The sequence below is a fragment of the Glaciimonas sp. Gout2 genome, from assembly GCF_035018905.1.
In the GTDB taxonomy this organism is placed as follows: Bacteria; Pseudomonadota; Gammaproteobacteria; order Burkholderiales; family Burkholderiaceae_D; genus Glaciimonas.
Genome location: NZ_JASJXA010000019.1, coordinates 1 through 57,671 on the forward strand (window position 1 = coordinate 1; position 57,671 = coordinate 57,671).

The following is a 57,671-nucleotide window of genomic DNA, read 5'->3' on the forward strand; positions in this document are numbered from 1 at the left end:
AATGAGCGGTCACGATGCGCCAGAATGGTCGGTCACGATAGACCAGAATCGGTGGTCACGATCGGCCAGAATACCCACAATACGGCCGCTCAGAGCAAACTTAAATCCCCCTGCACAGACATTTAATCCCGCTTGCAGTATTGAATTGATTTTACTAATTTGGTTGGAAATACGTAGCCTGCGTTGGAAAACGCGCAACCCGGTATGTAGCGGCCCGTTCGACCGGGGATCATTACCGCTGCGAGCCCGCTCAAAGCAGCAAAAGCTGCAAATGTAGCTGTATATAAGGAGGGCTCTCAGAGGCTTAACATCTTTACAGCGACAACACCGCCAATCGCCCCGCCAATGACTGTAAGCCCGGCCAGAAGGGCGATAAGTCGCCATAATTTGCGTTCCAGCGCTTCATTGACCGCCACTAACTGCGTCACACCGGTCCCGAGTTGTGCACTGATCGCTGCCGACGCATTCCGGCCTGCCGCCACGAGTTTTCGTTCCTGCTCCGTTATCATGGACTCGAAGCCCATGCGCGCCGCCAGGAATGCCTTGCCAGACGCCTCCTTTATGGCCTGCTCAACGGTCACCGCCAGCGACGCATCCAGAGCTTCAACGCGACCAATTAACCCATCGACATCGACCATCAATTCTGCCAGGAGCGCTTCCCGAGCCGTTGCAATTCCCATTGTCACTCCTTACTTGAATAAGACCTTGAACACGTCATCGAGATTCTTATGAGCCGACTTCGCCAAACGTTTGGCTGAAATCATGCTGATCGCGTAGTCCTTCGCATCGTCATCTTTGGCGTCTTTGAGCATTGTCCGATAATCGGTGTCATCGGCGACCAGTGCGTCGACCGAGGTATTCAATATTCGCAAGCGATCAAAAATCTCATTGGTAAATACCACGGCATCGGTGCGCAGGGTAAATTTTTTCTCCGCTGCATGAAAGCCCCAGACCATGCTGAAGTGACTGGCAACATCGTCCGCATCGTCGATCGCCACTTTATTAAACACCACGCGGATTTTTTTAGATGGCACGCCGAGGCCTGCTAGCGTTTTAATGGTGTTGATGGTGTCGGTTTGTTGCTTCTTGTCGCTGACCACGGGGACAATAAAATAATCGAATTCTTCATGGGAGCCATCAAACTGCCCCATCAACTTGACAAACTCATCAACGTTGGAGGCCCCGATGTCGACAATGGCGGCGTCTGTGCGCATCATTTCTTCCTGCAAATGGCCAAAATCTTTACCTTTGAGGCGTTCTGACGCGGTTGTTTCTCCGGCACCGGCGTTGATGGTTTCCACCGCAAATTCTTGTGCCTGCATGCGCGGCGCAAAAAGTTGTTTAGCTAACGTCGATTTACCGACGTTACCCGAAAAGTTGATGATCGCAATTTTAGATTTCATACCGGTTTTTTCTCTTTCCGTTGTTGTTTCGCTATCCGTTCGTAATGGGCGATGTCCGTTGCTTCCTGTTGCTCGTCCGGTTGCATGAGGCGCGCCAGATCCTGTGCCGAGATGGCTTGCGCGGCGGCTTCTTCACGAAGAGGCACGTTGTCGGCAGGGAGCACCGTCGCTGATGCTGTCGGGATAGTGGCCGGTTCTGCAGTCGTGACGACTGCAGGGTGATGCGCTTCTTGCCGAAACCGGTACACATACGTTTTCAGGGTCGCCAGCGTCAATTCGAGACCCCCGCTGTGTAACGCGGCCTGGATCGCTTTGAGTTGGACACCGGCGGCTAACTTCAATTCAATGTCTGGCAGGAGGGTGCGCAGCCGGGCGGCTTTTGTGGTGGGTTGTAGCTTCGTCAGAGCGTCTTTGATATCCATTTTTGTCCCTCTTCTTACTTCCTTCATGTCGCGCAGGAAATACTTTACGCTGATCACCTTATTTTGTCTACTTATTGTCAGTGTTTTGTTTTTTGTTTGATTATGAATTGATCTCTCATTAGTTCTTTTATGCTCTCTCTTTAGTCGCTATTTGTCGTCAAATAGTCTGCTTACTGCCTACGGACTGCGTCCTGAGTGATAAGCACTCCCTAACCCCTGGAGATTGTGCTCCTTAACCCGAGCAAAATCTCAATACACAAAACGCACCCCTATCGGGGGGAAAAACACCGTACAATACCATTGCCACATGGAAATATTCGTATATTCGCTTCCGACAAATGTATGACAAAACTGTCTGAACGCCTTATCCCTACTCAAACAACCGTATGACAATCGTCATACATTAGAGAGGACACCATGCGCGACGGAAAAACGGTCTCCATTCGCTACAGCGACGACGAACTCAACCGGCTCGAACAGGCCGCCGCCATCGCCGGTTATGCCAAATTGTCGCCTTATCTGCGTGACAAGACATTGGATAAAATCGGCTTATCAAATAGCGCTCGTGATGGCGTGGAAGCCTGGTCTGAACGACAAGAAGTGACAGGCCGGTTAGCGGAAATCGAACGCACGCAACACGCGGCCAATGCCATGCTCACCACGCTGCTGTATCTCGTGCATCGCAAGGCCTCCACCGGCGACATGCAGGACTTACAGGCCGCCGTGGAACACGCCGGCCTCTCTGCCAGCACGCTCGACAAGATCGCGCCGGTGTTAGGTAAATTAATCCAGCAACTACAACCGGAGTAGTCCCATGCAGAAATTAGAAGCAGAAAATGCGACCCTCCTGTTTGGCATCGCGCTTCCTATTGCCGGCTGGATTGCCGGCACGTATGCCGGAAAAATACCGTTATCACCGTTTCCGCATGCCATCACCGACGCGTTACATGCCACGCCACGCGATCCTTTTATCCTCGGCGGGCTGGTCGCTGGCCTCGGTTTAGCGGCCAGTGCGGCCTATCTCTTGCGTGAGTATGGTGACGATGGTTATCGCGGCGCACCGTATAAACGCTGGTTACGCGGCTCCCGCATGGCGAACTGGCACACGGTCAAAAGCAAAGTATGTGCTGCCAACCGCCAAGAAAACGCCCGGCGCAAAAAGGAAGGAAAAGCCCCCTTAGCCCCGATCATGATCGGCGCGTTACCGATGCCGTTGCATTTGGAAAACCGCAATACGATGATCTGCGCGTCGGTCGGCTCCGGTAAATCGGTCACGATGGAAGGTATGATTGCGTCCGCGATTGGCCGACGCGACAAGATGGCCATCATCGATCCGAATGGGACGTTTTACTCAAAATTCAGCTTTCCCGGCGATATTTTGCTCAACGGCTTCGATGCACGCTCGGTCGGCTGGTCGCTGTTTAATGAGATCAAAGGGGTACACGACTACGACAGTGTGGCAAAAAGCGTCATTCCGCCGCAAATTGACGCCAGTGAAGAACAATGGTGTGCCTATAGCCGCGATGTGCTGGCCGACACGATGCGCAAACTCCATGAAATCGGCAACCCCGATCAGGACACGTTAGTCAATTTGCTGGTGCGCGAAGACGGCGACGTGATTAAAGCCTTTCTGGCGAATACCGATTCACAAGGATATTTCCGCGAGAACGCCGAAAAGGCCGTCGCCAGCATCCAGTTCATGCTCAACAAGTATGTGCGCCCGTTGCGCTTCATGAGCAAGGGGGATTTTTCGATCCACGAATGGGTGCATAACCCCGACGCCGGGAACCTGTTCATTACCTGGCGCGAAGACATGCGTTCGACCCAGAAGCCGTTGGTGGCAACCTGGATCGACAGTATTTGCCGCACCATCCTCAGCTATGAACCGTTGTCCGCCACGGTGGACACCCGCCTCTGGTTGTTCCTGGACGAACTGGAGTCGCTCGGGAAGCTCGAATCGTTTGTCTCAGCCGCGACCAAGGGCCGCAAGCACGGGTTACGCATCGTCGGCAGTATTCAGGACTGGGCGCAACTGGACGAAAACTACGGGAAAGATGCCACCAAGACCTTGTTGTCCTGCTTTCGTAATTACATCATCTTCGGGGCATCGAATGCGCTCAATGCCGACAAGGCCAGTGAAATCCTGGGTAAGCAGCACGTCGAACGGCTCCAACTCACCACCACCGCCCATGGGGCCAGCCGCAATATCGTTGCCAGCGCACCAGAACCGGTTGTCCTGGATTCGGAAGTCTCGAATCTGAACGACCTGACCGGTTACGTCCTGTTTGCAGAAGACAATCCCATTGCGAAGATCACCGTGCCCTATCGCGCCTATCCGCAGCGCGCGGTCGGGATCGTGCTCAAAGGCAGCGCATGATCAATCTCACGCCGATCCGGGGCAACAATCAATATGCCGCAGCCCATTATTTTTCCTCATCAGATGATTATTACGGCAAAGAAAATCCGGGTACCTGGCAGGGGAAGGGCGCGACTGCACTGGGCCTCACTGGCCCGGTAGAACAAGCGCAGCTGTCGCGCCTACTCAACGGCGAACTGCCCAACGGCGAGCACATCCAGACCACCTTTGATCCGGCCGAAAAAATGAAACGCATGGCGCTGGACGTCACGTTTTCTGCGCCCAAATCGGTGTCCATGCAGGCCCTGGTTGGTGGCGATCTCGCCGTGACACTGGCCCACGACACGGCAGTCAGCCGGGCGGTGGAAGAAGTCGAGAAGCTGGCAGAAGCCCGTAAAAAAATGCAGGGGAAAAGCACCCGTGAGCGCACCGGCAAGTTGGTCGTCGGCAAATTTCGCCATGAGATGAGTCGCGCGAAAGACCCGCAGTTGCATACCCACGCGGTAGTGCTGAACATGACCCAGCGCAGCGATGGTGCCTGGCGCGCGCTGTGTAATGAGAATATTTTCCGGGTACATCATCAGATCGAAGCGATTTATAAGGCAGAACTGGCAAGAGAACTGCAGGGCCTCGGCTACACCATCCGCTTAGTCGACGACAAGGGTAATTTCGAGCTGGCGCATATTACCCGTGAACAAATTGAGGGCTTTTCCGGACGCAGCAAAGTGATCGAAGAGGCCCTCGCCAACGAAGGCAAGACGCGGGCGACGGCGACATCGCTGGAAAAACAAGTGATCTCGCTGGCAACCAGACCGCGCAAAGACGAACGTGACCGTGCCATCGTCAAACAGTACTGGGTAGAAAAAAGCCAGGTACTGAATATTGACTACGGCCCCCGGTCGCGCCTTGACGATCGCAGCTACGACACTGGCGACAGTACCAACGCGCAGCCCGGCACCGACCAACAACCAGATGATCCGGACCACAGCGCCCCCAGCGACGAGGTCCCTGTTCAAACACTGCCGGACAGCATCACGCCCGCGCAAGCGGTCGTGCAGTACGCGATCAACCATCTCACCGAGCGCGAGGCAGTCGTCACAGAAAGTGCATTGATGACCACCGCCACACGGCGCGCCGTGGGTCTTGCTGGCTCCGCAGAAATCAAAAACGAAATCAACCGCCTGGTGCGCCAGGGCACATTGATCGAAGCCGTCCCCACGTACCGGATTGCGGACAATAACAGCGGCATGGCGCTGTCGATCGCCGGATGGAAATCGTACCTGCAAGAATTAAAAGAATGGACACCGGCCGAGACCGCCAGCTATGTGCAGTATGCTGTTACGAAAGGATCGCTGATTCCTGCTGAGAAACGCTATACCACCCAAAAGGCGCTCAAACGGGAGCAGGCGATACTGGCGATTGCGCGCACCGGGCGCGGCGCCGTCTTGCCCATTCTGGCTGCAGCGGACGTGCGCGCCGCGCTGGAAAACACCTCTTTGAATGCCGGCCAGCGCGCAGCCGTCGAAACCATGGTCTGCACGACCAACCGGTTTGTGGGGATTCAGGGCGATGCCGGTACCGGAAAAACCTATACCGTCAATCAGGCGGTTGCCCTGATCCAACAGGCTACCACCATCACGGTAGCGGAGTGTGGCAAGGGTGGGGAAGGCAGCGGCTACCGCACGGTGGCGCTGGCTCCTTACGGGAATCAAGTCAAAGCGCTCAAAAACGAGGGGCTGGAAGCGCACACGCTGGCGAGTTTCCTTCGCACCAAAGACCAACCGATCGACGCCAGGACCGTCATCGTGTTAGATGAAGCGGGGGTCGTCGGGGCACGCCAAATGGAACAACTGATGCGGGTGGTGGAAAAAAGCGGCGCGCGAATGGTCTTGTTAGGAGACACCAAACAAACCGAAGCGATTGAAGCCGGTAAGCCCTTCGCACAGTTGCAAATGAACGGCATGCAAACAGCGCGGATCAGCGACATTCAACGCCAGAAAAATCCTGAGTTAAAAATGGCCGTCGAACATGCGACCGAAGGGCGCGTGGGCCTATCGCTCAATCATATCAAGCATATTGAAGAGTGTCCCGATGCATCAGAACGGCATCGCGCCATCGTCACCGACTATATCCAGCTGAGTGAGCCGGATCGGCGCGCCACGCTGATTGTCGCCGGCACGAATGCCGCACGACGAGAAATCAACGACATGGTGCGGCACGCGTCCAACCTGGCAGGTAAGGGCCGACAATTTGAAACGTTGACACGGGTCGATATGACGCAGGCCCAACGCCGCTTTGCCCCCAGCTATGTGCCCGGCGTGGTGATCCAGCCGGACAAAGATTATCCCCAATGTGGTTTAGTGCGCGGCGACATCTATACCGTTAAAGAAGCGCTGCCTGGCAATAAACTGATCGTCCAAAGACCGGACGGCACGATAGCAGAAATCAATCCGCGGAAAACGACGCAGTTAAGCGTCTATCATCTGGAAAAACCGGAACTGTCGGTGGGCGACACCATCCGCATCAATCGCAACAATCCCAGCCAGGATCTGACTAATGGGGACCGCATGCGCGTCACCGGCATTCTTGGTGGCATGGTGCGTCTGGAATCGGTCGGGCAGAAAGACGGGCGAGCGGTGCGGTCATTAGAACTCCCGGCCAGCAAGCCATTGCACCTGGAGCACGCGTATGCGTCCACCGTGCATAGTGCTCAGGGACTGACCAATGACAAGGCCATGATTGCGCTCGACACCACCAGCCGTACCACGTCACTGAATTTGTACTATGTCGCCATCAGTCGCGCCCGGCATGAAGCGCGCATCTATACCAATTCCGTCGCGGCCTTGCCGGCGGCAATTGCCCGGCGCTTCGATAAAACGACTGCGCTGGCCGTTCAGCAGGAGCGGGTGGTGCAGCGGCGGGAACAAGGATTACAGCGCATGGGGAGCGCAGATGGAAAGCAAGCGATGCAGGGCAAACATCGGGAAGAAAAACGTCCCCGCATGCCTGCGGAGGGGAACGACAGCAAGGGTAAAGAGGGATTGGGACGGGTGTAATAATTACCATTGCCGATAACGTCGCTTCCTTTCGTCACCCTATCGTTTCCGTTGACCGCTATCGGCCTCATCACGGATTTTGGAGTGTGCCCAGCGACCAGCGAAGTCGGCACACACAGACACTGCACAAAAAAAGACCATCATTCCAGCCAATGGACCGCCCACCGTTTCAAGGCGCATCCTGCTCACCCCTATATAAAAGGTGATCTCGAAGATCAGCATGATCACAAAGACAGCAAAAAACCGCGTTTCGCTGCCCGGGACCCTGACTTACAGTGATGCTCCATCCCTTGCAATTGTTTCAATCTAGTCATCGCGGTTTCCTCCAATAGGGTGTTGATGCTGCGTCCGATGCGCACTGGGTGGGGCTGTCGGCCTCAGTAGCTCGCGCGGTAATCGGTGCCTTGTTGCCAGCGACTTTGCCAATGATCGAGGTATTGTTTGGCGATCCCTGGATTGTTCCAGATCACCAGCACATTTTCACTATTACGCTTCGCAGCCGACGCCGTATAGTTAAAGCTGCCTGTCTCCACGTGACGCCCATCGACCACAAAATATTTATCATGGTGGATCGGGTAGGCGCTAATCGTGCGGGTCGCAATACCCGCACTGACCAGCAGATTCAGCGCCTGTCTGGGTGCATTGTTGCGCGCTTCCTGCAGGTTATTTTTATCGTCCACCAAGACAGCAACATCGACGCCGCGCCGTCTGGCATCCATCAGTGCACGTACGACGGGCACGGAGGTAAACGAATACGCTGCCAGCCGAATCGACGTTTTCGCAGATTTTAAGGTCTTGAGCACCAGCGCCTCGCCCCCGCCCTCCGGGGAGAAGGCGACCTCGATGGTTTGCGCAGCAGGGGCGACAACCTCGCGCCCACTCGCGAGTGACACCGCGATCAGGCAAGAACACAGTAATATTATTCGACGCATACCGCTCCTCTACCAGCGAACACGTTGAACTAATTTGTGTTGATTGAATACATCGATGGCGCGGGGAGACTGCGCTGGTTGCCACAGGACCTGGTTAAACACCGTGACCAGATAGCCATCCTCTGCACCGCCGACCCGATAGGAACCCACGCTCTCGCCGACACAGGCGCGCGGTCCGGCCATGCCCGTCTCGGTGGTCCGCGCAGACTGCTGCGGGCTGCCCACGATGTCGAACACTGTGCTTTGAAAGTGTGACGAGGAAGCGGCTGCCCGAGGAACGCCCTGAACCACCATGGCCTGATTCTCAGCGACCTGCAAGGGAGCGGGGCAGGGGTCATACGGATCACTGACCGGCTCCGCATAGTTACCCCCTTTATTCGTCTGATTGGCCTCGTCACATTGTGGAAAAGGCCGGCCCTCATGCAAGTCCCGATACAGCCGGTCAACCGGTGGCCGACATGCGGCGACGGCTTTGGGTCCTTTGGGATTGCTCAGACAGAGTAATACCGTGCAACCATATTCACTGGCACTGGCGGGGACCATTGCGCCCATCAGACCATTCAACAGCACCGCCAACCCTATTTTCTTCATCATTGATTGCTTTCTTTTTGACGGATTAAAACGCTCATTCATTGACCACCACAAACGCATCGTCCTGCCGGGTGGCGACGGCTTCCTGCTGCAACGGCGCTACAGGCGGTGCGAGGGGGCGGTAGTCGGTCAATGGAGCTACCACCGGCACACCCTCACCGAAACTAACCCAGTCGCCGGCGGGAGCGCGGGTCTTTGCTGTGGGGGAGGCTGCACGATGCGTCACCGCAGACACGACAACCGCCGCATCACTGCTGTGCGGTGCGACCGCAGGGACTATCGGACTAGGCGCAGCACCCAACGCATTGCTCACCACTTTCTGCACGTAACTCGGTTCACCCGGATGATCCGGTTTAAATCCCCGCGTAAAATTGCCACTGTAATAACAGGAGAATGCAGCACGCAGCGCCTGCTGCTCATCCTTGCGTTTCACTGTGGCACGGACAAAGCAGTCTTTGAGGATCGCCGCACCGGCCCTGATATTGCGGCACGGATCAAAGATGGTTTCGTAGGTTTCGCCATAGCGGGCCAGGTTGTACCGATTGACTTGCGTCAGCCCCAAGGAAAAATTGTAGCCGGCCTTGTCCAGTGCCCTGGCGGTTGCTATTGCTTCCTGTTCGGTGCGCGGTGCACGCACGGTGCCATTGACTACCCCAATGGCATACGGATGAAACGTCGATTCAGTGGTGACCAGCCCTTTGAACGTTTGCGGGTGAATAGACGGTGCACACTGCGCCACCAGCGCTTCAAACGGGGTAAGCGGCGTTAGCGTGGCTGATACAGTGGGTATAAGGGGTATCGCGGGCGAGGCGGCGAGCGTCAACGGCAGCGCACAGGCGATGCCGATCGCGAGCAGCAGGCGTTTACTGGCCGTCATATAAAATCTCCGAGATGAACCGCCGACCCGAGCGTTTATCGTAGGAAAATTGCACCACGACCTGGATCAGCGATTTGGCGTAACCGATGATGTGCGACTGTTGCAGCGGTATTCCGGCCCGTAACACCATCATCGACAGCCGCTCGTACATCATGGCCGGGCTGTTGGCGTGAATGGTCGTGATCGACCCGCCCGCGCCGGTATTGAGCATTTCCAGATACGAATAGGCTTCTGCGCCGCGCAACTCGCCCATGATGATGCGGTCGGGCGTCAGCCGTAGCGAGGCTTCCAGTAAATCAATCGCCGAGATCTTCGATTCGCCCTGGCCGCCACGGGAGTACAGCAAATGCAGACAATTCGGTTGTGCGGGGGTGATCTCGCGCGCATCTTCGATGGTCACAATGCGCTCGTGGTCCGGCACCGTTTTTAATAAGGCATTTAAGAACGTGGTTTTACCGGTATTGGTGCCAGCCGAAATCATGATATTTTTGTGCGCTAAGACCGCCCCACGCATAAAACCGTCCCAGTCGCGCGCCTTGCACAGCGCCAGCAGATGATCATTCGAATATGCCGATGGATTCCCGGCATCGTTGACGTGGTCGAACGCGCCCTGTTGCTGATAGTCGTTCAACGTAAAGTCGCGCAAGGACGGCTTGCGGATACACACCGCAATCGACTTTTCTTCGACGGCAGGGGCGCGCACCACCTGGACCCGGTAGCCGCCGCGTTCGGTGTCGTCGATCCCCTCGGTCAGATCGATCGGCATCGTGGCCGACAATAACGGGCGCTCGCGGTCCGATTCCTGATGGGTGAAGGACGCGGTCACATCGGCCAAGGATTCCAGCAGCGCCAACGAGAGGTCAGGCATGGCGACGCGCGCCATATAGCCGTGGCCTTGGCGTCCGATGAACATCTCATAGGGCTTGTTGACGGCCAGTTCGGTCACGCTCGGGTCGTCCAGATACGGCTTCATTGAGGCCAGTTTCGAACGAAATGACGCAATTTGGGACATGAGACACCTTTATTAGTCGATCAGCACCGGGCCATCCTGCTGCTGGGCGGCGTCCTGTTGCTTTGTGTAAATGTCCGTAAAGTCCAGATCACGGTTCACAAAAATGCGTATCCGGGAGCCGGCCGGCGTCGTGATCGTCGGCGGGATGTTGATAATCGGGGCCAGGATCGACTGCGAGGTCTGGGCGGCGGCTTGCTGCACCGATTGCCGGTATTGTGCCGAGGAATTGTTCTGGTCGCCAGAACTGACCCCGGTATTGGCCGCCCCGGCTCCGATAATCGACAACAACGCAGAGGTACCAAAAATTTCCGCAAAATGGGCGTCCACGATCCCGCCCATGCCCGCCGTCCCAAGCTGGTCGGAGCCGATACTGTCTAACGCGACTTCGGTGATCGATCCATCCGGGTTCGCCGTGCGCAGCGTGTTCCACATGGTAAACAGCCGGCTTTGCCCCTTGCGTACTTCAGCGCTGTAGACACCACACAGGCGTGACCCCCACGGAATCAGTTTTAAGCGCCCGCGTTCGGCATATACGTCGCGCTGGATCAGTGCGCAGATTGTGCCCGGTAAATCCGAAATCGCCCGCGGGATCGTCACGCCTTCAATGACCTTGCCCTGCAGAATTTTATACTCCAGGTTGGTCACATTGGACGCCTGACTCAGTACCACGCCGTTGCCCGAGACGGCCCGCGCAAAGCGGGAATTCGGGTCTTGTGCACCGCGTTCGGTACCCGCCTCACTGGTCCCACCGAGCGTGCCCATCAGGGCAGCGAGGGTGGCATTCTGCGCGGCACCTTGCGCAGGTCCCGTGGAAGGCGCGCCCGTGCCACCGGGTTCGATCGCCGACTTCCTGCGGGCGTCGAGTAACAACCGGGCTTTTTCTTGTTGCTGCAGCGCCAGTTGCGCGCGTTGGGCGACTAAAGGATCTACCGCCGGCGTGGCGGGCGTGGCCGTTTTGACCGGTGGCACCACCGCAGCTGGCTGGTCATCGTTCAACACAGGCACGGTTTTACGCGGTGCCACGGTTAGCTGGGACTCCGCTGTTGTCGTGTCGCTCTTGGCCGCGCCACCTTTGACCCAAAACACCACCCCGAGCGCGGCGGCAGCGACTACCGCGATCGCAACGCCATTAAATTTCTTCTTGCGACTGGCCGCCACCAGCGACGCACTGGTGGTGGTTTCCCAGTCGTGCAGTACCTGGTCGCGGGTGGCATCCGGCGGGGGCGTCAACGTTGCCATCAATGCCCCCGCGCCGTCATTGCCACGGTCTCTTTTTTACTACCGGTGTTTTCCACGCAGAGGTGGGCGTCGCCATTGCGTAACGTGAATAAATGACCGATGCGCTCGACCACCATATACGCGCCTTCGCGGCGCGTATTGACCACCGATTCGGTGCCATCGCTGCCCACAATATAAAACGCCGGAATCTCACTGTTTTTGTCAAACTGGAAATAGGTAAATTCGCCATCATCAAACGCGCGCTGCAGTGGAATGGCCTGCTTGTCACCGGACGCCGCATAGTGCAGATTCAATGTGGCCGGGTCGAACCCTTTGCCGCTGCGCTCGTTTCCGCTATTTGGCATGCCGGAAGCAGCGTTCAGCATGCTGGCATTCGGGTAGATAAAACGCACCAGAAAGGTCATGTCACGCTGTCTGGCGGTGCTGTTGAGTTTAAAAAAGTAAGTGCGCTTGTTGGTGATGATGGTCATGTTAGTCGCCGCATTCGGCTCCACCGGCTTCACGAACAAGCGGCTGCCATTGATCACCGTTTGCCACGCAATCGAATCGCCCAACGTGCGCACCTTGATCTGCTCATCGGGTGCAAATTCAATCGTGGTCTGATAGCCATAGGTGCCCATTAGCTCGTAGACCTGATTGGGGTCATAGGCCACCTGCTTGATGCGCTGGTCCGTCAGTAACGGGCGCGGCAGTTTGGCGGCATAGACCGGCACAGCGCACAAAGTTGTTAACAAAGACACTATGGCGACGACAAGGGCGAACGGCGTGGGTTTCATCGGCTTTTCTCTTTCCTGTGGAGCAGGCTACTGATTGCTCAATTTTTGGTTTTTACTGTACGACGTGGCGGCAAAGCCGAGCGGATTTTCCCAGCGGTCACCCAGTGCTAACGGCTGAAACGTGAAGGTATTGCGCACCAGGGCGGTAAAATAATCGATTCGGCGCTCGCCACCCGGCCGCTCAGTGATACTTTGGAATTCGACCTGATAGGCATTTTTGCCAAGCGAATTGATGGCGGTGATTTTGGGATAGCGGCGTGCCCCTTTGCCGATCACGTAATACGGATTGTCCGGATTTTCTGCAGCGGTCTCCTGGTCGTATTGCCGTGCCACCGCATCGGTCGCGTGTAAACGGCATAAATCCGCATTACGTTGCCGCCAGTCAGGATCGAACGTATTGCACGCGGTAATGAAATCATTGACCTGACTTTCGACAAAGCTGTCCAGGCCGGAAATGGTGTCCGCGTTGACCACTTGCTGTTTGACCACATGACCGTTGGCATCCATGACGGCGATCACCGGAATGACGGTATGGATCTTCGAGAGTACCGTCACCGAGGAAGACAGCCCAGCCACTGCGATCAGCAACAACACAATAAAAAGATAAGCGCGGTTGCGCTCCTGCTTAATTTTATTTGCCCCGCCCAGCTGGACCTGCTGCGTCGTCGGGTCGGTATCAAAGGTATGTTTGCCGGCCATTACTTGCCTCCTTTGATAGTTCTCACCGCCATCATCAACAACGATGCACCCTGCACAGAAGCCCCACCAGCAAGGCCCGCAGCCCAGCCTTTGACTTGCAGCATAAAAATAATCAAGACAAGCTCCAGCACATAGAGCGTATTGATTTGCTCAGCGCTGATAAATTTAGCTTCCGTAGCGGACGATGCGTTTTGCACTTCCTGGAAAAAGTCACCAAATGCCACAAAGCCAAATTTGACAATCGCAATGACTAAAATGTAAATCAGCGCGAAATTCAGCATTTTGCTGACCCAGTTCATGAACCACTGCCGTGTTTCCGAAAACATGGCGAAGCCAATAAACAGCGGCAGGAGAACCATCGTCAATGCCAAACCAAATTTAGCAATGGTCATGTAGAAAAGGGCAATAACAAATAACAATGTATTAAGCACTAACACCAGCATGCCATCCAGGATAGTGCCGACTGATTGCCAGCCTGAATTCCTAAGAGTCTTAGAAATCTCATTAGCGTTAACATAAAGCGCATCCAGCATGCTGGTACTAGACTTCCCCGCCATAATGGTTCCTGCTGCCGAGTCCATAAAAGAGACGAATACGTTATAAATGACTGACGCAAATCCACCCCAACTCAATGTGCCAAAAACTGCACAGGTCATGATGGTTTTCGCTAACAACTCACGTGCCTGAAAGGGAGCATGTCCTGCGTACACCTTGTACCCCAGCAACACCCAATACAACACAGCGGCGGAATACAGTGCCGGAGAAATAGCGTTCGCCAGTGCAGGATAAATTTGCGTTAAAAATGAATTGGTGTAAGCATCTGACGCGCCAATCATTCCCTGAAGATTAATGGTTGCCATTATTTACTTTCCCGTTTTTTTCCAATGATCAGCAACCGCAGGGTCAAGAATGTCCCCCTCTGTCAAGCGCACACCGGTACTTTCTTCCACTCGCTTCGTAACCGCTACCACACACACTTTTCTGCTATGCGTTTCTTTTTTTGTAATGAAAATATCAGCCTGACAATAATTAGGAAACCACGAGTAAAATTGCACGGAGGTTGCTGTCAATAACGGATTCCCCGATTTTTGCTCTGGCTGAACAATTACTTGCGGGGGCATCCCTGGCGTATTAGCTGGTGACGATGGAAATACGTAGTAAACAAGACCACCAACTGAAACGACTATCGCAAACGCGGTAACAAGCATCCATTTAGGCATGATTTTTCCCTACATCAGGAGTGCTATTGAGAGGCTGAAAATCGCAGGCGCACGGCGACATATCCAGCTTGGCCGAGTTAACAGCACACCCGCCGATTACCGCACCAATAAACAAAATAGCCAATACTTTCCAGCATTTCATAAATATCCAGAATGGTATCCAGACAGGGGCAAAAACAATTTTCAACAACAATAAAAAGAATTTCATAAGCCGTTCCTCTTCATAAATTTGACGACTGCGGTTACGGGGCGACACGTTTGTAGCGTTGCTGATCGTTCGCCGTCGCCTGATTTTGCTGGTTCAGCATGTTCGCCTGCAGATTCATATTCATCACGTTGAGCTTGGCCATCGCGGTTTGCAGCATGCCGTTTTCGGTCGCAATACGATTTTGCAGGTCAGCGGCATCTTTGGTATTGGCGGTGCTGTCGACTTGCCCGGCCATCGTCGATAAATTGTTCAGGTTGGTCTGCACCTGCGCATACAGCATGTCACCCCCGGTCATCGCCGCCCGTACCGAATCGGTACTCAGCTTGTAACTGGTGGCTCCCTGGCCCCGGGGATCCTGAAACAGCTCTTGCGGCATCGTCTTTAATAATTTTTCATAGCCGTTTTGACTGGCACCAAACGCCCCGCTATTTTGCTGCGAGACCACCTCCTGCCATGAGCCGGGGACCACCGACGAGGAGCGAATGGTGTCATTCAATCCGATGGCTCCCCGCTGGTACGACCCGGTCACGGCGGCATATTGATTTTTCATCGTTTCGTACTGTTGCTGCATTTGATTGAGCTGGTTCAACAATTGCGCCTGGGTGAGGATGTCGGTGGTTGGAATCTGGGCGATTGCGGGAGTCGCTGCAGAAAGGAACCACCCCATGGCAATGAGTAATAAAAATTTTTTCATGATCAGGCACCTTTGAGGGTCAAATTGTGGGTGTTTTCTGCCAGTGAACGTTGCATGAATACCGGCACCCACTGTTCGGGCGCGCTGCTACCCAGTTCGGCAATGATGGTGTCCATCAGTGCTACGCCCTTGTCGTTGGACGACAGCACCGGGATGAATTCTGGCAACTCCGACAGATCAAACACCGCTTTAATCGATTCATTGCCGCGCCGAATCAGAAATTTGCGCGCTTCCGGCGGTGTTTCCCGGATAAACGTGAATTCGGCTTCTGTCAGGCCCAGCTGACCCACGTAATCGGCGTGACTGGCTTCGCCATTTGGCAGGTAAATCTTGGTGGCGGTCTGCTTCTGGATCGAATCGGTTTCACAAAACAGGTACTTGGCGTCCGGCGTCACAAAAATCAGCAATCCGTTCTTGCGCCGGATCTGCATGATGTAGGCATCGATTTTTTCACGCCAGTACGCGTGCTTGACCAGATTTTGGCCTTCTTCCAGCACCAGGATGAACGGTTGTCCGTTCATCGCCTGCTCGATGCGGTGAAACGGATAACTCAGCATCACCGGCAGCTCGGGCCGCGCGTCCGTCCCTTTGATCAGTTGCTGCATCTCAAAACAGTAGTGGCGACAGGTGCTCAGATCAATGCCATCGTTCGGGTTATCAAACACGCCCCAGTTCGCGCCCGGCACTCCCTGTGCACCATGCCAGATTGCCATCGCGTCGGAGAGACTGCCCTGACCAAAGCACCAGGCCACATTGCGCAAGCGCCGGTCGGCCTCTGGTAACGTGTAATTTTCTTCCACGGCCTTGTGAAAGCGCCGCATGTCGTCGGGCGCAATCAGCCCGCCGTAACAGGTACGCATCAGCGACAAGAGTTCAATCAAATAGGCCCGGTTCTCAGGCGTATCGGGCAGCTTGAACGGATTCCAGCCGCTGTTGCCCATCACCGACAAGGTTGTATGCTGGCCGCCCATGGCCGCCATAAACACCTTGGCCCCGTGCCGGTTATCGAACCAGAACACACGGGGTGCGGCCTTGTCGGCCATCGTAATCAACGCTGACAGGATCGTGGTCTTTCCGGCCCCGGTGTCGGCACTGACCGCCGTATGGCCGGCCACCATGCCTTCCATCTCGCGATGAAAGTTAAAATGATAGGCGGTGCCACTTTCGGTCTCGAACGGCATGATCGCCGGACCCCATAAATTACCTTCCATCTTGCCCACAGAAAAGTTATGCAACGACGCGAACCCGGCGAAATTGCGCGATTTGATCTTGCCACGTCGTCCGATGAATTTCTGCGGTTGCCCGGGCAATTGTGACCAGAAGAAAGTTTCCATCCCGAACCATTCGCGCACCGCTTTCACACCCAGGCCGACAAAGGCTTTTTTGAGATGGCCGACGGCGGCATCGAGGTCACTAATCGTCTGTTGTTTGTTGTCTATTGTGCTGCGCGGATGGGCGGGCACGTGTACCAGCATCGTCAAATGATGTAACCCATTGACGGAACGGCCCCGGCTTAAGTCTTGTAAGCCCTGCTTGATATCCTCCTTGTCCTCATCGGCGACACCCTCACGGTCGTTGACCTCAATCCGGCGTTTTTCCAACTTCATATCGGCTTCGGCGTGTATCCGGTCCGTAAAAAAGAAGGATTGGGTAATGATGAATTGGACCGGCAATTTTAAAAAAGCGTCCAGCATGTGCGACGGCGTGCGGGTCGGCCACTCGGCCATGCTGAGGATCGCTGCCGCCCGGTGCTGGACTAACCCCTGCGTTTCCATTGTGTTGCTGACTGCCTTGAAATGCAGGCGCGACATCGCCAACGTCTGGTCCAGTGCCAATGCGGTCACCGGCACGCGTTCCTCTTCCAGATTGATCAGGTAATGAAAAAAGCCGCCGAGTTCGGTAAATGCTTCACCCAGATAATCGAGCAAGTCACTGGCTGCATAGGTAGCGCACTTGCCATACGTCGTCTGAAAGAGCGCCCAGTCCAGCTTGAAGCGCGTCACAGCGCTGTTGGCCTCCACGCTGGTGACCGTCTCAGACGTCAGTATCGGCAAGCGCTGGATCGACAGACGCCGCGCGCCATAAGCGGACAACGACTGCAGCAGCTGCTGCGACGCCTCATAGACATCCTTGGCCTGTTCTTCGTAGGACTCCAGATCTTTCTGGGTGACTTTGTTGCCAGAGAAGACATTGACGACGCGATCAATCAGACCCGGTGCCCCTTGTCGGAAGCGGTTGCGCACAATCGAGATGTAAATCTCGTTGATGTAAAAATGGCGTTTGTCATAGCGTGCCCGCCACGCGGCATTGAATTGACGAGAAAACCACGTTTTGCCTTCGCCACCCGGATAACTATTATGTTGACGCCGTACCAGATGGACATAAATGCCCCGGTCGCTATTGGCAATCGAGCGCAGAATCGTATTGCGCTGGTTTTCAAACTGTTTGATTTGCTGAGCTGAGAGCGATTCGTAATACAGGCCATCGAGTTTGATGACCTGCACCAACCCATCATCTTTGGTAATCACGGTATGGTCGTCGTAGTGCACCGTGTACGGAATCATGTCGCTGAGCGCCATGTCATCGGCGTACTGCCGAGCGCCCTTCGGTAACGGCGTTGTCAGCGCCATATCGAATTGCTGCTTCAAGGTGTCAGCGAGGCGCATAGCTACGGCACCCCCAGTGGCGTTTGTTGACGCAGGCTTTTACGTGGCTATAAGCCCCGACAATGCCGAACAGATAAACATCTTTTAGGCACACCAAGTAGGAGATAAAAAGAAAAACGGGGATCAGACCAAAGAAGAAAACTGAGCGTGTGATCATCGCCCCCATCCCGGGGATAAACACGCTGATGCCAATACTGGTCAGCGTCAGTCCCCCTAACATGGAAGGGCGGGTCATCGCGATCACCAGCGTTTCCCCTTCATCATGAGCGTGCGCGTCAACCATCATGCAATGCTACCGGCGCGGCTCTTCAGATCGCCGACGATCGATGGGGCAAAGAACACCAGACCAATTCCAAGACCCCAGCCCCCAAGCTGCATCAGGTCGATGCGGCCGGTCTTCCAGCGATAACCCTGAATCGCCAGCGTGATAATGCCGATATAGTAACCCCACTCGAAAATCAGCAGGTTGGTAATGCTTTTAAGGAAATCGGTGATGCCACCGAACGGACTGCCGCCCGCTGATTGCGCATGGGCAAATTCAGGTAAGAAAATGAAGCCCATTATCAGCACATTGACGGTAATGCTGAGAATGACATCTAACTTATCCGCTTTTTTTATCAGAATGACTGTTGGAGCAAGTAAAGATTTGTTGCTATGCATAGCGGTCCTTTATTAAAAATAATCACGAACGGGTTGATATCAGCGCGACTCTGAAGTTGTCACTCAGTCGCGTTAATTTCCAGTCCCCGACTTCCACAAAAATATTTCTAGCGGCTTTGCAATGGTTTTGCACGAACTGAATGACGTGGCATAAGTCTCTCCATGCCTTGACAGCTCCTCTTGTGGTTTGCATTAAATACGTTTGTTCATTCCGAATAAATGTCACGTGAATAGTCCAGAATCCTTCCTCGGTTTGTCGTACTGTCACGTCGTAATTGTCACCAACCGACGCAGTCAGTACCTGTAAATCACGTTTTGTTAGTTTCAAATCAGGCATGGATTGACTTTTAGTAGATTGACTAATTACAAAGAAATAATTATTTTTCAATTTTGTTTAAAGAAAAGCTATGCGGCGATGTACATCGCAAAACTGTGAATTGATTGTCTTTTATTTCTCACAGAACACAAATGGGGTAAATTTTTAGGCGTTTTTAAAAATTGGCGTTATGCTGACAGGTTTGCCAAAATTAGACTCTATACAAATGTACAACTTCTCAGACTATGACTTAATCATTGACGCCCGTTGCCAGCGCGAGTACGAGGAGGATCACATCCCCGGCGCTGTGAACATGCCTGTGGTGAATAATGATGAATATGCCGAGGTGGGTACCTTGCATCGCACCGATAAAATGGGCGCGTACCGAATTGGTGTAGCGTATTCGCTGAGAAATATTGCGCGCTATCTCGAAGAGGAGATGCTGCAATACTCACGCAAAAGCCGTATTCTTGTGTATTGCTTTCGTGGCGGAAAACGCAGCAAACTATGGATCGACGCCCTTGAAACGATCGGCTACCGGGTCGATAAGTTGGATGGTGGTTGGAAAGGGTACCGGCGATGGGTCAATGCGCAGCTTGCATCGGTACCGACCGAATACCATTATCACGTGCTCAGCGGGCCTACCGGATGTGGTAAAACACGCTTGTTATATGCATTAGAGGACGCTGGTGCGCAAGTGCTCGATCTGGAAGATATTGCCGTTCATCGCGGGTCTGTTTTAGGCGAAGTACCCGGCCAAAAGCAGCCGTCACAAAAATATTTCGATAGTCTGTTATTGCGGAAATTTAGCGCGTTTGATCCTAAAAAACCGATTTGGGTAGAGGCTGAGAGCAAAAAAATTGGCAACGTTCAGTTGCCAGATGCGCTGCTCGAATCGATGCGTAAAGGTCAAACCATTGTGATCGAAACCGACATGGCCCAGCGTGTTTTGCTGTGGCGTGAAGACTACCGGCATTTTGAAGAAGACCCGTTTTCGATGTTAGAGCGGTTAGTCTTCCTAAAACCGCTGGTGGGGAATAAGGAATTTGCCGCGTGGGAAGCGTTGGCCGAAGAAAAAGCAATGCCGCAGTTATTTGAGCAACTGATGCGTAACCATTATGACCCTACTTACCGGAGATCGATCTTGCGCAATTATCCAGAGATTGATGCTTCCCCGGTCATTCCGCTACACGACTTATCACCAGCTGGTTTGTCAATCGTGGCCAAAACCCTGTGTGGTCAATTCCGCTAAACGGCGGTCCATCACGCTACACCAGAAGGGTGGCAGCATCGCGAGCCAGATCATGGTGAAATACCCGGCAGGGAGTGTCAAGGGTGAGGGTCGCAAGTGGCCGTACCAAAGCAATGGTCGCTTATGGTGCATGTTATGCAAGGGATTGTTGATAAGCAGTCTGTTGGATAACCAGAAATCACCATCCCACGCGACTTCGGATCTGTGGTGACCAGTGCCCCGGACCAGACCATAATGCTGTACGTAACCGATTAACTCCAACAGGAAGGTCACGACAACAGCCTGGCCCACGTACAGTACAAATCCATAAATTCCGCTCAAAAGGGAAAACACAACGACACATAACAATGTCAATACGCAACGCTGCATGACTCTGTTGCGCCAATCTAACCCGCGAAGACGGGTTTCATAACGCCATGCAGTCAGAAAGCCATTTATATATGACGGAACTAAAAACTGCCAAAAGCTAATGCCTTGCGCGGGGGCAGATCCGACATGTGCGATACCTACTTTCGCATGATGGATAGGATGGGTAATAGGATAGGTGGGATAACCCGCGATGCAATAGGTTATGTTGGCAGCAGTAGTAGAGTACCTACTGGAGCGGTGACCTAATTCATGCGCGTGTGCGGCGGCAACCGCGCCGACAACGCCGCACATCAACGCCATACACGTCATCCTAAATGGTGAAACACCTGCGCTGTATTGTATGGAAATAAATAAAAGTAATACCCACAAAATTAAAAAGAAGTGCGGAATATAAAAGGCGACTGTGGATGCGAAAGCAGAATTGTTGACCTTTGCTGGGAATTTAGTACGCCCTATCAAGTGGTCCAGAATAGGAACGCAGCACAAAAACACGAGTAAGTAGATACCTTCGTTGTGTGTGTAGACAGCGCCTATGGCGAATAGTGGCACCAGCAACGCCAGCAAGAAGCTCAACACCTCTAGCCGAGTAACCCGTTAAGGTTCGCTTCGTGTACCGCATCATTGATTTTGTCGACGTTGAATTTTTCTTTGATGAGGCCGAACTGACTATAAATCGCACTCGATTTCAGGTTTAGTTTTGCGGCAATCTCAGCGGTAATCAACCCGTTTTTTGAGAGTTGAAGGAGATAAATCTCCGCTTCGGACAGTTTAAATTTGCGCGCCGACTCTTGGTAGAGATGCCGCATCCACCAATCAAGCAGCTCCATCCCAAGTGCACGAAATGTAATGCGGCTGCGAAGAAGGATTTTTTCGCCGGTTTGCTGGTCAGCATCGAGACCGACATATAACATCCCCATACGCTCATCAACATTCGCACTACTATGCGTGGGGATGACCATGCCACTGCGAAACCCGTAGGAAGCCGCGACCTCTAACATATCAATTTGGCCAGCTGTGACAGCGTGAATTTCCGAGCCGACCACAGGTGCCGTATTTGAGCGCGCATATTCGACAAATGGATCATTCATAAACCATTTGCGATCATTGTAAATTTTGCACCATTCGGGTTGGCAACCAATGAAATAGCGATACGTGTCCCGCTCCGCACTACGATCATCTTGGCGTAGGGTTGAATAAACGAACGATTCTCCACCAGCCTCCCCCACCACAAATTTACTGATGTCAAAAACGTCTTTTTCGGTTTCACAACAAGCTATTTCGCTGATTGCGGAGAATACATTTTTATCCGTGAGATCCATCGGTATCCATGTGGTGAAATGTTCATTCTGCCAAATCGACATCCTTATCTGAACCTGGTTGATGGTAAGAAGTTCCGCAGCTGCCGCAAATCAGGGCATCTGTATCCGTCTTGGTCGGTTGCGTTTTCCAAACAAAAACAGATTCTTCGGTGCATGCCTGGCATTCTTTGTTTTGCAACCAAAAAGGTTTTTTGCAACTCTCGCAATTGCAATTATGCATTTCATTTGCCGGTAAAAATTCCAAATCATCGACGTACTGATGGTTGCAATGAGGGCAGTCAAAATGGAGGTCTGTGGTCATTAAAGGGGTCTTTTAAATGTGTAGCAATAAAAATGACTGCTAGTTTAACGGCATTGTATGCTTTTTGAAAAAGATCAATGAATTCGTAAATTGCGCTGGATTTCAAGCGCGCACTATTTAGCTATAGGGTTGAGATGCATTTTGGTGACGTTATTGTTGTCTTTGAAAGGGCAAAAAAGTCTTGTTACTTCGATTTTGGCTGTTTCTGACAGCCGCATTCCGCATGTGATATCCATATAGCTTTGAGGTGCCATCATCGTGTACTTTACGACCTGCAATGATGTTTACATGCCGTCCCGGGGAAAGCGCTGGATGAATTTATCTTTACGACGGTCGGATAATGGGCGTCACCGGAGTCCGGTAAATTCCTGACGAGCGATTTCACTAACGCCTAAAACTGGACGGACTTATGCTGCATTAAGTTGGTTTAAACACCTTGCAATCATATTAAAGAATGCTTTAATATCATAACAACATATTAAAGAAGACTTTAAAATGCACCGATCCGCTGGCACCTACGTCATCACAACAACATTAGGCGAAGCGATTCGCGCTTTCGTTCCGCACGCTTTGCCGCCGGCTGATCCTCCGCTCTCTCTGGACTCCTATGCTGCACAGAACCGTGCAGCGGAACTGGCACTTGCCCGTTTATCCGGTGTGTCAGGGTTAGTGCCATCGGTCGATTGGTTGTTGTATAGCGCTATTCGGAAGGAAGCACTGCTCACCTCCCAGATCGAGGGTACACAAGCCACTTTGACCGATTTGTTTGATGAAGAGGCTGGTCTCGAGGTCAACAACAGCGACGACATTGAGGAGGTAACCAACTACTTGCGTGCATTTCGTTTCGTACAGGATAATCTTCGCGATACCAACGGGCTGCCAATCAGCGTGCGTTTGATTTGCGATGCACACAGGTTGCTGCTAGATGGAGTGCGAGGAACTGGCAAGCAGCCGGGCGAACTTCGACACTCACAAAACTGGATTGGCGGGAGTAGGCCCGGCAACGCTGTATTCGTTCCTCCACCGGCCGATCAGGTCGCCAACTTGCTGGGTGACGTGGAGCGCTTCATCCACGCCGAACCGGCGGCGCTTCCTCCTATGGTTAAAATTGCATTGGTGCATGCGCAATTTGAAACAATCCATCCTTTTCTTGATGGTAATGGGCGTATTGGCCGCCTACTGATCGCCGCCCTGCTGGAGCAGTGGGGATTGCTGCAAGAGCCGCTGTTATATTTGAGCGGCTATCTGAAACGGCATCAGGCCGAATACTACCAATTATTGTCTGGCATTCGGACAGAGGGTAATTGGGAAGCCTGGGTTGCATTTTTCCTTGACGGCGTAACCGCTGCTGCTGCGGAAGCCGAACGCAGCATCGTTGAGATCGCGAGCTTAGTCGCTGCTGATCGCCGTCGCCTACTCGACTCGCCCAAGTCCGGCTCTGCTGCCTATCGTTTGTTCGAGTTGCTGCCCATGATGCCGCGTTTTACTGTAGAGCGGGCACGACAAAAATTAGCTACTAGCTTTCCAACCGCAAACGCTGCGGTCAAGATGCTCACTGACCTGGGTATCGTCATTGAAATGACCGGGCAACGGAAGAATCGTAGTTTCGGATATCAAGCGTACATTGAATTGCTGGCGAAATAAATACCAGTCACGAACGCTGGACCAGAATACAGTTTATTTGAGCATCTTAGATGAGCTCATGTGAGAAGAGGGCGGTTAAAGCCGGAGGTACTCTGTACGGTTGTGTCGCATTAAGGAAAAAAGCTGAATTGAAGCCGTGGATGGTCTACCCGCTCTTATGCTGGACGGCCTGATCCAACGAGTGCATAAAATGTTGCGCTGCGGTTATTTTCTGGAAGCCCCTGTGCATTAGTTGTCCTTTGCGTATCATGTGCATGATCTCAATACCAGCAAGTATGATTTTAGCAGCCCGAAAAGATTTGAATCCCATCATCGGTTTGGTGATGCGTTTAACGGCGCGATGATCTTGTTCAACGATGTTGTTGAGATACTTTACCTGGCGCACGATGATGGCAATTCCATGGCTGATGTTGATCGTATTAATGGCTGCTTTATTGGCACCGCTCTTGTCCATCACCACTTTTTCAGGAATGCCTTTGTCAAGTATGGCTTTGCGAAAGAAGTGCATAGCGGCTTGCTTATCGCGCTTTGCTGTCAATAGAGAATCAACAGTTTGGCCGTCTTTGTCTACCGCACGATACAGATATTTCCAGTTACCTTTGACCTTTATATAGGTTTCATCCATACGCCAGCTGGCACCCACTCGGCGCTTCAGTTTGCGAAACTTTTTCTCAAATATCGGCAACAGTTTGAGCTCCCACCGATGCACTGTCGAATGATCCACTTCGATGCCGCGCTCACCCATCATCTGTTCCAGATGGCGCAGGCTCAATGGATACGCAATATACCAACGCACGCACATCAACATTATTTCCAACGGATAATGCAATCCTTTCAATGCCTTTGTCATTTCGGGAATCGGCCCGTTACTAGATAGTACAGATAGGTTCATTGCGGATATTTGTCGTCTGTTAAAACACAAATTCTAAACTAGTGACGTTATTGCGACAAAACCGCATTTTGTCCTCCAAAACTCGTTCGTGGAATCGAAATCCTGCCACTAATTTGCTCGATCAGCAACCTTAGCTAGCCCCCCATTTTGTCCGCTCTCTAAGCATAATGGGGTAACGTACGATATCGCACCTGCATGAGTAACAGGCATTCGCAGAAAAAATCGAGGTATTGAATCTTGTTTTAATTTCGGGATGAGTTTTCTTGCATTTTTTTTAAGTCAAACGGGCTCCATAAGCGATAATGGAATAAGAAAATTTATTTATGTTTCTTAAAGCTCTGTATGTATAAAACGAGGACCATAAAAATGGTCCAGGTGGATGTTAATAAAGGTCGGAACGAAAATCAGGCAATGGTTTTCAGCATTCCGCAGCTGCGATGGTAAACAACATATGATCCGGCGACCCAGCAGTGTGATTGGTGCGAGTGTGGCCATTGCTTGCGTGATACTTTCAATCGCTGCATGGATGCTGATTGAGATGCGGCATGATGCACTTGCGCGGGCCGAGGAGTCTGCGTTCAACGTGTCACTCCTGGTGGAGCGTGACACGGCGCGCACTCTTGAAGTCTATGACCTGTCTCTGCAGGCAGTTATCGCGGGGCTAAGCCATCCCGGCGTGATGAACCTGTCGCCTGACCTCCGCCAGATGGTGCTGTTTGACCATTCGGCGACAGCCCAGCACATGGGGGCGTTGCTGGTTCTCGACGAGACCGGCAACGTGGTAATCGATTCGAAGTCTGAGTCGCCCCTCCGCGAGAATCTGGCGCAGAGCGATTATTTCAAGGTGCATCGCGAATCTCCGAGTGTCGGCCTCTATATTAGTCGTCCTTTTGAGCCACCGATGGCCCCTGGTAGCCCCAGCATCGCTCTGAGTCGGCGCCTGTCGCACTCTGACGGCAGCTTTGCCGGTGTGGTGGTGGGGACCATGCACCTGAACTATTTCCGCAACCTGTTCGCCGGTATGAATCTTGGTACCAACGGGTCGATGGCGTTGATGCTCGCGGACGGGACGATGCTGATGCGCCTGCCTTACGACGCGAAGGCGATTGGCCAGAGCCTGATGGGCACCGCCAATTACACGCGCTTTAGTCATTCTCCCAGTGGGGACTTTTTCGGCACGGCCGCGATCGACGCCGTGCAGCGATGGTATGCGTTTCGGCACATCGGCAACTTTCCCCTGGTTCTCGATGTCGCCCTTGCTACCCGGGACATTTACGCTGAGTGGGATCGCCGCGCGTCGATCATCGGGTCACTGGTTGGTGCAGTTGACATTATCATCATTATCCTGGCCGTGTTGTTCGCGCAGCAGCTCAGGCGTCGTTTGGCGATGGAAGCCGAGCTGCGGTCACTCGCCAGAACGGATGGACTGACGGGACTCGGTAACCGGCGGGCCTTTGACGAAATTGCGCAGGCAGAATGGCAACGGGCGCAGCGTAGTGACCTGCCACTGTCGCTGCTACTAATTGATGTCGATCATTTTAAGGGTTTTAACGATCTGTATGGCCACCCGGCGGGGGACGATGCGCTCGCGGCCATCGCTCAATGCATCGCCCAGGCTATCCGGCGCCCGGGCGATACCGCCGCACGCTATGGCGGCGAAGAATTCGTCGTGCTGTTGCCGCACACTGATCAGCCAGGCGCGGTCCAAATTGCTGAACACATTCGCACGGCGGTGCAGGCGCTCAAACGCGATCACATGGTCAGCGCCCATCATGTAATGACAGTCAGTATCGGGATTGCCTGCACGGCAAAGTGGCATTTTGCGACGCTGCGGGCGTTCGTCAATGCGGCAGACGCAGCACTTTATGAAGCCAAGGACGGTGGTCGTAACCGGGTTGCCAGCAGGCCCAAAGCCAGTACACCCCACGTCGTCGCTCCATCAGATAACGTTCAGGCCATGCATTGAAATGCGCCAGAAACACCTTCGGCTCACGTCTCGTCAACGGGAGTGTTAAAAAGGCTGGGGTTTTTGCTCAGCCCCCTGACGTAAAAGTTCAAGGAATCGGCTTATGTGCTCCGGCAATTCGCTCATTTTCTTGTAATAAGCGGCAAGCTTCGCCGGAAGATCGTCATTGATCACGGCACACCGTACTTGTGCCAGCAAATGCGCCCCGCGGGGTGTCCACCTCATCTGTTGACGCTTGCACATTCGGGCATTGATGATTTGGTTGACGGCAGATTCTGCCATCCCTGTTGAAATCGGCTTGTTTGCATCTGTCGCTTTGCATAGGCGACAAGTGAAGTCTTGTGGCCTTCGATGTACATCCAAAGATCTCGCAATCGATAGTCCAGATGACGCAAGCTCTTTTCAAAGGCAGGCGTCTCTGCGACGATGATTCGACACAGCAGAAGCGCCTGTCGGATTTTATCCTCAGCTTTCTCAAAGCTGGCATGCCAAAAGCACCATCGCAGTTTTGTCATCTCTCGATGCAGGAGATTCTTTGTATGCGTTTCTGTCTCGGACCATGCCAGCATACCTTGCGAGATTTGCTCCAGATATCGGATGCGCATAGAGAGATGGAACCAGTCCAGGATGGGCGTTACGGGAAACGGCAGCTGACGATGTATGCTTTGGACGCCATTGCCGCCATCCGTAATCACACACACCTTTGGAGACGTGGTTCCTGCACATGTCTGAAGCAATGCGGCAAATCTGTCTGCAATCGACGGAACTTCGCTACGCACAAGAGCGAAAACGCGAGGCTTCACCCCTGAAGCAGCAAGACGTCCCGTCAGTATCTCGAACGAGGCCGGCCGTACCTTCTCTCGTCCTCGCACGAATCCGCCGTCGACTGCGATTGACCACTCCGTGTCCGGTGATAGTGCTTCGCTGGGTGCCAATTCAATAGCGTCTATCCTTGCCCCTACCCGTAATGTCCTATTCCGTACTGTCACATGATTCAGCTTTTCGGTCCCAGGCAAGAATTCTTTCATCATCACAACCACCTGCCGGTATGGCATCTGCGCGGCCAGTCTTGACTGCAGCAGGAGCAGGAGCAGGAGCAGGTCCGGTGCAGCACGTTCCGGTATGATTTGCGATAACGGGCTAAACAGAACCTCCAAATAGAAGGGCGGTTCGCATGGACACGACATGAGTCTCGGGCTACGAACGCTGACGGTACCGAATACGGTATCAATCTTGAGTCGCCGATAGTCCTTCAATTGCGTCTGTCGTCTGCAATGACTGCACACGCGTCGTATTTCGCAGTACTCGTCCGCTTGCGCCGGAATCACTACTTGCTGCAACCCGGAGAGCAGTTGCTTGCCGTCGGCAAGCGATAATCCAATCGACTCTGGGTCGAGTAACTGGACAGGGCGGTCAAATCGCGCCACTTCGATTGTTGTGGTTTCGCCCCAATCCGTCACCAGCTCAGCCCGAACGACGATCTTCATGCTGCTCTCCCGAGAGTTGCTTACTAACCCCACATTTTTAACAGTCCCTCAATTTATTAACACTTTTACTTCGTTTTTTTATCACTTGAGAGCGGACGAAATCGGGGGCTGAACTCTTGATTTACGCAGCCATCGGGAAATCTTCCCAAAGATTTTTTTTGGGTGAACTTTGAGCGCTTTACGTACAGCGGTTTCTTAAAAATATCGGCAAACTCACCGTTGAGATCTGCTACGCGAATATGCAACAGAGCATTCGCGCCAGCAAGAGTCCAGCGCATTTGTCCCTTTTTCCTGAAGCGATCTCCGATCACAAAGTTAACCGCTGACTCCGCCAGGCTCGTCAAGATCGGAAGACCTGCCCGATAGCGGGCACCATCGTTGATTAACCGGCTCTGATCTGATCCCAGATAGCCGAGCAGGCCTTTCACTTGCTCCTGAAGCTTGTCGGACGTTATTTTAGCAACCTCGCGCAGCCGTTCGATCGCACCTTTTGCGCGACCATGCCACAGCCGCCATTTTGCAGACGCAACTTTCTTCATCAGGGTAGCGGCATCGTCTGGCTGCGAATGGCGCATGCCGCGAATCCGCTGGAGGATGTGCTCGAACCGCATTGCAATACGAAACCAATCGCGGATGCGCTGCACTGGCCGCCAGGGTAAATAAGTCGGGTAGGCAACATCTTCACCCCCATCGCTAGTGATGGCCACTGGTGCATCAATCGGAACGTCGTGCCGATGCAGGAAATGATGAAACCGGTCCAGGGCTGACCACATCTCGTCGTTCACGTATGCCATCGATGCTGATGGACCGTCCGGATGACGAAGTCGCGCGGCAATGATCGCAAACGAGCGCCTGCCATGACACTTTGCCGGGACCGAGCGAATGTAGCCAGCATCCACTTGCAACGCATAGCGCGGCTGCTCAAGCGGTCGATCCGGTAATCGAAGCGGCATACTATTGAAAAAATTCTCGGCATCGTATCGCGCCGTCTTATCAATCTGGTGGCCCACTTTACGAACCTGATCCTTGATCAAAGAACTGCGCGGAACCGCGTCAATGGGAAGTACGTCTGCCAGTAATGCCGAGGCACGCTGGTACGATACTGTGGCGACCCAGCGGGTCTGCAAATAAACAAGTTCCGGATGAGACCTCTCTGTCAAACTCTCCGCTAGCGGATTAAACGATGCGCCTTCGTGCCCAGAATGGCCGCAGATACAGGTTGAATAGTAGCGAGGACTATTAAGGTGAAGTTTGCCAAATGCAGTTCTGTAGACAATCGATGCAGACCCTTTTTTCGGCAGCGGCTCCCCGCATCGGCCGCACAGGCAATTCGCTGCAATCACTTCTTCCGCCTGTGCGATTGCAATAATTTGCTGAAGTCTTCCTATGAGCGATTTAACTTCAGCAAGCTGCAGACCGATCCCTAGTTTGACTGTCTTATTGGCATCTCTTTGAATCGTTGCAACGCAGGTACGATTTGGTTTGCCACCGATTCTGACTTCGATATCGACGCGCATTTTGTCCTCCAAAATTCGTTCGTGGAATCGAAATCCTGCCACTAATTTGCTCGATCAGCAACCTTAGCTAGCCCCCGATTTCGTCCGCTCTCTATCAACTTTACTTCGGTTGACGTCCAGGCGGCGCACCAACGTGCCGAGGCCATGAACCAGGAACTGGACATCGCTCGTAAAAGCATCCGGCGCCTGGAAGAATTATTGTTGGACACGCGCACTACCGCCGCGGCGATCGCGGAACGGCATGCCGGGCAACTGCAGCTGCGCGATGAGCGGATCGGCACGGTCGAAGAAGCGCTGGCGGCTGCGCGGCTGCGGAACTGGAAGCCAGTCAGGCGGCGACGGCACCTGAAACCCCTACGGCACCACGCCGTCTCGGCCCCGGAAAATCGCGCGCCCTCGTCAAACGCCGCTAGCGACGTCCCATTGAGTGCCGATGTAACCGGATTGTTATGCAAAGCGACAGAAAAAAAACAAGCCGATTTCAACGGCGATGGCAGAATCTGCGGTCAATCAAATCATCAATGCTCGAATGTCCAAGCGCCAACAGATGAGGTGGATAACCCGCGGTTCGCATTTGCTGGAACAAGTACGGTGTGCTGTGATCAATGACGATCTTCCGGCGAAGCTTGCCACTTATTAAAAAATATGAGCGAACTGCCTGAACACATAAGCCGATTCCTTGAACTTTTACTTCATGGTGCTGAGCAAGAACCACAGCCTTTTTAACAGTCCCAAACTAATGTCACAGGTCGCCGCCAGAAAATTTGAATAAACGAACGAATCGGGCGCATACCAGTTGCTCAGATGCATGTTGATCAAAGGACCACCACCGTCGGCCAAGCTGTGGGTTAGCCGAATTACAAACGCATTCATTCCAAGTAAATATCGACCATTTGTTGTCGTACAGTTACTCTTATTCTATTATCATAAGTCTACATTAGGAGAAACAACATACTTTTGATGTGCTAAAGGGAGCTATGATACAAGTTGAAATAGATGTAACTAAGATCCAAAAAAATCATACGAATGCAGGCGGCATTTCTACCGATCAAATTGAATCAAGCAATTCATTAAAAATAGGCGATCTACTTGATAGTCGTTTTCGAATTGCTGCTACCCCTGATCAAGGCGGAATGTCTGCTGTATATCGTGCTGACGATTTAGATTATGGAAATCAGTGCGCAATAAAAATCGCCCTTGAGGGGAGCGATATTAATCGAGCCGCGCTTTCTTTCAAACGCGAGGAGAAAGCACTCCGTGATTTATCGCATTCAAACATCGGGAAATATATCGGCAGTGGCCAGTCAACGAGTGGGAATTTTCTCGCATTAGAATGGCTTAGCGGCGGTTCTCTTGCAGAGAAAATACTCCGTGACGGGCCGATGCCATGGATGACCTTTTATGAGGAAGTAGGCAGGCCCATTCTTGAAGCCCTCGCTTACGCACATCAACGAGACTGGGCACACCGCGACTTGAAACCACAAAATATCCTTTTTGATTCCGAAGGTACGCCAAAAATTATTGATTTTGGAATTGCAAGGGATACTACGAAACCACAACTCAACAATACGTTCTATAAATCTGGCTCGCCACCATACACACCGCCAGAACCTGATGACAACTATCAGTCGACGCGACGCGACGTCTATTCTTGGGCAGCAATTGCGGTGTCATGCCTCACAGGCAAACTTTTCTACGATTATCAGGAATTGATTGGTGCCGCAGAAAAGCTTGGTGCAAAAGCCGTACCGAAACTTGCTCTCCAAAAATCTTTGAGCCTAAGCGTATCAAGCAGGCATGAAGGCGCAAATATCTTGCTTGCTGATACAGATATATTTCATGCGTCAGTGATTTCCGCTTCGCAATCTACGCTTGTAATTTATTTCATGACTCCGTCAGAAAAAGTAGTTCAAGAATTAAATGCTAGCTTTCCGACAATACCAAAAGAGCATGCAGGGAAATTTATTGAAAAGGATTTAAATTCTGTTTGGTCGGGTGCCCATGACAGAGACGCTAACACTATTGTAATTACTGGCGCAACCATTCGCGCCGTATGCAATATTGAAGAGACAGCATTGAAAATCTTGTCAATAAAATTTCTAAGTCCAGACCGAGCAATGGAGCTGAGAGGTATGGAAAGCTCAGTAGCCTCGGTGACGTTTTGCTGCGGGTATTCAAGAGATATCAAAGAAGGACGAGCATCTGTCCGCGCATTAGTGCAGCGACTGGAAATTATGGATGACATTTCCGCACGTGAGACTGAGGAGAGGACACGTAATTATTGGTTTGATTGTTGGTCAGACTTCCTACGCGAAAAAGAAAGAGTTTATAAATCCAAACAATCGGGATTTCACGCAACAAGGATAGTCCAAGATGGCGAGCTCTACATTGCTACGGTTGAAGGGGAAGTCGACAAAGAGCAGCTGGGTGAGTCTCTAGTAGTGCAAACTTACAGTGCGAAGCCACTCATTTTCACGGTGCTAGACGTACAGGCAGATCAGGTGATTCTTTCACTGAAATCAGGCGGAAGGTCAGACATACCGCATGGTTCGGTGACACTCGAGACTAACTTTGAAGCCGAGAGGAAGTCAATCCAAAAGCAACGAGCGGCTTTAGATGATATTAGGTCAGGAAGAGCGGTGAGCCCTACCATTGGGGCAGTTCTGTCAACGCCTGAAACGGCGACACCCGCGTTACTTTCGGGAATATCATTTCCCGACCATCTCAGCGAGGATAAGCGACAGGTACTCGATAAAGCCATGGGAGTAGAAAGCATTTTAGCTGTTAATGGGCCTCCTGGTACCGGGAAGACAACCCTCATCGCGGAACTTATCCATAGCTATCTAAAGCGGTTTCCAGGACGCCGGATATTGCTCTCGTCACAGACGCACGTTGCACTCGATCACATCATTTTGAAATTGGCAGAGAAAGGTTTGGCTGAAAGCGTAGTACGCATAATTTCATTCGGTGCTGAAAATGTACATAAGGTTCACAAGTCGGTGGAATCACTAACGCTCGAACACAAGGTTCGCGAATGGTGCATTAAGGCAGAGCAGCGTTCGGAGGAATTTATAGGAACATACGCACAAAGCCTAGGGCTTGACGCATATGAGCTAAAGGCGGAGCTCCTTGGTCGCAGCTATCTTGATACCTTTAATATCCTGGCTAACCTTCGAAAGGATAGGGAGGTGCTTGAAAAGCGCGCCGAGAGTATTGATGACGAAAGGACGAAGGAGATAGAAAATGGGCAAGCCCCCGACGCGGATCTTCTACTCCTAAAAACACAAAATGTTGTAATAGATAGCGACGAATTGAAAAGATCAATCGAGTCGGCTGAGGCACGTCTTAATCGAGTAAAGGTTGCCTTGAATAAGCTAGGAGAGCTGGGCGATCTATTTAGCGGAGCGTCCGGCGACGAGTTGAACCAACTATTGGACGGCTTAGTTAAAAACAGTAAACAACGAGAAGCAATTTTGCCGATTATTAAATTGCACATCGATTGGATAAATCGACTTGGCTCGGAGCGCTCGTTTCACAGTGCCGTACTGAAAGAAGCGAAAATCATCGCAGGCACATGCATAGGACTTGGAAGTACACCAGCATTTCATCAAGATAAATTCGATCTATGCATTATCGATGAAGCATCGAAAGCAACGGCAACTGAGGCTCTTGTTCCGATATCTAGAAGTCGTCGATGTATCTTGGTTGGGGACCCGGAGCAATTGCCTCCGTATTTTGAAAGAGGTAAAGACGAATCTGAAATCACATTTAGCGATGATGCCAAGAAGAGCTTGCTGTCGATACTTCTGGAAAGGCTTCCTCCCGAAAATGTCGAGGAGTTAATAGAGCAGCGCCGAATGTGCGAATCTATCGGTAATCTGGTCAGTGCATTATTTTACAAAGATAAGTTGGTAAATGTACGGATTGACAGTGAAAGGAAGAGGGACATCTCAAACTTGTATCCAAAGGCCGTGTGTTGGCTGTCTACCTCAAGAAAAAAATTAGCAGAACAGTCCACGGCAGAAAAATCATTTAAGAATGAGGGTGAAGCGAGATTAATTTTAGAGGAGTTGAAAAAAATATCGCGCAAAACAAGAAACAAGTCCAAGCCTGTTCACGTTGCAGTCATCTCTGCATACGCAGCACAAGTATCACTATTAAAATATCTTATCGATCAACATATCGGAGTTCATGCTGGTTTTTCTATCGAGATAAACACCGTAGACGCATTTCAGGGGCGAGAGGCAGACATTTGCATATACAGCGTCACTAGATCGAACGAGAGAAAACAAATCGGCTTTCAACGTGAGAGAAAACGATTAAATGTCGCACTATCTCGGGCGCGCGATGCATTAATTTTGGTTGGAGATGCCAGCTTCTGTAGTGAACTGAAAAGCGGCAGCCCATTCCTTGAAGTTCTAAATTATATTCATGCTAACCCCGATTTTTGTGAAGTGATCGACGTATGAATCTACATTTTGAAGTGGCACAGCGATTGGATAGCTATGACAATCAATCACTTGTCGATTATTTTCCAATTCACCTTCCTTGTCAGATCCTGGTCGTAGACATCGTAGGAATCGAACATAGAAAGACGCCTGCGGTTACTGAATTCATTCTTTTGTCAATTTGTGCAGGGCTGACAACACTTGAAAAAATCTCGGGGCTCTTGGGACTCTCTCCAGAGCATTGCAGTGATTTAATGAATGAGCTCATCTCAAGTGAATACATCGGCACTGATTCATTCGGTGGCTATGCGCTTTGGCGCAGGGGGAGCGAATTACTTCAGATGGGTGAAGAATCCGCCCCCATTGATCGGCGAATGCACATGGTTTGGGACCCAATATGTAAAAAATTCTTAGGGCGGGTCCCGATGTACACTAAAAAAATGGCTGCACGCAATGGAATCATAGTCCCCCTAGCAGGAGTGTTTAATCCACCTGATTTGAACGAAGTTGGAGCGGCGGCGTTAAAGGAGGCTCAGCTTAATGCTTCAGGTGGGCGCAACGGTCGCCCTTCTAACTATGATGTATTGAGAGTAACGACTGTACATAAGTCGATGGGTCGTTATCGCGAGGCACTCGCAATGGTTTATCGAACAGAACGAGGCGAGTTTTCGTTACGAATCGTAACAAATGACAACATCGACGATGAATTAACAACTGCATGTGCACAGGCCTCGATTGCAAAATTGGTGGGTGTCGATAAGTCATTTTCGTCGCGGCAGGGCGCCTTGGCAGTCCGAAAGCGACTGGCTGAGTTACCTAGGGCTACTAAGATGAGCGCAAATCTGGAAGGGCTCGTAAGGCGTCGTAGTATATTCAGATTTAAGATCGCTACGCTCGACGCCAGGCTGGTTGAAAACGATATCACGGATCTAAAATTAAAGCGTGAAATAGCAAGGACCGAGTTAGTCGCGATAGATTTCCAATTAGAAGCGGTCGCAATCTTGCCGGTTCGCTGTCACGAAATTCGCACATACATCTTAGCTGCGTTGAGAAATGCTCATCACCATGTTCTAATTACGACCACCATGCCAACCGCAGATAAATTTGACAATGAAATTTTCGGCGCACTTCAGGAGTGTATTGCTCGGAAGGTGAAGGTGAGCATCTACATTTCGGACCGTCAAAGTGAAGACGGGAATATTCTTGCACGCATCGATAAATTGAGTAAAACATCATTCCTGAATGTTCGATTTTTGACGGCAGAAGCCAGGCCTGTTTTTGAAGTTGAATACGACTTAGTAAGTCTATGTTTTTCAAACGAGCCGGGTTTTGGCAACAGACGTGCGCCCATAATGCCTAGAGAATTTACTGGCTACTTTGTATCCGATTCGAATCTGGTGAAAGCCTATTCCGAGTCTTATTTAGATTTCAAGGATGTAGATTTTATTAAGCATGTACGCGTAGTTAGCAAAGACACAGCGTAGCTTGGATTTTGAGCTGAAACGTCAGCGGCAGATTACCTAAAGTGTATTAGTTCAGACTTGATCTGACAGTAAAGCCTTGCCAAAGGGTGGGGTTACCCGGTTTGATAGAGGTGCGAATCTTTATTAAACCAGCGCGTAAGCGCCAAGGAGTAACCCCATGCGTAGTTTTCCTCAGAATGTCATCAAACACAAGGTCGGGCTGCTTAATTTAGCTGCTGAGCTCGGCAATGTTTCCCGTGCCTGCAAGGTAATGGGATTTTCCCGAGACACCTTTTACCGTTATCAATCGGCAATGGAAGCCGGGGTTATGTCGCATTAACTGTCGAGTCGAATATTCGTCTATGCTGATTATCTTTCCAGCGACGATGTGAAATGAGATGCTCGATACCAAAGGGATGCGATTTCCGATCGATGTGATTCTGGTGTGCATCCGCTGGTATGGAGTCCAGTCAAAACTGGAGGCAGGACTAGGCAAAGCGTTCGAAACGAACACTACTTTTCTCCTCCGATGTAAATCGTCGCGGTTCAGGCATTTCGCGCATTTTGAGCTCGCCATTTAGCACCGCGATCCGAACCTGAACAAGCAGGTGTGCACCCTTATTCGTCCAGCGCATCTGCCGCTTCTTTGCGCTCCGCAAGCTCACCACTTCGTTGACCGCCGATTCGGCAATACTACTGCTGATCGGCATGACGCGCCGATACCGCCATCCATAATTGACAAGGTATTGGCCATTGGATTCCAGGTACCAATACGTTCCACGAAGATTCCACCACAGCGTCGAGTACGCCGGATGTTCGGGCGTCACCTCGAGCATGTCGTGGATGCTCTTGATTCTCTGGACGGCTTCGGAACCTTTGCCATGCCACGTCAGCCATTTGGCCGACGCAATTTCGTCTTGTACGGAGCGTCCGTTCGGCGCCAACAAATGGGGAAATTTCCACGACGCATGTTCGATAGCACGAAATTTCATGGCGATGTGAAACCAATCCAAAATCCGATTCAACGGCCTCCTGGATCCATCGACGGCTTTCTCAAATTCTCCTGCGCCATCAGAAATAATCGTGATTTTCTGATCATTGGCGACGCCCTGTTCCGAGAGAAAATGATCCAGTCGGCTCGCTGCCGACGTGACCTCCCTGTTGACGTATCCATACACTTTGCAACTGCCATCGTCGCGCACCGCACGGCCGGCGATGATGTTCACGTGTCGTCCGGTAGGCGGCGGACGCTTAGAAGGGAAATACTGCGCAAGCGTGGCCTCATCCTTTTCTTTGCGAGAAGGCCGGTGGCGTAGCCATGCGGAATCCACCGCAAGAGCGACAATCTTGACGTGGGGATCGGCCAGCGGATAGTCTCGTTCACCGTGGATCGCGCTTTCGGCGTGATCATCGAGTTCCTGGCCGACCGCCCAGACGCGATTACGCAATTCGGATGTGGAGATGGTTTGATCGAGCGGCAAAATCTCTTTCATCAACGTCGTCGCCACCGCATAGGGAAGATGCGCTGCCCACTTGACTTGCAAGTATTCAAGCTCAGAACTGACGCGCAGCGGCATCGCTAATGCGAGCGGGCTGAACGATTTTGCGCTTTCTTCTTGAACGCACCTGCAGACGCGCAACTGCGGGCTGTCGATCGTTACTTTGCCAAAAACCGTTCGGTATCGGATCGCATGGGTCGCTTTGATCGATAAGGCCCTGCCACACTGCGGACAATTCAGGGATGCCGAAACAACGAAGCGAGTTTGTGCGGATACCAATGCACGCTGCGCCTCATGCACCAGACTTCTGCCTTCAGCCAGGTTTAGGCCCAGTTGTTTCAGATCGCCGTCGAGCCGTTCAACTTCAGCCAATCGTATTGCCTCGCCGCCGCCGTCAATTCGCGCCTCAATGATCATCCGCATGACAACCTCCGCAATGGATCGTGAGGGAACAAATATATCGCGAATCCGCCTTATCGGCTGCCTCCGGTTTTAACTGGACTCCATATCACCGAAGCAAAAATGCAAACAAAAGAAGGGCTAATCCTGCAAATTCAATGACTTATGGATTTTGGGTTGTTGGTAGTTTTTATATGGACGCCTCTCAATTGCCAAGGAATTTCTGTGTTTTAGTGGACAGGTAGGATGCAGTTTTATATCCGGCCTTATTGCAGCGGACAAGTCCCTGCCGGCCCCGATGGAATCCGCTGACCCATTCTTTATTTACTTCACGAGCTGTCAGCTCTTAAAACTGTCCAGGTTTGATGGGTCCCGGTCTGACCTGTTTTGCCATCACACTTCGTTACCTTGCGCAACCTTTCCTACCCAACCCTTCGTTAAAAACCGGTTTATCGATGTCAGTCCGTCATGCCGGCCTGACGCTTACATACGTCTTGTCGTACTGCCGATCATTCGCCAACAACGCCCAAATCATTCGCGCCATCTTGTTGGCCAGCGCCACTGTTACCACGTTGGCTGGTCGGCGCTTAGCCATGTCTTCCAGCCATCGGCCCGGCTCCTGCGCATGCGCCAGCACCGACCTGGCACCGTGTACCAGCAAGCTCCTGAGATACTTGTCTCCTCGCTTGCTGATGCCGAGTAACTTCACCTTGCCTCCGGTACCGATCTGCCTGGGCACCAGACCCAGCCATGCCGCGAACTCGCGCCCCGACTTGAATGCCCTGGCATCGCCCATCGCGGCTACCGCTGCCGTGGCAGTGATCAATCCGACGCCCGGTATTGTCGCAATCGTCATGCATGCCTTGTTCTGCGTCATCCAAGCCTGCAACCGGTTTTCGATCTCGCCAATTTGTACATCCAGCTTACTCAGCATCTCCCACTGTTCGCGCAGCGTGTCGATCAGCACCCGTGGCAAATTCTCACTCAACCGCGCCAGAACATCCATCATGGCTTTGTCGAGCGATGCCCGGCCAACCGCCATCACTTCACCATATTCTGTCAGCAAGCCCCGCAACCCGTTGCTTTGCATCGTGCGGAATTTGACCAATTGCTGCCGCATCAGATGCAATGCCAATACTGCCTGCTGCTCTTCCGTCTTGACCGCAACCGGTCTTACCGCTGCTTGCTGCGTTGCCACCCAGATTGCCCTTGCGTCGGCCACATCGTTCTTGTTGCCGCTGACAAACGCCTTGACCGCTTTACCCTGCATCACTTTGACCTGGTGACCCATCCCGATCAACCGCCTTGCCCAGTGCTGTGCGCCGCCGCACGCCTCCATTCCGATCAGACAGGGCGCGCGGTTCGCAAAATACTCCAGGAATTTATCCCGTTTGATCTGCTTGCTGGTAATTTCGCCGGTCGCCGGATCAACGGAATGCACCTGAAAAACACGCTTTGCAAGATCGACTCCAAATACGGTATTCATGGTGGGTTCTCCTTCCTCAAGGGGTGAGCTTCGAAACTCCACTTTGGCACATCTGATGCCGTCGGTCGAGAGAACCCTTTAGTCTTTCCGGTTCACCCCGCCAATTCCATCACCGGCCCTTGCGGGGAGAGGCGTCCATTCCATTTACTTCGATTGACGGAAGCGGAGTACGCAGCACGTATTACCGAACTCGACGGGGTGCGTAAGCACGCCCTGCTGCAAATTGATGAAGCACGGATTGAGTCGCGCCATTGGAAAGCCGAATTCGACCGGGTCGACGTCGAGAACAAATCCAGCGTCGTCACGTATCGTCAGCGGGCCTCTGCGCTTGATGCTGAACTTGCCGGCGTCCGTGGAAGACTTGGTGCGGTTGAGGAAGCTTTGGAAGCCTCGCGGCTGCGTTACGCTCAGCTGGAAGTCGCTGCAATGAACGAACGGCCACAAGTTGATGAACCCATTTCGCCGCAGCGTCATATACGCTCTAGGCTGATTAAACGACGATAAGAGAATCGGAAAGTTTTAAGGTGTAAGTCGTCATCTTAGCTCTTTAAATTTATTTAATGTCAACCCTCAAAAGACCTCGTGCGTTGAGGTAAGATTGTCAAATAAAGCATTTTTATTTGATAAGTTAATTCATGTTTGCAGAGCATATGGGTAAACAATCTTTGCTCTATTAAGTCTTGTGAGTATCCATTTATTTAGTAAACTTAGAGCAGTCAATTTTAACCATGGAAGACCTTAGTATGGCTATGAAAATGAAATTCCTATTGGTTGCGTTATGTGCAGTTTCAGTTCTAGCGGCATGTGGGAAAAAAGTTGATGGAGCCAGCCAGTCAACTTCAAATTCGACACCTACCCATGACCCCCTTTGGTGGTAATGCAGGTCACCCATGACCTCCTAAAGAGATAGAGAGGTTTAGTTTTAAAGAGAGCGAAGCCGCAATCTCGTTGATATCTTCAGGGACTGTAATATGGCAGACATCAAATCACAGCCCAACCACAAAAGTGTGCATTACTGATCATTTAGCTCGATTCGTTCCTATTTAATTTTTTTTGAGTAGTTTTCATGGATTTTTGGTGTAGCAGCAAATGGGTTTATGTCGTCGAACGAGAAAAAAATGGACCCTACTTCAGCCGCCCGCGACGATATTTTTTTCCGTAGGAGCTTATGCATTTCTTCGTCATGACGAAGAAATGGTTTGAGGTAGAGGCTAATGCCGTAGGAGCTTATGCATTTCTTCGTCATGACGAAGAAATGGTTTGAGGTAGAGGCTAATGCCGTAGGAGCTTATGCATTTCTTCGTCATGACGAAGAAATGGTTTGAGGTAGAGGCTAATGCGGGAGTTGATGGTGACGTTTGCGAGCGCTGCTACATTGGCGTCCTTGGCCCCTCCGGCCTTTTCTGACTTTTCTGACTCAGCTGCCCCTTTGCTCTCAGTTCCGATAGTGATAGCACGGGTCGTTACCGGCCCCGTGTCCACATGGACCGCCTGCTCTATAGGTGGTTGTTTTCCAACCGTAATCACTAGCGTGTAATTCCCTGGCGGCAAATCTTTAAATGAGAATTCGCCGTCGCTGGCACTAGAAGTGCTGTCACCGGTCTCGCGAATTTCCAGCCGTGCATTTGCTACCGGGCGCATGTCCGCATTAGATTGAAGATGACCCTGTAAACCACCTGAAGTCGCGGCAATAGCAACATGTGCGATGACGTTGGTGGTGAGCCCCAACAAGATGCATACTCGTTGTGCTCGTTTTTTACGTAGCATTATAGATTCCTTAACGAATTCGATATCACTATTACAGCAACCCGCGGAGGTGCGGGATTGCAAAGAGTGCTCAATATCTACTCGTTTTGTTACCGGAGAATTACAATGCGATGCATTCCGTTGCAATCAAACACGATCATCGCTGGCTAAGTATTGGATAAGTATTCAGTACTAGAATCATGCACCCCAGGTTATTTATGTTAATAAAAAGAAAAGTATTTGCGGGATCCTGGGCCTCAGAAAAATCGTCCATACGCACCAACTATATTTTGTAAAAGTGCTTGATGGACAGCTTGTGTATTAATCGAAGCTGGTTCATTAGGTTTGTCTTCCTTGCGCTCGATTTTATGCCACTATTTTTCCCCTTCTCTTGCCCCCTTACCCATAATTCCGAACGCCGGATTGCGTTTTGTCCGCTGATCGCACCTTGCGAAGTGCCGCTATAGTCCGCTTGCCGCCATTGTCAATTTGCGACTGTAAGAAGAAATTTAATGAATTACTAAAGCAGAATTTCAACTTTCAGTCGGTAAGATCCCATTGAAAGTGACTATCAGCCTATATTATTAATTCAATGGAAACTATCGCCATTCCTATGGCTATACTGACGCGCCATCGTTTGCAACGGTATAGCCGTCCGCCTTTGCAGCAGAGCAAATGGTACTGAAGTACCGCGCGTTACTGTTACTACTTTCACCACATCACTGCTATCAAAACACTGTCACCGCTCTCACACGCAGTTCCGCATAAACAAAGCACATCACGGTACAAAGAGGAAAAATGTTCAATTTCAAAAAAAACCTTAGAGGGTCACGCGCTGTGTTCCAGGCAAGCGCTTCCAAAAGTCATCCGCGCGCGTGGTTTGTGCGTAGTTTGTTGGGGTGCACATGCGCAGTGAGTGCAGGTTTTTCATTACCTGTCCAGGCTGCACCAGAAGAAGTTCAAGTCTACATGGACGATTTAAGTGGTCCCGGTCATTTCGGTCTCGATGTGCATAACAACTATGTGATTTCTGGGGCTGATACCCCAGCCTATAAAGGTGAGTTGCCTCCTCGCCATGTGTACCGTCTGACGCCTGAATTTTATTACGGCCTTACCAAGACAATTGAATTGGGCCTGTACGTTCTGACCACGCGTGATGCGCAGGGTGGCACGCACAACGAAGGTGGAAAGGTACGCATTAAGTACATCGCGCCTCACGATGCAACAACGGGGTTTTTTTGGGGCGTTAATCTGGAAGCAGGGAAAACTAATTTACGTGTATCGGAAATGGCTTGGAATGCTCAGTTAAAAGGTATTTTGGGTTATCGGACAGGTCCGTGGACATTGGCCATCAATCCAAATCTGGATTGGAGCCCATCAAAAGGTGGTGGCCCGGTGGTAGGGTCGCTTGATGGAAAAGTAGCGTATAGCTTGGCAGAAAAGACGCAGATTGGCTTCGAAATATACAACGAACTAGGTCCTGTGAGTAATCCTCAGGCACTCAACAAAAACAGCAAAACATTGTATGCGGTGGTGGATCAGGAGGCGGGCGGATTTGATATTAACGCGGGGATAGGTCGAGGTCTCACCAACGATGCGGACCGCTGGGTACTGAAATTTATTGTCGGTACGCACTTCTGATTGATGCAGTTGTAACGGTTTACTTCAAGGCTGCATTACCGAATCGGTCTGTCGCATTTGATGTTGATGTAAAACGACTGTCTACCTCCCGTTACGCTAAATTTTGGGTGAGTTCGCGGCAATAAGACCGCAATTGGTGCGGAACTATTTTTTCATAACTTTATCTACCAAATCTTGAGAAATATTTTTTATTACTGCAAATATTAGCAATGTTTTAGAGAATCATTTTTTCAAAAATTCTCAGTAAATGCGCCGAATTTTGAATGTTTATCGTGTTATTTAACCTGTTGTCTGTAGCAAGATAAACGTATTAGTTGCGTAAGCTCAAGAGACATTTTTTGCGAGCAGCGTCTTTTTTGTGTCTGGAGTAACCGCAACCCCGATGTGACCACCATACAGAAGGAGTCGTTATGAAAGCAGTCATCTATAAAGGTCCACGCGATGTCGAGGTGAAAGAAGTTCCTGATGCCACGATTGAGAAAGCTACCGATGTGCTGGTGAAAATTACCACCACCAATATTTGCGGATCGGATCTTCATATGTATGAAGGGAGGACCAATTTCGAACCGGGAAATATTTTCGGGCATGAAAACCTGGGTGTGGTGATTGAAATCGGTAGTGCCGTAGAGCGCATCAAAGTGGGCGATCACGTCTGCATGCCCTTTAACATTGGATGTGGTTTTTGCGAAAACTGTGAACGTGGATTGACCGGATATTGCTTGATCGCAAATCCTGGTTCTGCCGGGGCAGCGTATGGCTTCGCAGGGATGGGGCCGTATAAAGGAGGGCAGGCAGAACTGTTGCGCGTTCCTTATGCGGATTTCAATTGTCTTGTTTTGCCGCCCGATGCCGAAGAAAAAGAAAATGATTACGTCATGCTGTCAGATATATTTCCCACCGGCTATCACGCCACGGAACTCGCCGGCGTGCAGGTGGGCGATTCAGTGGTTGTGTATGGCGCCGGACCTGTCGGTCTGATGGCGGCCTACTCATCAATCATTAAAGGCGCAAGCAAGGTGATGGTTGTTGATATCCATAAGGACCGACTAGATCTTGCTGAAAAAATTGGGGCGATTCCAATCGATGATAGTGACGGGTCCGGTATAGAGCAGGTATTGGCGTTGACGGACGGGATGGGTGCTGATCGCGGCTGTGAATGTGTTGGTTATCAATGTTGCGACCATAAACGGCATGAGGTGCCGAATCTGACGATGAATAGTCTGGTGCAGACCGTGCGCGCTACAGGTGGCATTGGCGTAGTTGGCGTTTTTATTCCGGAAGACCCGGGCGCAGCAGATAAGCTCGCCAGGGAAGGAAAAATTGCTTTCGATATGGGGCAGTTCTGGTTTAAGGGCCAACGTATAGCGACCGGGCAGGCCAACGTAAAAGCCTATAACCGCAAGTTAAGTAAATTAATCGCGGTCGGTAAAGCGACGCCATCATTTCTCATTTCACATGAACTGCCGCTAGAGGAAGCCCCTAAAGCCTATAAACATTTCGATGCACGCAAGGACGGTTGGACCAAGGTTGTTTTGAAACCGGGGATGTAAAACCGGAGACTACGTTCTTGCCAAACGATCCTTACAAGGATGCTCATGGCTCTACTTTAGTTATTCAGTCATGAGCAGGTCACAATGTGTTGGCAAGAGGGAAACGTTTACATCTGGGCTTGTGTTGTGCGTCCATCCATCACAAATTGCTCTGCAATTTCGATATGATGTGTGTAATTAGCCATCGATCGGACAGCCCAATGACCAAGAAAAATTCCCCGTATTCATCCGTTATCATTGACGCCATCCAGCGCAACAATGCAGGCCGTGAGCCCGAGCGGCTGGCGATGAAGTACGCCAAGATGTCCCAGAACCCGTTCATCTTCCTGCGCGGTACCTGTCATCTGTTCTACGATGCATTGCCGGATACTCCGCTATTTCGGGATGCGCCTCTGGCATGGTGTTGCGGGGATTTGCATTTTGAGAACTTCGGCAGCTACAAGGGCGACAACCGGCTGGTTTATTTCGACATCAATGACTACGACGAGGCCGCTTTGGCTCCCGCTACTTGGGATATGGTGCGGTTATTGACCAGCGTCCAGTGCGGCGCTGATGCGCTGCGTGCGACACGCGCGGAAGCGTTAGCGGTTAGCCAGAGCTGTCTGGATGCTTACCGCAGTGCCCTCATTACCGGCAAGCCGCTCTGGGTCGAACGAGAAACCTCCAGTGGGCTGGTAAATACGCTGTTAACGGCCTTACAGGGTCGGGAGCGTGCTGCGTTCTTGAACAAGCGGACAATTTCCAAGGGCCAGCGACGTAGCTTGAAAATAGATTGCGTAAAGGCGCTGCCTGCCTCTGATTCTCAGAAAAAGACGGTCATCAAGTTTATGGATCGTTATGCATCCAGCCAGCAGAACCCGAATTTTTTTCAGGTACTCGATGTGGCACGCCGTATCGCAGGTACCGGTAGCCTTGGGGTGGAACGTTTTGTCGTGCTGGTCAATGGAAAGGGCTCTCCGGACGGCAACTATCTGCTCGACATTAAAGAGGCCAAACCGTCCGCGCTGGTACCTCATCTCAACCGCCTAGGGATCAAACAGCCGGTTTGGGCGGATGAAGCGAGCCGTGTAGTGGCGATTCAAAAACGGATGCAAGCGGTTGATCACGCATTTTTACAGCCGGTAAAACTGGCTGGATTGTCGTGCATCCTTAAAGGCTTACAACCCTCAGAAGATCGGGTGGCGATCGGCGACTGGGGCAAAAAGCTCGACCGCCTGAAGGAGGTCGTATCCACGATGGGCCGCAATCTGGCATGGGATCAACTTCGCGCATCCGGACGATCAGGCGCAGCTAATGCAGATGCGCTGATCGCCTTCGCACAAGGGGATGACTGGATGCAAGAGATGCTGGATGCGTCGCTAGAAATGACGCATACAACGCAGCAGCAATGGCAAACTTTTGTAGCGTGGCGAAGCAGTAATCCAACACCTGCTGATTGAAGTTTCAGGAGCAAAGCCACGCCAGTGATTGAGAGCCTTAACCTTTCATGCCGGTCGTACTTCAAAGAAGCCCGGTGTGATCCTTTTGGATTTCCCGCGTTTTTTGAAAATCATCAGTGCACGCGCACAATCCGATAAGCTGCGCGTGGTAGTCCTGCCGGATGTCCATCGCGTTCGCGTGCAATCAAATACCTGCTCAGCGCATCCAGATCATTGATGCCGGTATCCAGACGTTCGGTGCCTTGGGTTAGCACACTGAATCCGTCGCCGCCCTGGGCAATGAAGCTATTGAGGCTGACCCGGTATTGCTGATGCGCGTCTATAGCAATCCCATTGAGCGTCACGCTGCCTAATACCACGCGGTGTCCGACGGGTTGTTTCAGGTCCCAGCGATACTGCAGACCATCCGAAATTTGCAGCATGTTGTGACCCCAGCCCTGTTGCTCGAGCAAGGCTAATAGCTGAGCGCCACTGAGCGATTCCACGATCAGCGTATTACCAAATGGCATAGTGATCGCGAGCTGCGCATAGTTACTGCCATTGGTACCGCTTTCCAGATCCTCGCGGATGCTGCTTTGGTTAAGCATTGCGATTTTTGCGCCAAATTCGCGGGTCGCCGCAAGTTGTGAATCGGCGATCACATCGCCCAATGGCGACTCTCCGGCATCGTTCATCGCGCGGTCGATACGCGGCAACGCGAGGTGTGCAATCGGTTTTGCCAACACCGCTTCGCTGCGTGCCTTTAGTTGTTGTAGAAATAGAGAAAGGGCAGGGTCAGGCACGTATTTATTAGTTTCCATCAAGACGTTATGCGCAGTGATAGCAGTAATTTTTTTTGATAAGTCAACAATTTTGGGATCAATCGTCAATTTAATGCGCGTTAGCATGTGACCGTAAGATTCCCCCTGTGTCACGGTGCGCCCATCAACCTGGCAGGTGTAGCCATGATGCGTATGCGCGCTGATGATCAGCTTGATCGCCGGGTCCAGATGTTTGACGATCTCGACTATCGGACCGCGCAGCTGCGAACAACCGGTCTGGTCGAATGGCTCCTCCGTTTCGCCACCCTGATGAATCAAGACTACGATAGCGCTGACACCTTGGGCCTTAATCTCGGGTACCCACCGATTGATGGCATTTGCTTCATCGGTAAAATGTACGTTAGCGATACCGCTACCGGATACAATCCCTGCGGTACCTTGTAGAACAGCGCCAATAAACGCGATCTTGATGCCATGTGTCTGTTCGATGCGATACGCTGCCAGTATGGGCTGGTTGCTGGCGTTGTCGATAACGTTAGCGGCCAGATAGGGGAACTGTGCGCCTGGAAAATTACTCTCAAAACGACAAGCTTTGTCTGGACGGGTTGATTTACAACCGCCATGTTGATAGCGCATTAACTCTGCACTTCCTTGATCAAATTCGTGATTTCCAACTGAGCTTACGCGTAGTTTGAGTTGATTGAGCGCCAGAATAGTCGGCTCATCGGCCCACAGCGAAGATAGTGCCGGAGTGGCGCCAATCATATCGCCAGCACCCACGAATAGTAATTGTGGATCTTCGGCACGCCAGACATTCAAGGCACCGCCGATTGTATCGATGCCGCCAACTTTGATCTTGCGTGCAGCCGGTTCGCCAGCAGCGATAAAGCTTTTCGTCTCTGATTCAAGATGGCCATGTAAATCGTTTATAGCGACAAGATTGACTTCAACCGGCGCTCCCGACGAAGCGTTTTGTAACGCGCTGCATGCTGTTATTGCAATCAAAACAGCGCTACAAAAAATAAGCTTCCAAGTCAAAGGCTTTGTACGCATAGTGTTTAAAGATTCCATCAAGCGATATGCAATTTATTGGGCTCGGCCGCAGCCTGTATCTGGGTGCGTTTGTCGGTGATCCCGCCGACACAGGCGCGTAGCATCAACACTTTCAAATGATCGTTAATACGTTCAATACGCTCCTGAAACATATTAAAGAAAAACATCCCCACTACAGCGATGCCGATACCCAGCGCTGTGGCGTAGAGCGCCGTACCGATCCCTTGTGACACCTGACCTGGATCAGATACGCCGGACACAGCGAGCGCTTTAAAGGTATCGATGATACCTAAGATCGTACCAAGCAGGCCCAACAGGGGGGCGGCGGTGACGATCGTATCGAGAATCCATAGCCGATGCTGGACTGCACCGCGGTTGGCAATATATACCGACTCACTAAAATCTTCGAGGTCTTTTTCGGTAGTCAATTGATGTTTTTCGGCCAAAATATCGGACACTAACGTGAGCGGTAAACTAGGCTGCGCGGTCAGTTCCTGTGGCAATTCTTGTACATGCTGTACCGCATGCGTCATCGCTTTTTCTAGTCCAATTGCCTGACGCAGCGTGTAATTGAAAAACAATCCGCGCTCGATAATCACGAAGATTGCCAAGGCAGCGCACGCGTACATCACATAGAACGCCAGCTGGTGAAATAATTGCATGTTCATGCGTGAACCTTTTTACATAAATTAAGTGAGGTTATGCAAGGTAATAGAAGCGAAAGCTTGATAAAACCCGCAGACAAAGACAGTTTTGCGTGTAGCCGGACCGTCCTTGCTGCCCGGAAGCCTGTAGCGGCAAGGACGAGCGGCAAGGACGATTTATGGTGGGTCCCGTTTAGAACGAACCCGCCAAGGTTACCGTTGCGGCACGGGCGCCACCGACAACGTAATTGGGCACGCCAGCGGCTACTTTGCCGTAGGCTATCGCATTGGTGGCGACGCTATTGACTGCGGCAAGATACTGTTTGTTAAACAAATTCAAGCCGGACAGCGTGATCGTTGCGCCCTTCATGAAACCGATTTTTTCAAAGCGGTAACCAGCGCTCACATCAAACAACGTATAGCCACCGATCCTCTCGTTGTTCGTCATGTCGCCGTAGACACTGCTGGTGTATTTGCCAGTCAATGTTGAAAAGAAACGCTTGTCGTCATAGCCCAGGCTGGCACTCAACATTTGCCGTGGCGTATTGGTGAACTGCTTCCCTTGGGTTGGCAGCGCTACGCCGTTGGTAACGAAGTTATCCTGTTGAATCGCGCTGGTAAAACTATATGCACTGTGCACATTAAGAGTCTTGCTCAATGCGTAGCTGGCTTCGAGTTCGAAGCCTTTATTCACGACGTTACCGACGTTGAAGTTAAAGCTGGTACCGTCGGTATCGACAACCTGTGCCATGCGATTGCTAAAACTGATGTAAAACAGTGTCGCGCCAAATGCTGCCCGTTCTGCGCTATAACGCCAGCCTAGTTCTTGCGACCACGACGTCTCCGGCATTTGATCGGCCTTGCGCGTAACGTTACCGTTAGGCAGTAAGGTGAAATCGTACAACGTATAATTTTGCGGCGCGCGGAACGTGTGGGTCAGGTTATAAAACGTGCTATTACGTTGGTCGATCTGGTATTTCAGACCAATACTAGGCAAAAACTCCTGATAGTCCTTACTGGCTTTGACATCCTGACCGTTGGTATTTGCCAAGGTGCCGTAATCATCTCCGCTACGGCGGACGTGGTCGTAGGCCACGCCAGCTAAGACACTGAACTGGTCGCTGAAAATGACCGAGTCTTGCAAGAAAAGCTTCTGTGAAATTGTTGTGGTGTAGCGATTGCGGCCGCTGGCTTGAACGATGTTGCCGTTCTTGTCCACCAGCGCGTTCGAGTGTCCCCACGAATCAGATGGGCTACCACTTTGATCGATAGGAATGAAAGGACCAGTCTGCATTTGGCGCGACCGCTCCATCCAGTAACCCAGGCTCAGGTCATTTGCACCCAGACTGGTTTTAAGGATGGTCGTTATGCCTGGACGATAAGTGACAGTATTCGAAATCTTATAAAAAGCGTCAGTGCGCGCACCGCTGGGTAAAGTCTGGGTAGTTACAGCGCCAGCAGGGAAGCCGATCTGTCCACTAGAGCCGCCGCCGTTACCGTACCAGAAATATGGATTAACGATCAGTTGCAGATTATCGGCTAGTTTAAATTTGCCATTAAGGACGGCCAGATAGTTCTCAAAAGGATTCTGGTGAAACTGGTAGTAATTGGTGTTGACCTTGCCATTGCTACCCAGCAGTGAACTGGTGTAGAGGGCATTACCGGTCTGATACTGCGCCTTGGTCAAGCTACTGAACTGATCATTGTTCTGATGGTTATACTTGAATGTAAAATCCAGGCTGTTATCCGGATTGATATCCAGCACCGATTTCATCTCAAAGCGATTCGTGCGTAAGCTGCCAGGTTCACGCCATTTGTTTTCGCCAGTATGCGACGCTGAAAACCAGGTGCGCATTTTCCCAATGCCCACATCGTGCTCACCGGTATTAATACGGACAAATTCTTTATTCAGTCGGTTGTTGCCCACTATCTGCTCAATATACGCGCCAAATTCCCTGGTCGGCAGCATCGTCACTAAACCGATATTGCCGCCGCTGGCGCCGATATGCGGTGCATCGGTATCAGTCGAACCCTGCGTAACAAAAATTTGCTGCAAGTTTTCTATGTCGCCCAGCTCGGTTGGATAAATAGCGAAATTACCCGAGTCGTTAACTGGTGCACCATCGACAGTAAAACCGATCTGATCTGAGTTAAAGCCGCGCATGGTAAAGTTGGCGTCTGCCAAACCGGCGGCGTCACTCGACGTGACATGCACGCCCGGCACTGTAGAAAGCAGTTGTACCGCGTTATTTGTTGCAGGCCTTTGTTTCAACGCTTCACCAGTGATGGTGGAACGCGACTTCGGCGCATCTTCATCCACCATCAGGCCACCGCTACGCACATCGCTTTGGACATCGATATTACCCAAATTTACGTCATCGGCAGCAAATGCCATGGTCGTGCAACCAGCCAGTCCAGCGACGATCATAGCCAGGTATAAAGGGCGATATTGCAGTCTTTTAGGACTACTATGATTGCCGTTGCTCTTGCTTTGCGCCTTGTTATTCATGCGTTTCCCCTTGTAAATCATTTGGTTCCCTGTGTGTATCAGTGCTGTAAAAGAATGTGACGATAAAGCGTTTTTGGTCTATGCCTCTAAACGCGTCCGATGGAAATTTTTCGACTTGTTTCAGCCGTCTTAAACTACTTTCTGCAGCCCTGTTCAACAGCATGCTTGACGCTGGCGTGTCAATTCCCGATCCGTTCACCTCTCCATTGCGATTGACCTCCAGCCATACCACCACCTTGCCTTGCGGCTGCTCCATAGTGGCTTCACGCGAATGCGGATAGGTTTTTTGGCGCTCTACATCTGCCTTCAATTTGGCGTAATAATTTTTCTCAAGCGAGATATCGACGCTCGGCTTGGGAGTCGGTGCTGGTGTCAGCGCAGGCGTTACAGGAGCAGGAGTCGGCACGGGCACGGCGACTTGCGTCGCGGTGGGGTTACCCGGCACGTGGCTCGGGCTTACCTCGGCGATTGAAGTTGGCGCAGCCGCTTGAAGAATCGGACGATTCTGCGGGGGAGGTTGCACCACGCTAGCCTTCATCGGCGGCGCCGACTTGGGGGGAGGGGGCGATGGAAGATTTGGCACCAGCACCGCGGCAGGTTCCATCAAGGTAATCTTTACGAGCGTATCATCCTGATGCGGTGCGATGCTGATCGCCTTTTGCAGGCCTGTAACCACCAGAATGACAAGCAAAAAAATTGCCGGAAGGCTTGCGGCAGCATTTCGAAAACGGAACAAAAATGGCATCGTCATCATGGCACGCTAACGCTTACGGGTGGCGATAGAAATCGATTCAAAGCCGTTCTGCTTTAAGATATCCATGACATCTACCAACCGTTGTACTTCAACCCCGCGATCACTATTAACAATGACGTTCAGTTGTTCGCCGGACTTCTTGCTACTGTTCAGGCGCGCGACCAGTTCAGCCATCTTGATAGCGATACCATCAACTTGTAACGCATCGTTTAATCCAAGCGTGATGACGGCCTTATTCTGCGGCTTTAGTTCTTGTGAATTGTTGGAGGTTGGTAAATGTGTTTTTAGGCCTAGGGCCGGGATCACGTTCAAACTTATCAGTACAAAAAATACCAGCAAAAACATCATCACGTCGATCATTGGAATAATTTCCACGCGTGCTTTCCGTTTTTTTGGTTCATCCCAACTACGCATGGTGTTACTCCGATTAACGATTTTTTAAAAAAAGAGGTGCTAAAATTATAATTTTTTGATTAGGCGGAGCATATAGAGGATTTATTTCAGCGGTATTACATCGGCGGCCCGAAATGTAAAATCCCGCTGAATGGGTGACAAACAGCTTGGACGTTGTTCCTGCTAAAATGGCAACTTAAAAAAAATTAATCAGACTATTCGACCATCACCTCTGCGGCCTGCGCCTCCAGTACATCAAACGAAGGAGTCGGTTAGCCGACAGCGAAATGCGCCATCCCATTTTAATAGCAGTCTTTTTGTCCTTTGGTGCTGCGGTTGCTTTAGGCTTATCACGCTTCTCATACGGCTTGCTACTGCTGCCTATGCGGGCCGATTTAGGATGGTCCTATTTGCTCGCGGGAGCGATGAATACCGGTAATGCGTTCGGTTACTTTCTGGGTGCGCTGGTCACCCCAAGCATCATACGACGGGTCGGACCGCAACGATTAATGATCATCGGCGCAGTGTTAACAGGCGCGTTCATGTTGCTGTCCGGTTTTATGACGAACGCTGGCGTGCTGTTATTTCAACGTGTTTTGGCGGGTATTTCCAGTGCCTTCATCTTTATCGCCGGCGGTGTACTGGCCGCACATCTCGGCGCATTGCGTGGCAAGCAGGTGGGTTTGCTGCTCGGCCTGTACTATGGCGGCACCGGCGTTGGTATCGTGCTGTCCGCAATCGTCGTCCCGATCACCTTAACCGCGGCGCAGATACATGGCGCTTCTCATGCATGGCAGTGGGCATGGTATGCACTGGGAGCGATTTGTTTTCTCGCCACACTCCTCATGCGCTTTGCAACCAGCAGCATCCCTCAGACATCGCAACTTAAGGGTGGGCATGATCACTTTAAGGTACGTTTGTTCGGCTTTGGTTTGACATCGTATTTCTTGTTTGGCGTGGGCTATATCGGTTACATGACGTTCATCGTCGCACTCCTCAAGGAACAGGGCATGCGGCCCTCAATGATCACGCTGTTTTATACCGCCTTGGGGATAGCGGTGATGGCGTCGTCGTTTATCTGGGCGCGCATGCTGGACTACTTCAAAGGTGGTCAAACGCTGGCGATTTTGAATGGCTTGCTTGGTGTAGCGACCCTGTTGCCGGTCTTGACGGTATCGACGCCAGTGCTATTCATATCGGGAATATTATTTGGTGGCGTCTTTTTGTCTGTAGTCAGCTCAGCGACCGCATTGGTACGTCATAACTTGCCCAGTGCCGCATGGTCAGCAGGCATCAGCGTCTTCACGATCGCATTTGCGCTGGGGCAAATCGCAGGTCCGACGGTCACCGGCTGGATTGCCGACGGCCCTGGGGGACTAGCGACGGGATTCGTGTTTTCGGCACTGGTGCTTTTTGCAGGTGCCGCGCTAGCGCTGTGCCAGCGTGCGCTGCTCCCCATAACCGATGCCGTGTTGTGCGACTAAAGTCTGATGACGGATACAGATACATTGATTTGTCATCAAAGGTCGTCCAGCTGGCCCAGTAACCCCTCAGCCTGCGCTTGCATGGCGGTGTATGCGGTAATGTCCATTTTGCGCAATTGTTGATACACCATGCCAAGGCGCGGATTGGTTCCGAGGTGCTTTTGGTTGCGAGAAAAAAAATTCCAGTAGAGGGCGTTATAAGGACAGGCGCGCTCGCCTAAACGTAGCTTTTTATCGTAGTGACACCCTTTGCAATAATCACTCATCCGGTCAATATAGGCTGCGCTCGACACATAGGGTTTGGTCGCCATTAAGCCACCATCGGCAAACTGGCTCATTCCTATGGTATTGGGCAACTCCACCCATTCAAATGCGTCAATGTAGACGCCTAGGTACCAACGATGCACCTCGCCGGGGTCCAGTCCAGCCAGCAAGGCAAAGTTGCCGATTACCATCAGACGTTGAATATGATGCGCGTGCGCTTCTTTTAAAGAATGCGTAATGGACATTGAAAGGCAGCGCATTTTGGTCTCTCCGGTCCAAAACCATTTTGGTAACGGGCGCTCGTGAGCGAATACATTTTGCGCTGCATAATCGGGCATATGATGCCAATACATGCCCCGCACGTATTCACGCCACCCCAGGATTTGCCGGATAAAACCTTCGGCTGCTTCCAGGGGTACGCTTCCGGCACGCCACGCGGTCTCAACCTTCGTCACCACCTCGCCCGGACCGAGCATCTTGGTATTGAGCGCGAACGACAGCATGGAGTGAAATAAGCGCCACGCTTTACTACTCATGGCATCCTGAAACTGGCCGAAATACGGAAGCGCGCTGACCAAAAAATCGTCAAGTTGTTGCAACGCCTCGGCGCGATTCAATGGCCATGCAAACTGTGCTGCATTTGGCTGACCTAAGCTTTTAACGCCTGCCGCTTCGATCGTCCTCCAGAGTGCGGAATGATCATGCCGGATGCGACCATCGGGTGGCTCGGCAGGCAAGCCCGGCCAGGACTTACGGTTATCGTGATCATAATTCCACTGCCCACCCACGGGCTTGTTACCGGCTTCCATCAATACACGGTGTCTGACCCGCATATGGCGATAAAAAGTCTCCATCATCCACTTTTTTCGCCCACCAAACAGTGTGCCGACCTCCTCACGTTTCGTGTAAAAGTGTTCGCTATCCACCATCTGCGACGGTATGGATAACTGCTGCACATAGTCGTCCATTTGCCGGTCAAGTCGCCACTCGTCTGGCGCCAGATATTCAAAGGCGCCAGCATCAAAATGCGCAATTATCCGGTCTATATTTGCGGGTAACGATTGTAGATTGTCCGGATCGTCAATCGCCAGATAATGCACGTGATGCCCCGCCTTAGTCAGGCGCTGGGCGAAGTCGCGCATACCTGCGAAAATGGCGATAATTTTCTGGGCGTGATGCAGGACGTAATCGGTTTCTTGTCGCACCTCCATCATGAGGATATGCACGTCATCCCGCGGCAAATTGAACCAGCTATGCAATGGATTAAGTTGGTCACCGAGGACTAATCGGATGGTGGACTTGTTGGTCATGTAATCTCCGTCGTTACGATTTATGCGGCGAGATAGTGAGGGGAGGGGCTGACGTTGTCAATGGTATTTATGTTCCGCTACGTTTAGCCTTGCGGCATCGCGCTGAGCAATATTTGACCTCATCCCACACCGTCGCCCATTTTTTGCGCCACGCAAACGGCAAGCCGCAACTGAGACAAACCTTACTCGGGAGGTTAGATTTTTTCTGCATTTTCATAAGCACTCTCGAAGCAACTGGGTAGGATACGGAATGATGATCGGGTTGTGAGGTTGTGAGGGACTGCGCACAGCGTTAGAACGGGCAGAAAAGTATAGGCAAACATCGGTTAAGCGGTATGTAGATCATGCCTGCTGCGGTTTATTACGCGCCTTGAAGTCATTGATCTCCACCGGCCAACACATGCCAGCGCTAAAAATACCCCTGCGTGCACCACCTGTTGTAATTTTATCAGATCGATTTGAGCAGAAGGGTGCTCGGGAAGAACCGTATGCGTGATAAATTTATTTTAAGCTGTGCTGGATTACGATCTGTTGCACAACCAACGCAATTCGGGACTCCCTTTTTCTGGCATTATTCGCATGGACCTAAAAAGCGCGCAGAATAGCCTCACTTTTGTTTTTGTTAAACGCAGCGTGGGTATCCGCTCGACGTAAAAGTACTAATTTCACCATCCCCGTTATACATTGGAACCGCTATGGAACTACGGCAGTTGCGCTATTTTGTGCGCATAGTGGAGCAGGGTAGCATGGGACGCGCTGCCCGCGAACTTGGGGTTGTTACATCCGCCCTGAGCCAGCAAATAAGTCGACTTGAAAGCGAATTATCGACGCGCTTATTGCAGCGTACGTCAAGTGGGGTCACGCCTACCGACGCCGGGCTTGCCTTCATGCATCAGGCACAACTAGCATTGCGGCACGTTGATGATGCGGCGCGCGCCGCACAGCAGGCGCGATTGTCGGGCCATGTCAGCGTGGGAATGGCACCCAGTACCAGCGGTGTGCTCGGACTGCCCTTTATGCGCGCGATGCGCGAGCGCTATCCAGATGTCCGTCTCCATATGGTAGAAAGTTTATCGGGTCATCTCACGGCCATGCTGACGGCCCGACAAATCGATCTGGCGATTCTGTTTCATGCCGACCCGGCGCAACGCTGGAGTGTCATGCCCTTGCTGGAAGAACGCTTGTTTGTCATCGGCGCAAGCGATGTTATCACCATGCCATCGGGAAAGTCGGTGCGCTTGTCCCAGCTCGCCAACGTGCCTTTAATTCTTCCCAGTGGACCGCATGGCTTGCGTTCTTTGCTCAGCGCTGCGTTTGCGCGCGCGACATGTACACCGTGTGTCGTGGCGGAAATTGACGGTCTGGCAATGTTAATGGATGCCGTACGCGCCGGTTTCGGTGCGACGATCCAACCCGGAGCGGCGCTTGCCCGGGGGGACGCAGAATTGCTTACAGCAGTGCATATATCCGACAAACATGCGCGTCGATCCAATCTGCTGGTGAGCTTGTCGGACAATGAGTTGTCGCCGTCAGGATTAGCTGCACGGGTGGTACTGGCAGATGTGACGCGCACCCTGGTATCTGAAGGTCGCTGGCCGGGCGCCACTCTTCACAAATAGTGAAGACCTGTTGTCTGATTGTCCGCTAGTGCGTGAAGACCCGGGCGGTTATAGTGCGTCAAATGGCCGGGAGACAATAGTAATGTTCGATGTACTGATAATCGGGGGTGGAAATGCTGCTTTATGCGCAGCGCTGATGGCGCGCGAACAAGGGGCATCGGTGTTACTGCTGGAATCGGCACCGCGCGAATGGCGCGGTGGCAATTCTCAACATACGCGTAATCTACGCTGCATGCACGATGCGCCGCAAGATGTGTTGATCGAGACTTATCCGGAGGAGGAGTACTGGCAGGATCTGTTAAAGGTCACCGGCGGTCTGACCGACGAAAAGCTCGCACGACTGACCATACGTGCCTCCGCGACATGTCGCGACTGGATGCGTAGTCACGGGGTCCATTTTCAGGCGCCTATTTCGGGCACGCTCCACGTTGCCCGCACCAATGCTTTTTTTATGGGTGGCGGCAAGGCACTGGTCAATGCTTATTATCGCAGCGCCGAAAAATTAGGTATCTCGATCCGTTATAACGCCGCCGTTGATGCGCTCGATATCGATAATGATGGCCGGTTTCTTGCAGCGCGAATCGGCACCGAGCGTATCGAAGCGCGCAGCTGTGTGCTGGCCTCCGGAGGGTTCGAGTCAAACCGTGAATGGTTACGGGAAGCGTGGGGACAAATCAACGGCGAATGGGTTGCTGACAATTTTCTGATTCGTGGCACACGATTCAACATGGGCGTATTGTTAAAGTTCATGCGCGATGCCGGGGCAGACATGATCGGCGATCCATCACAGTCGCACTGCGTTGCTATCGATGCACGGGCACCACTTTACGACGGTGGGATCTGTACCCGCATCGATTGCGTTTCACTGGGCGTCATGCTGAACAAAAATGCACAACGTTTTTATGACGAAGGCGAAGATTTCTGGCCGAAGCGATACGCCATCTGGGGCCGGCTGGTGGCGCTGCAGCCGGGCCAGATTGGCTACTCGGTCATTGATTCAAAAGCCATAGGACGCTTTATGCCGCCGGTTTTCCCGGGGACGAAAGCCAATACCTTACACGAGTTGGGGCTATTGCTGGGTCTGGATCCGGTTGCCTTCGTGCACACCATAGAAGAGTACAACGCCGCTTGCAGGGTGGGCACTTTCGATCATGGCATATTGGATGATTGCCACACCGAGGGTTTGACTCCCGCCAAAACCCATTGGGCGCAGCCCATTGATCAGGCGCCGTTTTACGCTTACGCGCTGAGGCCTGGTATTACATTTACTTATCTTGGCCTCAAAGTCGACGAACGTGCGACGGTCCATTTTGATGGCAAGCCAAGTGCCAATTT

Annotated in this window: 49 protein-coding genes and 2 pseudogenes (1 of these 51 running past the window's edge); 17 read left to right on the forward strand and 34 right to left on the reverse strand. The window is 51.8% G+C overall.

The genetic code is table 11. The features are described from left to right. Positions 1-296: 296 nt before the first annotated feature. Genes QN379_RS13945 through QN379_RS13955 form a run of 3 tightly spaced genes read right to left on the reverse strand, consistent with a single transcriptional unit; the run spans position 297 to position 1,825 of the window. Positions 297-680 (reverse strand): hypothetical protein, encoded by a 384-nt coding sequence (locus QN379_RS13945; RefSeq protein WP_323506901.1) that lies wholly within the window; start codon positions 678-680, stop codon positions 297-299. Positions 681-689: 9 nt separating this feature from the next. Continuing rightward, the gene (gene stbB / locus QN379_RS13950) at positions 690-1,403 is read right to left on the reverse strand and encodes a StbB family protein (RefSeq protein WP_323506902.1); all 714 of its coding nucleotides are present in this window, start codon (positions 1,401-1,403) and stop codon (positions 690-692) included. Further along, the gene (locus QN379_RS13955; RefSeq protein ID WP_323506903.1) at positions 1,400-1,825 is read right to left on the reverse strand and encodes a conjugal transfer protein TraD; all 426 of its coding nucleotides are present in this window, start codon (positions 1,823-1,825) and stop codon (positions 1,400-1,402) included. The genes stbB and QN379_RS13955 overlap by 4 nt, the downstream gene beginning before the upstream one ends. 417 nt (positions 1,826-2,242) lie before the next feature. On the opposite strand from QN379_RS13955, the gene QN379_RS13960 reads away from it, so the two are divergent. The 3 genes from QN379_RS13960 to mobF are packed head-to-tail and all read left to right on the forward strand — an operon-like array spanning position 2,243 to position 7,237. Then, positions 2,243-2,635, forward strand: a complete 393-nt coding sequence (locus QN379_RS13960; protein ID WP_323506904.1) for a conjugal transfer protein TraA — start codon at positions 2,243-2,245, stop codon at positions 2,633-2,635. Positions 2,636-2,639: 4 nt separating this feature from the next. Beyond that, the gene (locus tag QN379_RS13965; protein ID WP_323506905.1) at positions 2,640-4,202 is read left to right on the forward strand and encodes a type IV secretion system DNA-binding domain-containing protein; all 1,563 of its coding nucleotides are present in this window, start codon (positions 2,640-2,642) and stop codon (positions 4,200-4,202) included. Continuing rightward, the gene (mobF, locus tag QN379_RS13970; RefSeq protein ID WP_323506906.1) at positions 4,199-7,237 is read left to right on the forward strand and encodes a MobF family relaxase; all 3,039 of its coding nucleotides are present in this window, start codon (positions 4,199-4,201) and stop codon (positions 7,235-7,237) included. The genes QN379_RS13965 and mobF overlap by 4 nt, the downstream gene beginning before the upstream one ends. A 377-nt stretch (positions 7,238-7,614) precedes the next feature. Here mobF and QN379_RS13975 read toward each other — a convergent pair whose 3' ends face one another. From QN379_RS13975 to QN379_RS14045, 15 genes are all read right to left on the reverse strand, one after another. Beyond that, the gene (locus QN379_RS13975; RefSeq protein WP_323506907.1) at positions 7,615-8,169 is read right to left on the reverse strand and encodes a phospholipase D family protein; all 555 of its coding nucleotides are present in this window, start codon (positions 8,167-8,169) and stop codon (positions 7,615-7,617) included. 9 nt (positions 8,170-8,178) lie between these two features. Beyond that, positions 8,179-8,763 carry a hypothetical protein gene (locus QN379_RS13980; protein ID WP_323506908.1) on the reverse strand — a complete coding sequence of 195 codons (585 nt, stop codon included), beginning with the start codon at positions 8,761-8,763 and terminating at the stop codon, positions 8,179-8,181. Positions 8,764-8,794: 31 nt separating this feature from the next. Continuing rightward, positions 8,795-9,499, reverse strand: a complete 705-nt coding sequence (locus QN379_RS13985; protein WP_323506909.1) for a lytic transglycosylase domain-containing protein — start codon at positions 9,497-9,499, stop codon at positions 8,795-8,797. A gap of 124 nt (positions 9,500-9,623) precedes the next feature. Continuing rightward, positions 9,624-10,649, reverse strand: coding sequence for a P-type DNA transfer ATPase VirB11 (gene virB11, locus QN379_RS13990; protein ID WP_323506910.1), 1,026 nt, complete (start codon positions 10,647-10,649; stop codon positions 9,624-9,626). Positions 10,650-10,661: 12 nt separating this feature from the next. After that, positions 10,662-11,888 carry a TrbI/VirB10 family protein gene (locus tag QN379_RS13995; protein ID WP_323506911.1) on the reverse strand — a complete coding sequence of 409 codons (1,227 nt, stop codon included), beginning with the start codon at positions 11,886-11,888 and terminating at the stop codon, positions 10,662-10,664. Continuing rightward, positions 11,888-12,664 (reverse strand): P-type conjugative transfer protein VirB9, encoded by a 777-nt coding sequence (virB9, locus tag QN379_RS14000; protein ID WP_322240913.1) that lies wholly within the window; start codon positions 12,662-12,664, stop codon positions 11,888-11,890. The genes QN379_RS13995 and virB9 overlap by 1 nt, the downstream gene beginning before the upstream one ends. 27 nt (positions 12,665-12,691) lie before the next feature. Beyond that, complete coding sequence (locus tag QN379_RS14005) at positions 12,692-13,363, reverse strand: type IV secretion system protein (RefSeq protein ID WP_323506912.1); 672 nt, start codon at positions 13,361-13,363, stop codon at positions 12,692-12,694. After that, positions 13,363-14,223 carry a type IV secretion system protein gene (locus QN379_RS14010; RefSeq protein WP_322240917.1) on the reverse strand — a complete coding sequence of 287 codons (861 nt, stop codon included), beginning with the start codon at positions 14,221-14,223 and terminating at the stop codon, positions 13,363-13,365. Before QN379_RS14010 ends, QN379_RS14005 begins: the two co-directional genes overlap by 1 nt. A 3-nt stretch (positions 14,224-14,226) precedes the next feature. Further along, on the reverse strand, positions 14,227-14,583 hold the full coding sequence (locus QN379_RS14015) for a hypothetical protein (protein WP_322240919.1): 357 nt from the start codon (positions 14,581-14,583) through the stop codon (positions 14,227-14,229). Continuing rightward, positions 14,576-14,791 (reverse strand): hypothetical protein, encoded by a 216-nt coding sequence (locus QN379_RS14020; RefSeq protein ID WP_322240921.1) that lies wholly within the window; start codon positions 14,789-14,791, stop codon positions 14,576-14,578. Before QN379_RS14020 ends, QN379_RS14015 begins: the two co-directional genes overlap by 8 nt. Before the next feature lie 34 nt (positions 14,792-14,825). After that, a complete protein-coding gene (locus tag QN379_RS14025; RefSeq protein WP_322240923.1) occupies positions 14,826-15,485 on the reverse strand; it encodes a type IV secretion system protein in 660 nt (219 codons plus the stop codon). Between the two features lie 2 nt (positions 15,486-15,487). Beyond that, the gene (locus QN379_RS14030; RefSeq protein ID WP_323506913.1) at positions 15,488-18,151 is read right to left on the reverse strand and encodes a type VI secretion protein; all 2,664 of its coding nucleotides are present in this window, start codon (positions 18,149-18,151) and stop codon (positions 15,488-15,490) included. After that, entirely contained in the window at positions 18,138-18,437 is a 300-nt protein-coding gene (locus QN379_RS14035; RefSeq protein ID WP_323506914.1) for a VirB3 family type IV secretion system protein, read from the reverse strand. The genes QN379_RS14030 and QN379_RS14035 overlap by 14 nt, the downstream gene beginning before the upstream one ends. Further along, positions 18,434-18,811 (reverse strand): TrbC/VirB2 family protein, encoded by a 378-nt coding sequence (locus tag QN379_RS14040; RefSeq protein ID WP_322240929.1) that lies wholly within the window; start codon positions 18,809-18,811, stop codon positions 18,434-18,436. Before QN379_RS14040 ends, QN379_RS14035 begins: the two co-directional genes overlap by 4 nt. Positions 18,812-18,833: 22 nt before the next feature. Then, complete coding sequence (locus QN379_RS14045) at positions 18,834-19,148, reverse strand: hypothetical protein (protein WP_323506915.1); 315 nt, start codon at positions 19,146-19,148, stop codon at positions 18,834-18,836. A gap of 205 nt (positions 19,149-19,353) precedes the next feature. Between QN379_RS14045 and mnmH the strand changes: the two genes are divergently transcribed. Then, entirely contained in the window at positions 19,354-20,379 is a 1,026-nt protein-coding gene (gene mnmH / locus QN379_RS14050; RefSeq protein WP_323506916.1) for a tRNA 2-selenouridine(34) synthase MnmH, read from the forward strand. On the opposite strand, the gene QN379_RS14055 is transcribed toward mnmH, so the two are convergent. The 3 genes from QN379_RS14055 to QN379_RS14065 all read right to left on the reverse strand — a co-directional run bounded on the left by QN379_RS14055 (position 20,341) and on the right by QN379_RS14065 (position 22,368). After that, a complete protein-coding gene (locus QN379_RS14055; protein WP_322240933.1) occupies positions 20,341-21,048 on the reverse strand; it encodes a fatty acid desaturase in 708 nt (235 codons plus the stop codon). The two genes, mnmH and QN379_RS14055, sit on opposite strands and share 39 nt — an antisense overlap. Before the next feature lie 278 nt (positions 21,049-21,326). Then, complete coding sequence (locus QN379_RS14060; protein ID WP_323506917.1) at positions 21,327-22,067, reverse strand: autoinducer binding domain-containing protein; 741 nt, start codon at positions 22,065-22,067, stop codon at positions 21,327-21,329. Positions 22,068-22,089: 22 nt separating this feature from the next. Then, positions 22,090-22,368 (reverse strand): hypothetical protein, encoded by a 279-nt coding sequence (locus QN379_RS14065; RefSeq protein WP_323506918.1) that lies wholly within the window; start codon positions 22,366-22,368, stop codon positions 22,090-22,092. Positions 22,369-22,863: 495 nt separating this feature from the next. Here QN379_RS14065 and QN379_RS14070 point away from each other — a divergent pair, with 495 nt between their 5' ends. After that, positions 22,864-24,012 (forward strand): Fic family protein, encoded by a 1,149-nt coding sequence (locus QN379_RS14070; RefSeq protein WP_323506919.1) that lies wholly within the window; start codon positions 22,864-22,866, stop codon positions 24,010-24,012. A 145-nt stretch (positions 24,013-24,157) separates the two neighbouring features. On the opposite strand, the gene QN379_RS14075 is transcribed toward QN379_RS14070, so the two are convergent. Then, a complete protein-coding gene (locus QN379_RS14075) occupies positions 24,158-24,862 on the reverse strand; it encodes an IS6 family transposase (RefSeq protein WP_323506933.1) in 705 nt (234 codons plus the stop codon). Between the two features lie 493 nt (positions 24,863-25,355). Here QN379_RS14075 and QN379_RS14080 point away from each other — a divergent pair, with 493 nt between their 5' ends. After that, entirely contained in the window at positions 25,356-26,870 is a 1,515-nt protein-coding gene (locus tag QN379_RS14080; protein ID WP_323506934.1) for a sensor domain-containing diguanylate cyclase, read from the forward strand. Between the two features lie 221 nt (positions 26,871-27,091). Here QN379_RS14080 and QN379_RS14085 read toward each other — a convergent pair whose 3' ends face one another. Both QN379_RS14085 and QN379_RS14090 read right to left on the reverse strand, forming a co-directional pair. Then, positions 27,092-28,357 carry an ISKra4 family transposase gene (locus QN379_RS14085; RefSeq protein WP_323506920.1) on the reverse strand — a complete coding sequence of 422 codons (1,266 nt, stop codon included), beginning with the start codon at positions 28,355-28,357 and terminating at the stop codon, positions 27,092-27,094. A 65-nt stretch (positions 28,358-28,422) separates the two neighbouring features. Then, complete coding sequence (locus QN379_RS14090) at positions 28,423-29,874, reverse strand: ISKra4 family transposase (protein WP_323506921.1); 1,452 nt, start codon at positions 29,872-29,874, stop codon at positions 28,423-28,425. Between the two features lie 469 nt (positions 29,875-30,343). Between QN379_RS14090 and QN379_RS14095 the strand changes: the two are divergent. From QN379_RS14095 to QN379_RS14110, 4 genes and pseudogenes are all read left to right on the forward strand, one after another. Next, positions 30,344-30,490, forward strand: a pseudogene (locus QN379_RS14095) (ISKra4 family transposase); the annotation flags it as partial. A 361-nt stretch (positions 30,491-30,851) separates the two neighbouring features. Then, a complete protein-coding gene (locus tag QN379_RS14100) occupies positions 30,852-34,343 on the forward strand; it encodes an AAA domain-containing protein (RefSeq protein ID WP_323506922.1) in 3,492 nt (1,163 codons plus the stop codon). Beyond that, positions 34,340-35,806, forward strand: a complete 1,467-nt coding sequence (locus tag QN379_RS14105; RefSeq protein WP_323506923.1) for a hypothetical protein — start codon at positions 34,340-34,342, stop codon at positions 35,804-35,806. The genes QN379_RS14100 and QN379_RS14105 overlap by 4 nt, the downstream gene beginning before the upstream one ends. 157 nt (positions 35,807-35,963) lie before the next feature. After that, a pseudogene (locus QN379_RS14110) lies at positions 35,964-36,110 on the forward strand (helix-turn-helix domain-containing protein); the annotation flags it as partial. A 163-nt stretch (positions 36,111-36,273) separates the two neighbouring features. Here QN379_RS14110 and QN379_RS14115 read toward each other — a convergent pair. Together QN379_RS14115 and QN379_RS14120 are read right to left on the reverse strand one after the other, a co-directional pair. Continuing rightward, positions 36,274-37,707, reverse strand: a complete 1,434-nt coding sequence (locus QN379_RS14115; RefSeq protein WP_323506924.1) for an ISKra4 family transposase — start codon at positions 37,705-37,707, stop codon at positions 36,274-36,276. 442 nt (positions 37,708-38,149) lie between these two features. Beyond that, the gene (locus QN379_RS14120; protein ID WP_323506925.1) at positions 38,150-39,169 is read right to left on the reverse strand and encodes an IS110 family transposase; all 1,020 of its coding nucleotides are present in this window, start codon (positions 39,167-39,169) and stop codon (positions 38,150-38,152) included. Positions 39,170-39,367: 198 nt separating this feature from the next. Between QN379_RS14120 and QN379_RS14125 the strand changes: the two genes are divergently transcribed. Next, the gene (locus QN379_RS14125; protein ID WP_323506926.1) at positions 39,368-39,673 is read left to right on the forward strand and encodes a hypothetical protein; all 306 of its coding nucleotides are present in this window, start codon (positions 39,368-39,370) and stop codon (positions 39,671-39,673) included. 768 nt (positions 39,674-40,441) lie between these two features. On the opposite strand, the gene QN379_RS14130 is transcribed toward QN379_RS14125, so the two are convergent. Next, complete coding sequence (locus QN379_RS14130; protein WP_322240941.1) at positions 40,442-40,936, reverse strand: carboxypeptidase-like regulatory domain-containing protein; 495 nt, start codon at positions 40,934-40,936, stop codon at positions 40,442-40,444. A 777-nt stretch (positions 40,937-41,713) separates the two neighbouring features. Between QN379_RS14130 and QN379_RS14135 the strand changes: the two genes are divergently transcribed. The 3 genes from QN379_RS14135 (at position 41,714) to QN379_RS14145 (ending at position 45,545) form a co-directional block, all read left to right on the forward strand. Next, a complete protein-coding gene (locus tag QN379_RS14135; protein WP_322240943.1) occupies positions 41,714-42,556 on the forward strand; it encodes a hypothetical protein in 843 nt (280 codons plus the stop codon). Positions 42,557-42,966: 410 nt separating this feature from the next. Beyond that, positions 42,967-44,106 (forward strand): glutathione-independent formaldehyde dehydrogenase, encoded by a 1,140-nt coding sequence (locus tag QN379_RS14140; RefSeq protein ID WP_322240945.1) that lies wholly within the window; start codon positions 42,967-42,969, stop codon positions 44,104-44,106. Between the two features lie 200 nt (positions 44,107-44,306). Further along, a complete protein-coding gene (locus QN379_RS14145) occupies positions 44,307-45,545 on the forward strand; it encodes a DUF2252 domain-containing protein (protein ID WP_322240947.1) in 1,239 nt (412 codons plus the stop codon). 113 nt (positions 45,546-45,658) lie between these two features. Here the strand turns inward: QN379_RS14145 and QN379_RS14150 are convergent, their stop codons facing one another. The 5 genes from QN379_RS14150 to QN379_RS14170 form a co-directional block, all read right to left on the reverse strand. Beyond that, positions 45,659-47,311 carry a bifunctional metallophosphatase/5'-nucleotidase gene (locus QN379_RS14150; RefSeq protein WP_322240949.1) on the reverse strand — a complete coding sequence of 551 codons (1,653 nt, stop codon included), beginning with the start codon at positions 47,309-47,311 and terminating at the stop codon, positions 45,659-45,661. A 65-nt stretch (positions 47,312-47,376) separates the two neighbouring features. Continuing rightward, on the reverse strand, positions 47,377-48,027 hold the full coding sequence (locus tag QN379_RS14155) for a MotA/TolQ/ExbB proton channel family protein (RefSeq protein ID WP_322240951.1): 651 nt from the start codon (positions 48,025-48,027) through the stop codon (positions 47,377-47,379). Between the two features lie 169 nt (positions 48,028-48,196). Beyond that, on the reverse strand, positions 48,197-50,512 hold the full coding sequence (locus QN379_RS14160) for a TonB-dependent receptor (protein ID WP_322240953.1): 2,316 nt from the start codon (positions 50,510-50,512) through the stop codon (positions 48,197-48,199). Then, the gene (locus QN379_RS14165) at positions 50,505-51,266 is read right to left on the reverse strand and encodes an energy transducer TonB (protein ID WP_322240955.1); all 762 of its coding nucleotides are present in this window, start codon (positions 51,264-51,266) and stop codon (positions 50,505-50,507) included. Before QN379_RS14165 ends, QN379_RS14160 begins: the two co-directional genes overlap by 8 nt. Before the next feature lie 6 nt (positions 51,267-51,272). Next, positions 51,273-51,680 carry a biopolymer transporter ExbD gene (locus tag QN379_RS14170; RefSeq protein ID WP_322240957.1) on the reverse strand — a complete coding sequence of 136 codons (408 nt, stop codon included), beginning with the start codon at positions 51,678-51,680 and terminating at the stop codon, positions 51,273-51,275. A 266-nt stretch (positions 51,681-51,946) separates the two neighbouring features. On the opposite strand from QN379_RS14170, the gene QN379_RS14175 reads away from it, so the two are divergent. Next, the gene (locus QN379_RS14175) at positions 51,947-53,143 is read left to right on the forward strand and encodes a YbfB/YjiJ family MFS transporter (RefSeq protein WP_322240959.1); all 1,197 of its coding nucleotides are present in this window, start codon (positions 51,947-51,949) and stop codon (positions 53,141-53,143) included. 35 nt (positions 53,144-53,178) lie between these two features. Here the strand turns inward: QN379_RS14175 and QN379_RS14180 are convergent, their stop codons facing one another. Further along, complete coding sequence (locus QN379_RS14180; RefSeq protein WP_322240961.1) at positions 53,179-54,717, reverse strand: cryptochrome/photolyase family protein; 1,539 nt, start codon at positions 54,715-54,717, stop codon at positions 53,179-53,181. Between the two features lie 67 nt (positions 54,718-54,784). Next, a complete protein-coding gene (locus QN379_RS14185; RefSeq protein ID WP_322240963.1) occupies positions 54,785-54,934 on the reverse strand; it encodes a DUF2256 domain-containing protein in 150 nt (49 codons plus the stop codon). A 478-nt stretch (positions 54,935-55,412) separates the two neighbouring features. On the opposite strand from QN379_RS14185, the gene QN379_RS14190 reads away from it, so the two are divergent. Both QN379_RS14190 and tcuA read left to right on the forward strand, forming a co-directional pair. Further along, positions 55,413-56,336 carry a LysR substrate-binding domain-containing protein gene (locus tag QN379_RS14190; RefSeq protein WP_323506927.1) on the forward strand — a complete coding sequence of 308 codons (924 nt, stop codon included), beginning with the start codon at positions 55,413-55,415 and terminating at the stop codon, positions 56,334-56,336. Between the two features lie 82 nt (positions 56,337-56,418). Next, positions 56,419-57,671, forward strand: partial view of an FAD-dependent tricarballylate dehydrogenase TcuA gene (tcuA, locus tag QN379_RS14195; protein WP_168056804.1) — the 5' portion only. 178 nt of this gene lie beyond the right edge of the window; 1,253 of the gene's 1,431 nt are visible here — the first part of the coding sequence; it begins with the start codon at positions 56,419-56,421; its stop codon lies beyond the right edge, outside the window.

Bases quoted from the DNA above. Each gene is read 5' to 3' on its own strand.
- QN379_RS13945 (WP_323506901.1), bottom strand. From the start codon at position 680: ATGGGAATTGCAACGGCTCGGGAAGCGCTCCTGGCAGAATTGATGGTC.
- stbB (WP_323506902.1), bottom strand. From the start codon at position 1,403: ATGAAATCTAAAATTGCGATCATCAACTTTTCGGGTAACGTCGGTAAA.
- QN379_RS13955 (WP_323506903.1), bottom strand. From the start codon at position 1,825: ATGGATATCAAAGACGCTCTGACGAAGCTACAACCCACCACAAAAGCC.
- QN379_RS13960 (WP_323506904.1), top strand. From the start codon at position 2,243: ATGCGCGACGGAAAAACGGTCTCCATTCGCTACAGCGACGACGAACTC.
- QN379_RS13965 (WP_323506905.1), top strand. From the start codon at position 2,640: ATGCAGAAATTAGAAGCAGAAAATGCGACCCTCCTGTTTGGCATCGCG.
- mobF (WP_323506906.1), top strand. From the start codon at position 4,199: ATGATCAATCTCACGCCGATCCGGGGCAACAATCAATATGCCGCAGCC.
- QN379_RS13975 (WP_323506907.1), bottom strand. From the start codon at position 8,169: ATGCGTCGAATAATATTACTGTGTTCTTGCCTGATCGCGGTGTCACTC.
- QN379_RS13980 (WP_323506908.1), bottom strand. From the start codon at position 8,763: ATGATGAAGAAAATAGGGTTGGCGGTGCTGTTGAATGGTCTGATGGGC.
- virB11 (WP_323506910.1), bottom strand. From the start codon at position 10,649: ATGTCCCAAATTGCGTCATTTCGTTCGAAACTGGCCTCAATGAAGCCG.
- QN379_RS13995 (WP_323506911.1), bottom strand. From the start codon at position 11,888: ATGGCAACGTTGACGCCCCCGCCGGATGCCACCCGCGACCAGGTACTG.
- virB9 (WP_322240913.1), bottom strand. From the start codon at position 12,664: ATGAAACCCACGCCGTTCGCCCTTGTCGTCGCCATAGTGTCTTTGTTA.
- QN379_RS14005 (WP_323506912.1), bottom strand. From the start codon at position 13,363: ATGGCCGGCAAACATACCTTTGATACCGACCCGACGACGCAGCAGGTC.
- QN379_RS14010 (WP_322240917.1), bottom strand. From the start codon at position 14,223: ATGGCAACCATTAATCTTCAGGGAATGATTGGCGCGTCAGATGCTTAC.
- QN379_RS14015 (WP_322240919.1), bottom strand. From the start codon at position 14,583: ATGCCTAAATGGATGCTTGTTACCGCGTTTGCGATAGTCGTTTCAGTT.
- QN379_RS14020 (WP_322240921.1), bottom strand. From the start codon at position 14,791: ATGAAATTCTTTTTATTGTTGTTGAAAATTGTTTTTGCCCCTGTCTGG.
- QN379_RS14025 (WP_322240923.1), bottom strand. From the start codon at position 15,485: ATGAAAAAATTTTTATTACTCATTGCCATGGGGTGGTTCCTTTCTGCA.
- QN379_RS14030 (WP_323506913.1), bottom strand. From the start codon at position 18,151: ATGCGCCTCGCTGACACCTTGAAGCAGCAATTCGATATGGCGCTGACA.
- QN379_RS14035 (WP_323506914.1), bottom strand. From the start codon at position 18,437: ATGATGGTTGACGCGCACGCTCATGATGAAGGGGAAACGCTGGTGATC.
- QN379_RS14040 (WP_322240929.1), bottom strand. From the start codon at position 18,811: ATGCATAGCAACAAATCTTTACTTGCTCCAACAGTCATTCTGATAAAA.
- QN379_RS14045 (WP_323506915.1), bottom strand. From the start codon at position 19,148: ATGCCTGATTTGAAACTAACAAAACGTGATTTACAGGTACTGACTGCG.
- mnmH (WP_323506916.1), top strand. From the start codon at position 19,354: ATGTACAACTTCTCAGACTATGACTTAATCATTGACGCCCGTTGCCAG.
- QN379_RS14055 (WP_322240933.1), bottom strand. From the start codon at position 21,048: ATGGCGTTGATGTGCGGCGTTGTCGGCGCGGTTGCCGCCGCACACGCG.
- QN379_RS14060 (WP_323506917.1), bottom strand. From the start codon at position 22,067: ATGGATCTCACGGATAAAAATGTATTCTCCGCAATCAGCGAAATAGCT.
- QN379_RS14065 (WP_323506918.1), bottom strand. From the start codon at position 22,368: ATGACCACAGACCTCCATTTTGACTGCCCTCATTGCAACCATCAGTAC.
- QN379_RS14070 (WP_323506919.1), top strand. From the start codon at position 22,864: ATGCACCGATCCGCTGGCACCTACGTCATCACAACAACATTAGGCGAA.
- QN379_RS14075 (WP_323506933.1), bottom strand. From the start codon at position 24,862: ATGACAAAGGCATTGAAAGGATTGCATTATCCGTTGGAAATAATGTTG.
- QN379_RS14080 (WP_323506934.1), top strand. From the start codon at position 25,356: ATGATCCGGCGACCCAGCAGTGTGATTGGTGCGAGTGTGGCCATTGCT.
- QN379_RS14085 (WP_323506920.1), bottom strand. From the start codon at position 28,357: ATGAAGATCGTCGTTCGGGCTGAGCTGGTGACGGATTGGGGCGAAACC.
- QN379_RS14090 (WP_323506921.1), bottom strand. From the start codon at position 29,874: ATGCGCGTCGATATCGAAGTCAGAATCGGTGGCAAACCAAATCGTACC.
- QN379_RS14100 (WP_323506922.1), top strand. From the start codon at position 30,852: ATGATACAAGTTGAAATAGATGTAACTAAGATCCAAAAAAATCATACG.
- QN379_RS14105 (WP_323506923.1), top strand. From the start codon at position 34,340: ATGAATCTACATTTTGAAGTGGCACAGCGATTGGATAGCTATGACAAT.
- QN379_RS14115 (WP_323506924.1), bottom strand. From the start codon at position 37,707: ATGCGGATGATCATTGAGGCGCGAATTGACGGCGGCGGCGAGGCAATA.
- QN379_RS14120 (WP_323506925.1), bottom strand. From the start codon at position 39,169: ATGAATACCGTATTTGGAGTCGATCTTGCAAAGCGTGTTTTTCAGGTG.
- QN379_RS14130 (WP_322240941.1), bottom strand. From the start codon at position 40,936: ATGCTACGTAAAAAACGAGCACAACGAGTATGCATCTTGTTGGGGCTC.
- QN379_RS14135 (WP_322240943.1), top strand. From the start codon at position 41,714: ATGTTCAATTTCAAAAAAAACCTTAGAGGGTCACGCGCTGTGTTCCAG.
- QN379_RS14140 (WP_322240945.1), top strand. From the start codon at position 42,967: ATGAAAGCAGTCATCTATAAAGGTCCACGCGATGTCGAGGTGAAAGAA.
- QN379_RS14145 (WP_322240947.1), top strand. From the start codon at position 44,307: ATGACCAAGAAAAATTCCCCGTATTCATCCGTTATCATTGACGCCATC.
- QN379_RS14155 (WP_322240951.1), bottom strand. From the start codon at position 48,027: ATGAACATGCAATTATTTCACCAGCTGGCGTTCTATGTGATGTACGCG.
- QN379_RS14160 (WP_322240953.1), bottom strand. From the start codon at position 50,512: ATGAATAACAAGGCGCAAAGCAAGAGCAACGGCAATCATAGTAGTCCT.
- QN379_RS14165 (WP_322240955.1), bottom strand. From the start codon at position 51,266: ATGATGACGATGCCATTTTTGTTCCGTTTTCGAAATGCTGCCGCAAGC.
- QN379_RS14170 (WP_322240957.1), bottom strand. From the start codon at position 51,680: ATGCGTAGTTGGGATGAACCAAAAAAACGGAAAGCACGCGTGGAAATT.
- QN379_RS14175 (WP_322240959.1), top strand. From the start codon at position 51,947: ATGCGCCATCCCATTTTAATAGCAGTCTTTTTGTCCTTTGGTGCTGCG.
- QN379_RS14180 (WP_322240961.1), bottom strand. From the start codon at position 54,717: ATGACCAACAAGTCCACCATCCGATTAGTCCTCGGTGACCAACTTAAT.
- QN379_RS14185 (WP_322240963.1), bottom strand. From the start codon at position 54,934: ATGAAAATGCAGAAAAAATCTAACCTCCCGAGTAAGGTTTGTCTCAGT.
- QN379_RS14190 (WP_323506927.1), top strand. From the start codon at position 55,413: ATGGAACTACGGCAGTTGCGCTATTTTGTGCGCATAGTGGAGCAGGGT.